Raw genomic sequence first — 56,637 nt, 5'->3', positions numbered from 1 at the left:
CATCATCGACAAATAATTGGCCATCATGGATGAGGCCGCTAATAAATGTCGGTTTTTTGACTTATTGCCTCGCCGTACATCTGACAGATCGCCTGATTCCCTGGTGAAGTCCCTTTGATCGCGCTGTCTTCAGCGCCCCGCTTCGAGGCTGTGAAATGAGCGTTCTGATCCCCTGCATCATTGCTGGCGGTGCCGGCACCCGACTGTGGCCGGTTTCCCGTGAGGCCATGCCCAAACCGTTCATGCGTCTGGCCGATGGTGAAAGCCTGCTGCAGAAGACCTTCGTCCGAGCCAGCGCCCTGCCGGGTGTCGAGCGCGTGCTGACGGTGACCAACCGCGACGTGCTGTTCCGCACCCAGGATGAATACAACCGGGTCAACAGCTTCAACGTCGCGCTGGACTTCATTCTCGAGCCCTGTGGCCGCAACACCGCGCCGGCCATCGCTGCCGCCGCGCTGCACTGCGCCAAGCAGTACGGTGAGGATAGTCTGCTGCTGATCTTGCCGGCAGATCATTTGATCGAAGACGTCCCAGCCTTCGAACAAGCGGTCGCCCAAGCGGCGCAACTGGCCCACGACGGCTGGCTGAGCACCTTCGGCCTGCTGCCCAGCCGTGCTGAAACCGGCTTTGGCTATATCGAGCAAGGCGAGACAGTGGATGAGCGCGCGTACAAGGTCGCCCGCTTTGTCGAAAAACCGGACGCCGCGACCGCTCAGGGCTACCTGGACGGCGGCCGCCACCTGTGGAACGCCGGCATGTTCTGCCTGCGCGTCGACGCCGTGCTGCGCGAGCTGCAGACCCACGCGCCCGAGGTGCTGCAAACCGTCGCCCATTGCCTGGAGCAGAGCGCCAGCAAACAAGGTGAGCGTGCCCTGCAGGTAGAACTGGACCCGGACACGTTCGGTCTGGCACCGGACATCTCCATCGACTACGCGTTGATGGAACGTTCCAGCCAGGTTGCAGTGGTCCCGTGCGAGCTGGGCTGGAGCGATATCGGCAGCTGGGAAGCCGTACGCGAACTGCGCCAGACCGACGCTCAGGGCAACTACGCCAACGGCGAGACCGTACTGCATGATGTGAGCAACTGTTACATCGACTCGCCGCGGCGCCTGGTCGGCGGCGTGGGCCTGGATAACCTGATCGTCATCGACACCCCCGATGCGCTGCTGATCGCCGATGCGGCGCGCAGCCAGGAAGTCAAGATCATTGCCCAGCAGCTCAAGCGCCAGGGCCACGAAGCCTATCGCCTGCACCGGACCGTGACCCGGCCATGGGGCACCTACACCATTCTTGAGGAAGGCGCGCGGTTCAAGATCAAGCGGATCATGGTCCGCCCCGGCGAATCGCTGTCGCTGCAAATGCACCATCACCGCAGCGAGCACTGGATCATCGTCAGCGGCATGGCCTGCGTGACTAACGGTGACGAAGAGTTCCTGCTCGACACCAACGAGTCGACCTTCATCAAGCCAGGCCGTACCCACCGCCTGACCAACCCAGGCGTGATCGACCTGGTGATGATCGAGGTGCAGAGCGGCGAGTATCTGGGCGAAGACGACATCGTCCGCTTTACTGATATATACGGACGTGTCCCGGAAACAGCCATCGGCTGATGCCGTGCGGGCGCGCCTTGCCATCCATGACCCAACCGTCAGCGAGGATTTGGGGCGATGCGCATACTTTGGACCCTGCCCTACCTGCCCTGGCCAACCACCAGTGGCAGCAAGACCCGGCAATACCACCTGCTGCGCGAACTGGCGCAGCGTGGTCACCGGATTACCTTGTTGGTGCAGTCCAAGGTGCCCCTCGGCGACGCCGCCCGCACCGCCCTTGAACCGCTGCTCGAGCGCCTGATCGTGCTGCCCAGGCGCGCGCTGCACAGCCCGCTCAACCTGCTCGCCTCCCCGATCATCGATTACCCCATGCGGGCGATCCTCCATGGCTTGGCACCGGCCCTGCGCCACCAATTCGAACAATTGCTGGACGAGCCCTGGGATGTGATCCAGATCGAGCACAGCTATAGTTTTCAGCCTTTCGAAAAAGCCCTGCAGGCCCGCGGCTTGCCCTACATGCTCAGCGAACACACCCTCGAGTCGGTGATGGGCGCAGCCTGTCACGACCGCCTGCCGCTGTGGCTGAGGCCTCTGAACGCTTTCGACCGCTGGCGCTACCGGCGCTGGGAGCAGCGGGTACTGCGCCAGCCCACCGAGGTGGTCGCGGTAAGCCCACACGATGCCGAGCTGATCAGCCAGATCAGCGGCAGGCCGGTCAATGTGGTGGTCAACGGCGTTGATTGCGACTACTTCGAACAGGTGCGCCCCGCCGCGCACAGTCAGCGCCTGCTGTTTGTCGGCAATTTCGAGTACGGCGCCAACCTCGAGGCTATCGAGTGGGCGCTGGAAGAAATCCTGCCGCAAGTGTGGCAGAGCAACCCCGCCGTGCGCCTGGCGATTGCCGGGCATGCGTTGCCGGCGAGCTGGAAGCTGCACTGGAACGACCCGCGCATCGAATGGATCGGCTACCGCCCCGACCTGCGCGAACTGCAGCGCCGCTCCGCGCTGTTTTTTGCGCCGCTACGGTATGCCGGCGGCTCCAAGGTGAAGATTCTCGAAGCGATGGCGGCGGGCCTGCCAGTGATCACTACCAGCAAGGGTGTATCGGGGCTGGCGGTCAACAACGGCGAACATTATCTGGGCAGCGATGACAGCGGCCAGTTGGCGTTGCAGATGACCCAGTTGCTCAACCAGCCGTGGCGGATGTGCCAGCTGGGCGAAAGCGGCCGCCAGTTCACCCGCCAGCGGCATGACTGGAGCGTGGTCGCGCAGCAACTGGAGAGCGTGCACACGCGCTTGATCCAGACGCTGCCAAGCACCGCCCCAGCGCCAGCGGCAGTGTCCCTCGGGCGCTCAGCCAAGTAGCTCGCTGAGGGGGATGAAGCTGACGCTGTCGCCCTGTTGCGGCGTGCTGCCCTCGCGCACTTCGACCAGACCTTCAGCCCATGCCGCGCTGCGCAGCACACCCGAGCTCTGGTTCTTGTAGATGCGTACGCGGCCGTCTTCGATACGGGCGCGCAGGTACTCGCGGCGCGTCCCGGCCTTGGGCCAATCGAACCCGGCCGGCACGCTGAACTGCAGCGGCGTGACATTTTCCACGCCCTGACGCCGCAGCAGATAAGGTCGCGTCAGCAGGCCAAAGGTGACCAGGGTCGAGGCCGGGTTGCCAGGCAGGCCGATCACCGGCACACCGCGATAGTGGCCGAAGGTCAGCGGCTTGCCGGGCTTGATCGCCAGCTTCCACAGCGCCAGTTCTCCGGCCTCACGCAGAGCGATGCCGAGATAATCAGCCTCGCCGACCGAAACGCCGCCAGTCGAGAGGATCAGGTCAACGTCAGCCAGCCGCGCCAGGCAGTCGCGGGTCAGTTGCAGGTCGTCAGCCAGGATACCGGCATCGACCACCTCGCAGCCGAGCCGCTGCAGCCAGCTGGCGAGCAGGCGCCGATTACTGTTGTAGATCTGCCCCGGGCCCAGTGGCAAACCTGGCTCGACCAGTTCGTCACCGGTCGACAGCAGCGCCACGCGCACCTTGCGCACCACTTCAAGGCGGGCATGCCCAAGCGTCGCCGCCAGGCCGAGCTCAATCGGCCCAAGCCGAGTACCGGCGCTCATGACCTGCTCGCCAACGCGGGTTTCCTGGCCCTGCGGGCGAATGTTCTGCCCCACCCGCAACGGTTCGCTGAAGGTTACCCGGTCGTCATCCAGCACTTGGGCGTTTTCCTGCATTTCGACACAGTCGGCGCCCTCGGGTAGCGGCGCGCCGGTGAAAATCCGCGCGCAGGTCCCGGCTTGGAGCGGCTGCGGCGCATGCCCGGCAAAGATGCGCTGGCTGACCGCCAGCGGCTCGCCGTGCCAGTCGGCCAGGCGCAGGGCGTAGCCGTCCATGGCGCTGTTCGGCCAGGGCGGCAGGTCCAGCGCGGCCACCAGCTCGGTGGCCAGCACGCGGCCTTCAGCGTCCGCCAAGGCAACCCACTCGGTGTCCTTGATTGGCGCAGCTTCGGCCAGGGCCAGTAGGCGTTGCAGGGCCTCTTCGACCGGCATCAATGGCCGGCTTGGGGCGGGTTCAACCACGGCTGTCACAGGCCGCTGCCTGCTTCAGATGAGGGACGAAGTTGCACGGACGATGACGTGCGTCGAGCTGTTCGGCAAGGATGCCATCCCAGCCGGTGCGCACGGCATTGGTCGAGCCCGGCAGGCAGCACACCAGCGTGCCATTGGCCAGACCAGCCAAGGCCCGGGACTGGACGGTCGAGGTGCCGATGTCGGCAAGCGATATCTGCCGGAACAATTCGCCAAAGCCATCGACCTGTTTATCCAGCAGGCAGGTGACCGCCTCGGGCGTGCTGTCACGGCCGGTGAAGCCGGTACCGCCGGTGATCAACACCACCTGCACCTGGTCGTCGGCAATCCAGGTCGCAACCTGGGCGCGGATCTTGTACAGGTCATCCTTGAGCAGCACCCGCGCGGCCAACTGGTGACCAGCTTCGGTGAGACGGTCGACGAACACCTGGCCAGAGGTGTCGGTTTCAAAAGTGCGGGTATCGCTGACGGTGAGCACGGCGATGTTCAGCGGCACGAACGGGGTGTCTGCCTTGGCTTTCATGGGGGCTCCAGCGCAGGGAGGGAAGAAGATGGCGCCTGTTATATCACAGCCCGCACAGCGCCGAACGCGACGCTTGTTCTCGGTCAATGTCTGCCTGCTGTGGCTATGCTGCACTGGCTGAGGAACTTGCGCGGACACACCGCGTCATAAAACCATCAAGCACCATCGACAGGAGAAACACGATGATTCAACGGACCCTTCCCGCCTTTATTCTTGCACTCGGCCTCGGCGCCCTCGCTGGCTGTGCTTCGCCAACCGTGATTACCTTGAACGACGGCCGCGAAATTCAGGCGGTAGACACCCCAAGTTATGACGAGGATTCCGGCTTCTACGAATTCGAGCAGCTGGACGGCAAGCGCACCCGCCTCAACAAAGATCAGGTCCGCACTGTTAAAGAGCTCTGATCCTGTTCTGACGCACAATCGCCGGGGCCGCTGCGCAGCCCTTTCGCGACACAAGGCCGCTCCTACAGGCACCGCGCGGGTCTGTGTAGGAGCGGCCTTGTGTCGCGAAAGGGTCGCGCAGCGGCCCCGGCAATTCTGAGTTAAAAAAGATCAAACCCCCAGCCGCGCCGTCACCTGCCCCAACTGCCCAGACAACCCATGCAGACGCTGCCCAGCCTGCTCGGTATGCTCGACCGCCTGCTGATTAGCCGTGGCGATGCGGGTAATTTCGATCAAATTGCGCGAGATATCCTCAGCCACGCTGGTCTGCTCCTCGGCTGCCGTTGCAATCTGCCGATTCATGTCGCGAATCGCCTCGACCGCCTGGGTAATCCGCTGCAGCATCTGCCCCGCATGCTGGACTTGCGCGGCGCCCTCCTCACTGCGCCGCTGGCCGCTCTCGATGGCCTTGACCGCCTCCACCGCGCCTGACTGCACCGCGTCGATGATCTGATTGATCTCGGCAATCGAAGCCGCCGTGCGCTGGGCCAGGCTGCGCACTTCATCGGCGACCACGGCAAAGCCACGCCCGGCCTCTCCGGCGCGAGCCGCTTCAATCGCGGCATTGAGCGCCAGCAGGTTGGTCTGTTCGGCGATCCCGCGGATGACTTCAAGCACTTTGCCAATGCGCGTGCTGTCGTGCTCCAGGTCGCGAATCACTGCAGCGGTACCGGCAATCTCGCGGTTGACCCCGGCAATGGTGTCGATGGTTGCCTGCATCACCTGCTCGCCCGCCTGGGCACTGTGATCGGCATCGTCGGCAGCGTGGGCGGCCTGGGCTGCATGGCGCGCGACCTCCTGCGCAGTCGCCGACATTTCATGCATGGCCGTGGCCACCTGATCGGTGCGCTGGAACTGATCCTGGGTGCCCCGCGCCATGTCGCCGGCAAGGTTGCGCAGTTGGCCACTGGCGCCTTCCAGTTCTTCGGCGTTGTCCTTGAGCCGGCCGATGGTCTCGGCAAGAAAATCGCGCAACGTATTGGCCGCACGCGCCAGCCGCCCGAGCTCATCTTTACGGCGATCATCAACGCGGGCGGCGAAACGGCCCTGGCTGAGCTGTGCCACATAGTCGATCAACTGGCGGATTGGCTCGATCAGGCTGCGGTTTACCAGCCACAGGCTGAGCAACCCCACCAATACGGCTGAGCCGAGCATGACCAGCAGACCAATCCACACCGTCCGCTGCGCGCTGCTGTTGATGATCGCCGCACGCTCGCGGGCCTCGCCACGAAGTTGCTCGACCAGCGCGCTCATCTGCTCGCTGGCGGCGCGATCGACACCCTTGACCGCCGCATCGCCGGCCACCGGGTCGCCGCCGGCGGCCAGAAACGCCTCACGCCCCTTGCTGTAAGCCTGGCCCAACTGCCGATGGCTGTCACGCAGCTGCTGCAGTGGCGCCGTCAGCTCGCCAGCGCTGTCCGCCAGCAACTGCGCCAGCAAGGTCTGCACCTGCTGCTCGCGGCTCTGAAACTGTTGCCAGTACTTGTCCAGCTCGGCCGGCTGGCGGCCGCGCAGCAGCACGTTCTTCCATTCCTGCACCTGGATCTTGAATTGCAGATTGGCCTCATCGATCAATTGCGACGCGCGCAACGGGCCGTCGACCAGCTCGGCATAACTGCGCACGCTGGAGGACAGAAACTGGAAGCAGACCAGTGCGATCAGCAGCATCGCGATCAAGCTACCGCCCAACAAAGAAAGAATTTGCACGCGAAGGGATGTACGCAACATGCGGGTCTCGAGAACAAGGAGAGAAGAAAACGGCGCTGCCGGCAGCACCACGACAGACATCCATGTCCTCGTTCGCAGGGCAAAAAAAAGCTGCCATCAGTCGATAGCAGCCAGGTCGAGCACTTACGCTGAGGCAGATAGTCTCAGGCCATTGCTGCAGAAATGTGACAGATCAGCGACTACTCGCCCTATTTCAGAGCGAAGTGAACTGCAACTGCGCCAACCGCGCATACAGCGGGCTTTCTTCGATCAATTGGCGATGGCTGCCCACCGCCACGATCTGGCCCTTGTCGATCACTGCAATGCGATCAGCGTGCTGCACGGTGGCTAGCCGGTGCGCGATAACCACGGTGGTACGCCCCGCCATCAGCGCGGGCAGCGCTTGCTGAATCAGGTGCTCGCTCTGGGCGTCGAGGGCACTGGTGGCTTCGTCGAGCAACAGGATCGGCGCATCCACCAGCAGCGCCCGGGCAATCGCCAGGCGCTGGCGTTGACCACCGGACAAGCCGACCCCGCCCTCCCCAAGCAACGTCTGATAACCCTGCGGCAATTGCTGGATAAACTCTTCGGCATGCGCCCCGCGGGCCGCAGCCTGCACCTCGGCGAAGCTGGCATCGGGGCGCCCGTAGCGAATATTGGCCTCAACCGAGCCGCGAAACAGCGCAGGGTTCTGCGCTACCAGCGCGAACTGGCTGCGCAACAGCAGTGGGTCGAGGCTGGTCAACGCCTGGCCATCGAGGAGGATGCTGCCTTGCTGCGGGTCATAGAAACGCAGCAACAGGTCAAACAACGTCGACTTGCCGGCGCCGGAGGGCCCAACCAGCGCCAAGGTCTGGCCCGGTTCGATCAGCAAGCTAAGGCCATCGAGCGCCGCCACCGTCGGCCGCGACGGGTAGGCAAAGCGCACCTCGCGCAGCTCGATGCGACCGCTGGCACGGGCATTGACCAGGCCCGCGCTCAGCGCCGGTGGCAAGATCGCACTCTGCGCTGCTAGCAGCTCGGCAATCCGCTCTGCCGCGCCAGCGGCGCGTTGCAGTTCGCCGATCACCTCGCTGAGGGTGCCAAACGCGCTGCCTACGATCAGGCTGTAGAACACGAATGCCGCCAGCTCGCCGCCGGAAATACGCCCGGCGATCACGTCCATGCCGCCCACCCAGAGCATTACCCCGACAGCGCCCAGCACCAGCACGATGACCAGGGTTATCAACCAGGCCCGCTGGGCAATCCGCTTGCGCGCCACATCAAAGGCCGCCTCGACCGTTTCGGCAAACCGCTCACGGTCGAGGTTTTGGTGGTTATAGGCCTGCACGGTCTTGATCTGGCCGAGGGTCTCAGCGACATAACTGCCGACGTCGGCGACCCGGTCCTGGCTCTGCCGCGACAGGCTGCGCACCCGCCGGCCAAACAACAGGATCGGCGCCAGCACCAGCGGCAGTGCCAGCACGACGATGCTGGTGAGCTTGGGGTTGGTGATGAACAGCAACACCACGCCGCCAATCACCATCAAGGCGTTGCGCAGGAACATCGACAACGACGAGCCGATCACCGATTGCAGCAAGGTGGTGTCAGCGGTCAGCCGCGACTGGATTTCCGAGCTGCGGTTGTCCTCGAAAAAGCCCGGATGCAGGCCGACCAGATGGTCGAACACGGCGCGGCGGATATCGGCCACGCAGCGCTCGCCGATCCACGACACCAGGTAGAAGCGACTGAACGTGCCGATCGCCAAGGCTAGGACCAGCAGCATGAACAAGCCGAGGGTCTGGTTGAGCTGGTGGGCAGAACCGGTCATGAAGCCTTGATCGACCAGCAGGCGAATGCCCTGGCCCATGGACAAAGTGATCGCAGCGGTGACGACCAGCGCGAGCAGCGCCAATACCGCCTGCTTGCGGTAAGGACGCAGAAACCGCCAGCTGAGGCGCAAGGCGCGGCGCTGACGTGAGGAGACGGGTTCAGTCATGACTCAGATCATTCAGGCGAAGAAGCAGCAAGCCTACCATCCATCTGCACCGGCTGAACTTTGCAGCGGTTGTCAGGATCGCAGAAAAGGACATGCCATTGGCCAGCACAGCAGAGCACAGTAGCAATAGCTTATGGTTCTAAAGTGGTGGTGGAGCTTTGCCGAGCTTTCTGTTGGACTAGAGCAGTCGTGGCGGAACAGACAATGTCATCTGCCAGTCACGACCCGTGGATAGGCTTGGTTTGAACCTGATGAGGAGACAGCACATGCAGCAGCACAGTGAAACGCAAGCGAACCAGCAAGCGCAACCGCAGCCAATCTGCGGTTCGATCATCGACGACCAGGGCCGCGAGGTGGCGATCACCCCTGAAATGATCAAGCAAGCGTGTGAAGAGCTGGAAAAAAGCCGAGTGGCGCTTGCCGAGAAGAATTGATTGGATTTGCAGCGTGGCGCTCAGTTAGATAGCTGAGCGCTGCATTGGGGCCGCCAAGCGGCCCCTGCTTTACAACCGGTTAAACCAGCTCCGCTCCCAGCGCATTGATCATCTGCGCCAACTGTGCCGACTCGCCGCGAACTTTCACAACCAATCCTTCGATCTCCCTGCGTACTGGGTAATGCTTGCGCAGCAGGTCAAAGGTTGCTCGCTGTTCGATCGGATCCTCGCTCAAGCTACGGCGCATGTCGGCATCGTCGCGGCGCGGGTCGTAGACTGCGCGGCACACCGTCGCCAAGGCCACGGCCGGATCACTGGCCGCACTCAGTTCTATCTGGACCAGGTCGCGCTCCGGCAGCAGATCGGCCAGTTGCACAGACTCCGCCACGCCGCGCCAATGGCAAAATGCCTGGTAGATCTGCGCGGTACCGCGTTGTTTGCCGTCGAGGCTGTAGCCGGCGATGTGCGGGGTCGCCAGCGTGCACAGGTCAGCCAGTTGCAGGTCAACCTGAGGCTCGCCTTCCCACACGTCCAGCACCGCATGTACGTCGTCGCGCTGCAGCAGCAATTCACGCAGCGCCTGATTATCAACCACCGGGCCACGACTGGCATTGATCAGCCACGTGCCCGGGCGCAACCGCGCCAGTTGCGGGGCACCGAGCAAGTGCCAAGTGGGGTGTTCGCCGCCGCGCTGCAGCGGGGTATGCAGACTAATCACATCACATTGCTCCAGCACGCTATCAAGGCTGACGAAGTCGCCGCCTTCGGCCGCCTGTCGCAGTGGGTCACACTCCAGCACTTTCCAGCCCAGGCCATGCAGCACGCGCACCAGACGCTCACCAACCTGCCCGGCACCGACCACGCCATAAACCCGCTCGGCGAGGTTTTCTCCCTCGAGTTCGGCCAGGGTCAGCAGGCTGCCCAAGACATAGTCGACCACGCCACGGGCATTGCAGCCAGGGGCGCTGCTCCAGCGGATACCGGCCTCGGCGAAGTAGTCCAGATCCAGGTGATCGGTGCCGATGGTGCAAGTGCCGACAAAGCCGACCTTGCTGCCCTGCAGCAGTTGCCGATTGACCTCGGTTACCGAGCGCACCAGCAGCACGTCGGCGTCTTGTACGCACTGGGCATCGATGCTGCGGCCAGGGTAACGGCGGATCTCGCCGAATCCGGCAAAAAACGCGTCGAGCAGCGGGATGTTTTCGTCGGCAACTATCAGCATGGCGCTCTCCTGTCAGGGGCCCGCAGTGTAGGCCCTGCGCCGGGCGCGATCCAGCGCGGTTCAGTCGGCTTTCTTGCGGATCCAGTACAGATAAGTGCCAGCCTGTTCTTGCTGCTCAAGCAACTGATGGCCGAGGAAGGTGCAGAACTTGGGGATGTCACGCTGGGTCGACGGGTCGGTGGCGATGACCTTGAGCAGGCCGCCGGCAGCCAGTGCGCGCACTTGTTGATGCAGCATCATCACTGGCTCCGGGCAGTTCAGGCCGCTGGCGTCAAGGACGGCGTCGGGGGTGTAATCGGTCATGGGCTACTCCGTGAATGGCCGACCATTGTCGCTCAAGCCCGCCCCCAGAACCATCCTCGGCGCCTTTTCGGCGAATTAGCCGCAGCATCTGGCGCAACCTGCAAGGCCAACGCTGGCCCAGGCCGCACCAGCACACTCAGTTGCCAGCGCGGGTCGGCACCTGCAGCCAAACCCGCAGACCATCGCTGCGGCTGTCAAAGCGCAGGCTGCCGGCACAGCGGTGGACAATTGCCTGCACGATCGCCAGGCCAAGGCCGCAACCGCCACTCTGGCTATTGCGCCAGAAACGCTCGGTCAGGTGTTGCAAATCGCCTGCGCTGATGCCCGGCCCATGATCACGCACCAGGAACCCAGCCTGGCCGTCGGCCATCTGCACCTCCAGCTCCACGGCAGCATCACCGCCATGGCGCAGCGCGTTGTCGAGCAGGTTGCGCAACGCCGCCACCGCCAGCGGGCCGGGCATGCTCAGGTAAACCTCGGTGGCGTCTTGCGGCAGCCGTACGGTGATCCGTCGACTGTCGCCGGCGCCGACGTCTTGCACCGCCTGGCGCGCCACTTGTTCGGCAGTACACTGCACGCCGTCGTCAAACGACAGGCTGCCCTCGACCCGCGCCAGCATCAGCAACTGCTCAAGCGTGCGGTGCATACGGTCGGTGCCTTGCTCGGCGTGCTCGAGTGCCTGCTCGCGCACGGCGCCGTCGGTCATGCGTGCCACCTGCAGGTGGGTCTTGATCGCGGTCAGCGGGCTGCGCAGCTCATGGGCAGCGTCGTCGGTCAGGCGCCGCTCGCGCTCCAGAGTCTGGGCGATGCGCTGGAACAGCTGATTCTGGGTTTCCACCAACGGCTGCAGTTCACTCGGTATGCCACTGACCTGCAGCGGCTCGACGCTGTCGACACGACGCTTGCGCAACGCATCGCGAATCCGATTGATCGGCTCCAGCCCTTTGCCCAGACCGATCCACAACAAGCCCAGGCTGCCCAGCAAGGCCATCAGCACCGGTGCCGAAGCCGCCAGCAGGATCGATTGATTGAGCGCCTCGCGCTCTTGATGGCGGTCCGCCGTGGTGATGCGAATATCACCGCGGTGGTAGGTGAACGTGCGCCAACTCGCACCGTCGATGGTCTGGTCACGAAAGCCGCTGTACTGGTCGTCCATGGTGCCTTCGTGCTTGTGGTTGCTGGCGATGATCTCGCCGCGCAGCGAACTGACCTGGCAGGCCATGCCATCCGGCACGCTGAGCTGGTCAGCGGCAAAGCGGGTCTCTTCACCCTTGCCCGCCAGGGGCTGAGGCAACTGGTCGATCAGCCCGGCAACCATCCGCGCGGAGGCCACCAGGCGCTGGTCGAGGGAGAACATCATCTGCTGGCGCAGGTCGCGCAGCATCCAGGCGGCGGCAAGCGCCCAGATGACGATGAAGGCGCTGCCCAGGATCAGCGACAGGCGCACCCGCAGGCTCATGGTGCGGGCACCTGCGCCGGGCCCAGCCGATAACCGAGGCCGCGCACGGTCTCGACAATGCCGTTGCCCAGCTTGCGCCGCAGGTGATGGATATGCACGTTGAGGGCATTGCTCTCGACTTCATCGCTGAAGCCGTAGACGCAGTCTTTGAGTTGTTCGCTGGAGAGCACCCGCCCCTTGTTCTGCAAAAGTGCCTGCAGCAGCGCCTGTTCACGCCGGGACAGTTCAACAGGCTGGTCGCCCAGGTAGGCTTCGCAGCTACTCGGGTCGTAGCGCAGCGGCCCGTGCTCGATCATGTTCACGGCGCGCCCGGCCATGCGCCGCAGCAAGGTGTGCAGGCGCGCTGCCAGCTCGCGCAGGTCGAACGGCTTGAGCAGGTAGTCGTCGGCGCCCGCCTCAAGGCCGGCGACGCGATCGGTGATCGCATCGCGGGCAGTCAGTACCAGCACCGGCAAGCTCTCGCCCTGCTGGCGCAGCCGCCGTAGCAACTTGAGGCCGTCTTCGTCAGGCAAGCCAAGATCAAGGATCATCACGTCGAACTGTGCCGCCTGCAGCAGCGCACGGGCGGCCGAGGCACTGGCAACCCGATCCACGGTCAGGCCCTGGGCGGTAAGCCCGGCGCAGATGCCGCTGGCGATCAGGTCGTCGTCCTCGCAGAGCAGTACGTGCATGGTCAATCTCCAGTGGGCGATGAGCTATTGCGCCATGGCCTGATTAAGTCAGGATTATGGACTGTGCGGCTGGATTAGTCGCCTGCGCCCGGCTGTAGGACGGCCCGTGTAGGGCTGGGTTAACCCTCGGTTAATCAGGCCGATCCAGCATGGCCATTCTTCTGCACTGCCAAGGCCCAGACATGCGCGTTTTTCTGTTGCTGCTGACATTCTTCATGAGCGGGCCGTTGCTGGCCAATCCATTCGAGGTCAAGCCTGACTTTCTCCCGGTGGAACAGGCGTTCATGCTCACCCATGAACGCTTGCCCTCAGGCGAATTGCGCGTGCAGTTTCAGATCAAGGACGGCTATTACCTGTACCAGAAACGGCTGAAATTCGACGGCCTGGATGCAACGCAGCATCCGCCACTGCCAGCGGCACTCAATCATCACGATGAGTTCTTCGGTGACAGTGCGGTATACCGCAGCGAGCTTGAGCTGCTCATCCCGGCGACGGCCAGTGGCCAGCTGCGGCTGGGCTGGCAGGGCTGTGCCGACGCCGGCCTGTGTTACCCGCCGCAAACCACCGTTATCGACCTTGGCGGCAGCACACCTGCGACGAGCGCAGGCCAGGCGGATGACCAGGCGCTGGCGAGTGATCTGCAACAGGGCCATCTGGCCTGGGGCCTGCTGGCGTTCTTTGGCCTGGGGCTGCTGCTGGCGTTTACCCCCTGCTCGCTGCCCATGCTGCCGATCCTGGCCGGGCTGGTGCTGGGCAACGGCGCGAGCGCTCGCCGCGGCTGGCTGCTGGCGGGCGTCTATGTACTGAGCATGGCTCTGGTCTATGCCGCCCTCGGCGTGGTCGCCGCGCTGCTGGGCGCCAGCTTGCAGGCCTGGCTGCAGCAACCGTGGTTGCTCGGCAGCCTGGCAGCGCTGTTCATTTTGCTCGCGCTGCCGATGTTCGGCGCCTTCGAGCTGCAACTGCCTGTCGCCGTGCGTGACCGCCTCGACCGTGCCGGCCAGGGTACCCGCGGTGGCAACCTGTACGGCGCAGCCCTGCTCGGCGCCTTGTCCGGGTTGTTGATGGGCCCATGCATGACCGCGCCTCTGGCCGGAGCACTGCTGTATATCGCCCAGAGCGGCGATGTCGTGCAAGGCGCTCTGGTGCTGTTCAGCCTTGGCCTGGGGATGGGCGTGCCGCTGCTGTTGCTGGTCACCCTCGGTAACCGCTTCCTGCCGCGCCCCGGCGCCTGGATGAACCGGGTCAAGGGCCTGTTTGGCTTTGTCTTCCTGGCCATGGCCCTGTACACCCTCCGCGGCTTGCTGCCTGCGCCGCTGCTGCTGGGTCTGGCCGGCAGCTGGCTGATTGCCCTGGCCTGGGCCGCCTGGCCCGCCCTGCAACACTTGCCGACGCTGCGCGTGCTGCCGCTGCTCGGCGCGTTGTGGGGCGGCCTACTGCTGGTGGGCGCCGCTGCCGGCGGCAGCGATGTATGGCAGCCGCTGCAACCGCTTACCGCCGGTGCGCCAAGCTCAGCGGGTAAAACCGAGGACGCCTTCATCACCATCAGCCAGCCGCAGGACCTGCAACGCGAACTGCAAGCCGCCAAGGCGCGTGGCCAGTGGGTGCTGGTCGACTACTATGCCGACTGGTGCGTGTCGTGCAAGGTCATGGAAAAACAGGTCTTCGCCCGTGCAGATGTGCAGGCCAGACTGGCCGGCGTGCACCTGCTACGACTGGATGTCACCGCTGACTCGCAAGCCAGTCGCGAGTTGCTGCAACACTACAAGGTGCCGGGCCCACCCAGCCTGATCTGGATCGGCCCGGAGGGTGACGAACGCCGCCCACGGCGCATCACCGGGGAAGTCGACGCGGCGACATTCTTGCAACACTGGGCACAGACAAGGAGCCAAGGCTGATGCTGAGCGTGACCCTCGGGCCATTGACCATGGCCCTGAACCATCTGCTGATGCTGGCGGCGCTGGCGATTGCCTGCGTGGTTGGCTGGGCCGTCGCACGACGTGGTGGCCAGAGCCCGGAGTCGGCGCTGTTCAACCTGTTCTTGCTGGGGGTGCTGGGTGCACGCGTGAGCTTCGTGCTCGCCTACTGGCCGATGTACCGCGACGAGCTGCTGCAGATCATCGATATCCGCGATGGCGGCTTTCTGCTCTGGGGCGGCTTGCTGGCCATCGTGCTCGGCACCCTCTGGCAGGGCTGGCGCCAACCCGGCCTGCGCCGACCGCTGGGCTGGGCACTTGCCAGCGGCGGTGTGTTCTGGGTGCTGGCCAGCCTGGGCAGCCACCTGTACAGCAAGGGCACCGAGCTGCCGCAACTTACCCTGCGCACCGCCAATGGCCAGTCGATGGCCTTGCACGACTACCGTGGCAAGCCGCTGGTGATCAATATCTGGGCGACCTGGTGCCCGCCTTGCCGGCGCGAGATGCCGGTGCTGCAACAGGCACAGCACGAATATCCGCACGTGACCTTCCTGTTCGTCAACCAAGGGGAAACCCCGGAAAACGTCAGTACCTTTCTTGCCACCACCGGCCTCAGCCTGACCCATGTGCTGTTCGACGGCGCTGGCCAACTGGCCCAACGGGTCGGTTCGATGGCCTTGCCCACCACCCTGTTCTACAGCGCCGACGGCAGGCTGGTCGGCAGCCACCTGGGCGAGTTGTCCCGGGCCAGCCTGAGCCACGCGCTGCAATCATTCGAGCGGGACGATGTACCCGCCTCCGCTGCAGAAGGAAATTGACATGCGTTTGACCGCTCTCCTGCCATTGACCCTAGCTCTGCTCGCCACGCCCCTGCTGCAGGCCGAAGAACTGCCCAAAGCCATTCAGCAACTGCAGGCCAAGGGCGCCGTGATCAAGGGCAGCTTCGCCGCTCCAGACGGCATGCGAGGCTACGCTGCCGAGTACCAGAACAACGGTATTGCCTTGTACCTCACGCCGGACGGCAAGCATGTGCTGGTCGGCAGCCTGTTTGACGAGCAAGGCCAGGACCTGAGCGCCGAGCCCCTGGAAAAACTCGTTTACGCGCCAATGAGCAAGGCGATCTGGGCAAAGCTGGAAAAATCGGCGTGGATCGCCGACGGCAAGGCCGATGCACCGCGCACGGTCTACCTCTTCAGCGACCCGAACTGCCCTTACTGCAACATGTTCTGGCAGCAGGCACGGCCGTGGGTCGAGTCTGGCAAGGTGCAGCTGCGGCACATCATGGTCGGCATCATTCGTGAAGACAGCCCCGGCAAATCGGCAGCCCTGCTGGCCGCCAAGGACCCGGCCAAGGCCCTGCTGCAACACGAGAGCGCTGGCAAGGCCAGTACCCTCAAGGCGCTGGACAAGATCCCCGAGAGCGTCCAGCAACAGCTCGATACCAATCTGGCGGTGATGGAAGAACTCGGCTTATCAGCAACCCCGGCGATCTTCTATCAGGACGCGCAAGGCCGCCTGCAGAGCCAGCAAGGCGCGCCACGGCCGGAGAAGCTTGGCGAGATTCTCGGCAAGCGCTGATTCCGGCAGAGCCTCAGCCGCGCGTGCTGCGCGGCTTGAGGTCAAGCCGGCGCAAATGGCAGGTGACTTCTTCGCGGTCGTGATAGAGCTGCTTGCAGGCGATCGAGACCCTGATCTTGCGCTCCTTGAAGCCCGCTTCGATGCGATCCAGCAGGCGCCGCACCTCGGCGTAGCGCTGTTTCATCGGCAGCTTGAGGTTGACCACCGCTTCACGGCACAAGCCCTCGCCCAGCCACGTTTCGATCAAGGCCGCACTGCGCGCGGGTTTTTCGACGATGTCGCAGACCATCCAGTCCACGGTGTGCTTGGGCTTCCAGGTGAAGCCATCGGCCATCAGGTGCTGCACCAGGCCGGTGTCCATCAAGCTCTCGGCCATCGGCCCATTGTCGATCGCGGTAACCAGCATGCCGCGCTTGACCAACTGGTAGGTCCAGCCACCCGGTGAGGCGCCCAGGTCGACACTGGTCATGTCATCCTGCAAACGCTCTTCCCACTGATCCCGCGGGATGAACTGGTGCCACGCCTCTTCCAGCTTGAGGGTCGAACGGCTGGGCGCCTCGCGGGGGAATTTAAGGCGCGGAATGCCCATCGGCCACAGCGCCGAGTTGTCCGCTTCGGCAAGGCCGACGAACACTCGTCGGCCGCTGATGAAGGTCAACAGCAGGCGCGGCCGCTGGGTGTCCTCGACCAACCGGCCAGCCTTCTCCAGGGCCTTGCGCAACGGCGCCTCGAACTTGCGGCAGAACGTTGAAAGCTCTTTGCCGTCATTGGTATCAAGCACCTCCAGCCACAGGCTGCCGGCGACCGGCAGTGCTGCCAGATGCTCGAGCAGTACGCTGATGCGGTCGGTTTCGGGCAACTCGACAAATTCACCCCGCGCCCATTGGCGAGGGAAGATCAGTTTGTCGAAGCGCAGTTCACGCATCAGGCGCTCGGCGGCACCCGGCTCGCTGCAGACGAACTCGGCACTGGCGCTCTGCGCTTTACCTTTGGCATAGCCGGCCACCCCAAGCTGGGCGGCGTGTTCGCTGATTTCGGCGCAGACCTCGCCTTCGAAACCAGGCCGGCAATGCATGAACAGGGTATTCATTTGTCACTCCACATCGCTGACGGCGATCGTCAGCCTTGATCCAGCGCACAACACGCACCGGCACGGCGGCGATGATAAAGGAAGATCGGAACCAGCGACATGCCCCGCCTGTCCAGTACAGGGTCATGGCCGCAATTTCGGCCTAACCTGACTACTCAGCCAGGTCCGTGCCGTGCGGACCTACTCAGAGCGGTGACACCGGCATTCACGAGAGGCCGGGCACCGGCGCAGAAGGAGTTGGCAATGCCCTCGCTCGATAGCCTGAACACCCTCAAGACCCTGCAAGTAGGCGACCGCGCCTATCAATACTTCAGCCTCGACCAAGCCGCACAGCAGCTGGGCGATCTGCAACGCCTGCCGATGTCGCTCAAGGTTCTGCTGGAAAACCTGCTGCGCTGGGAGGACGGCAAGACCGTCACCGGCACCGACCTCAAGGCACTGGCGCAGTGGCTGGACACGCGCAGCTCCGACCGCGAGATCCAGTACCGCCCGGCCCGCGTATTGATGCAGGATTTTACCGGCGTACCGGCTGTGGTTGACCTTGCAGCCATGCGCGCGGCGATGGCCAAGGCCGGCGGTGACCCGCAGCGGATCAACCCACTGTCGCCAGTGGACCTGGTCATCGACCACTCGGTGATGGTCGATCGCTACGCCAGCGCAAATGCGTTCGAAGAAAACGTCGACATCGAGATGCAGCGCAACGGCGAGCGCTATGCCTTTCTGCGCTGGGGCCAGAATGCATTCGATAATTTCAGTGTGGTACCACCGGGCACCGGCATTTGCCACCAGGTCAACCTGGAATACCTCGGCCGCACCGTCTGGACCCGCGAGGAAGACGGCAAGGTCTACGCATTCCCCGACACCCTGGTCGGCACCGATTCGCACACCACCATGATCAACGGTCTCGGTGTGCTTGGCTGGGGCGTGGGCGGCATCGAGGCAGAGGCCGCCATGCTTGGCCAGCCAGTGTCGATGCTGATCCCCGAAGTGATCGGCTTCAAGCTGACCGGCAAGCTGGGCGAGGGCATCACTGCAACCGACCTGGTGCTCACCGTTACGCAGATGCTGCGCAAGAAAGGCGTGGTCGGCAAGTTCGTCGAGTTCTATGGCGACGGCCTTGCCGAATTGCCCCTGGCCGACCGCGCGACGCTGGCCAACATGGCGCCGGAATACGGCGCCACTTGCGGTTTCTTCCCGGTGGATCAGGTGACCCTCGACTACCTGCGCCTGTCAGGCCGGCCGCAGGCCACGGTCGATCTGGTTGAAGCCTACTGCAAGGCCCAGGGCCTATGGCGCATGCCTGGCCAGGAGCCGCTGTTCAGCGACAGCCTGGGGCTCGACATGGACACCGTGGAAGCCAGCCTGGCCGGCCCGAAACGGCCGCAGGACAGGGTCGCCCTGGGTCAGGTCAGCCAGGCCTTCGATGACTTCCTCAAGCTGCAGGTCAAACCTGCCGCCAAGGAAGTCGGCCGGCTCGAGAGCGAAGGGGGGGGTGGCGTTGCAGTGGGCAATGCCGATCAGACCGGGCAGATCGACTACAGCCATGAAGGCCAGAACTACACCCTGCGCGACGGCGCGGTGGTGATCGCCGCGATCACCTCCTGCACCAACACCTCCAATCCCAGCGTGATGATGGCCGCCGGCCTGGTGGCGAAGAAGGCGATCGAGAAGGGTTTGAGCCGCAAGCCATGGGTCAAGAGCTCGCTGGCGCCTGGGTCCAAGGTCGTCACCGATTACTACAATGCTGCCGGCCTCACCCCATATCTCGACCAACTGGGTTTTGCCCTTGTCGGCTACGGCTGCACCACCTGCATCGGCAACTCCGGGCCGCTCGATGAAGCTATTGAAACGGCCATCGGCACCGCTGACCTGAGCGTTGCTTCGGTGCTTTCGGGTAACCGCAACTTCGAGGGCCGGGTGCATCCACTGGTCAAGACCAACTGGCTGGCCTCGCCGCCCTTGGTGGTGGCTTACGCGCTGGCCGGCAGCGTTCGCGTCGACCTTACTCAAGAACCATTGGGCGTCGGCAAAGATGGCCAGCCGGTGTACCTGCGCGACATCTGGCCGAGCCAGCAAGAAATCGCCGACGCGGTAGCCAAGGTCGATACGGCGATGTTCCACAAGGAATACGCCGAGGTCTTCGCCGGCGATGAAAAATGGCAGGCCATCGAAGTGCCGCAGGCGGCGACCTATGCCTGGCAGGCTGACTCGACCTACATCCAGCACCCGCCATTCTTCGAGGACATCGGCGGCGCGCTGCCCGAAATCGCCGATATTCAGCAGGCCCGTGTGTTGGCCTTGCTTGGTGACTCGGTCACCACTGACCACATCTCCCCTGCCGGCAACATCAAGGCCGATAGCCCTGCCGGCCGCTACCTGCGCGACAAGGGCGTGCAACCCAAGGACTTCAACTCGTATGGCTCGCGCCGCGGCAACCATGAAGTCATGATGCGCGGCACCTTCGCCAACATCCGCATCCGCAACGAGATGCTCGGTGGCGAAGAAGGCGGCAACACCGTGCACGTGCCCAGCGGCGAAAAACTCTCGATCTATGATGCCGCAATGCGCTATCAGGCCGAAGGTACTCCGCTGGTGGTGATCGCCGGGCAGGAATACGGCACCGGCTCCAGCCGCGACTGGGCAGCCAAGGGCACCAACCTGCTTGGTGTCAAAGCCGTACTGGCGGAGAGCTTCGAGCGTATTCACCGCTCGAACCTGATCGGCATGGGCGTGCTGGCATTGCAGTTCATGGCCGGTGACAGCCGCAAGACGCTGAACCTGACCGGCACTGAACGCATCGATATCCTCGGCTTGAGCGAGGCGCAGATCCGCCCAGGCATGACCCTGACCTTGCGCATCCACCGTGAACACGGCGAGCAACAGGACATCCAGGTGCTGTGCCGGATCGACACCCTCAACGAGGTCGAGTACTTCAAGGCAGGCGGCATTCTGCATTACGTACTGCGGCAACTGATCGCCAGCTGATCGCCATCTCATCAACTCAGGGGCGCACTGCGCCCCTTCCCTCACCCGCCGCTGGTTAAATAATCATTCAATAAAACCGCAGCCATGCCGATAGCATGGAAAGCCTTGCGGACCGAGCAGCCATGCGTAACAACCAGCCTATTACCCAGAGAGAACGGACTTTCCCTGCCCAACAGCGGTTGATCTCCACCACCAATGCCAAAGGTGTGATCAGTTACTGTAACGATGCCTTCGTCGAAATCAGCGGTTTCTCACGCGAGGAATTGATCGGCGCTGCGCATAATCTGGTCCGCCATCCCGATGTCCCCGCCGCGGTGTTTGCCCACATGTGGCAGACCCTCAAGCAAGGCCTGCCTTGGATGGGCATCGTCAAGAACCGCTGCAAGAGCGGCGATCATTACTGGGTCAACGCCTACGTCACGCCGATCTTCGACAACAACCAGGTGGTCGGTTACGAATCGGTGCGGGTCAAACCCACCGCTGAACAGATTCGTCGTGCCGAAGGCCTGTACCAGCGCCTCAACCAGGGCAAGTCGGCAATCCCTCGCCGCGACCGCTGGTTGCCGGTGCTGCAGGACTGGCTACCGTTCATTCTGGTCAGCCAGGTCGGCTTCCTGATCGGCAACTGGCTGGGCCATTCCTGGGGCTTCGCCCTCGCCGCGGGCCTGTCGGTACCGTTGGGCCTGCTCGGTTTGAGCTGGCAGCAACGCGGCCTCAAGCGCCTGCTCGGCCTGGCTGAACAGACTACCTCTGACCCGCTGATCGCGCAGATGTACACCGACAGCCGCGGCGTCCAGGCGCGTCTGGAGATGGCCATGCTCAGCCAGGACGCGCGGATGAAAACCTGCCTGACCCGGCTGCAGGACAGCGCCGAACACCTGAGCGATCAGGCGCGTCAGTCCGATGTACTGGCTCACCAAAGCTCATCGGGCCTGGAACGCCAGCGCGTGGAAACCGAGCAGGTCGCAGCTGCCGTCAACCAGATGGCCGCCACCACCCAGGAAGTTGCCAACCACGTGCAGCGCACTGCCGATGCCACCCAGGAAGCCAATCGCCTGACCAGCCAGGGCCGGCAGATAGCCGGGGAAACCCGCGAGGCAATTGCCCGGCTGTCCACCGCCGTCGGCGAAACCGGGCAGACCGTGACCCAACTGGCCAAGGACAGCGACGAGATCGGCGGCGTGGTCGATGTGATCAAAGGCATTGCCGATCAGACCAACCTGCTGGCCTTGAATGCTGCCATCGAAGCCGCCCGCGCCGGCGAAATGGGCCGCGGTTTTGCTGTGGTGGCAGACGAAGTACGCCAGCTGGCGCAACGTACTGCCGAATCCACCGGGCAGATCCACGGCCTGATTGCCAAGCTGCAACAGACGGCAAGCAGCGCCGTGTTGACCATGGAAAGTGGCCATCGCCAGGCGCAGGAAGGCGTTGCCCGGGTGATGGAAGCGGATCAGGCGCTGATCGGCATCAGCGAAGCGGTGGCTAATATCACCGACATGGCGACCCAGATCGCAGCGGCAACCGAAGAGCAAACCGCCGTGGCTGACGAAATCAGCCGCAACATCAGCACCATTGCCAGCCTTGCCGACGAAACCGCCGAGCAAGCGCAGCACTCGGCTTTGCTCAGCGAAGAGCTGACCAGCACGGCGGGGACTCAGTACTCGCTGGTGGAGCGCTTCAACCGTTGATGTGCTGACAAAGCCGTTATCGCCGGGCAACCTGCGATAACGGCGGTTTACCAGTCCAGCACCAGCCGGCTTTCGAAACAGCGCTCGCTGCCGTCCAGCGGATCGACAAAGCGCAGGCTCTGCGCCAATAGTTTCAGGGGCCGCTGATAGTCATCCTCGACCGCTTGCAGCTGCGGGTAAAACGGGTCGTTGCAAATGCCCGCCCCCAACGCCGCCATGTGCACACGCAACTGGTGTGTCTTGCCGGTTACCGGCGACAGGCCATAGCGCCAGCAATCACCATTTTTCTCGATCACATGTGCCAGCGTCTCGCTGTTTTCTGCGCCGGGGACCTCGTGCATGCGGAAAAACGGTTCGCCGTGCACCAGCCGGCTGCGCCGCACCAGCGGGAAGTCGAGTTCAGGCAGTGCAGCGGCAATCGCCTGATACTGCTTGTCGATACGCCGTTCGGGGAACAGGCGCTGATAGGCGCTGCGGGTCTCAGGGTTGGCCGAAAACATGACCAGTCCTGCCGTATGCCGGTCGATGCGATGCAAGGGCACCAGGTGCGGGTTGCCCAGCCGGCGGATGAGCCGCCGCAGCAAAGTCTGCTCGACGTACTCGCCGGTCGGCGTCACCGGCAGAAAGTGCGGCTTGTCGGCGATGACCAGGTGCTCGTCCATGTGCACAATCGATTCCTGCACCGGGATCGGTTTCTCGTTGGCCACTTCACGAAAATAATGCAGGCGCATGCCGCGCCGGTAAGGCAAGTCTGCGCCGATTGCACGCCCTTCAGCGTCCAGTACCCGCCCGCGGGCAAAACGGTCAAGCCACTGCACGCGATCGATCGCCTTGAAGTGCTCACACAAGCAATCAAGCACCGTCTTCCACTCGCCAGGCGGCAGGCACACCGTGCTGGCTTGTTGATGTGCGGGGTCGAAAGGTGCGCTCATGTCAGGCTCAGGCAGTCAGTAAGCCGGCATTATCACCGATGGCCTGCGGCTCAGCCAGCTTCGGCCGTCTCGCAGCGCACCTTGAGCCAGCGCAGTACCTGCACGGCGTCCCAGCGGCCAGGATCGTACAGCGCGTAGATCAGGCCTTGATAGCCGACGACGTCCAACGGTCGGTGAAAACCCGCCCGCTGGAACAACGCTTCGACTTCAGCGAAGCAGGTGTTGAAGTGGACCTTGCCGAAGGGCGTCCGGTCATCCGTGACCAGGCCTTCAAGACGCAGCTCCAGGACGGCGTCGGCTACCCGCTCTGGCGCCATCCTGTTGATGCTGTATTTCAGTTGCTCGACATTGAGCATCGCTTCACCCTGATACTGTATTTATATACAGCATACGAAGTTGTTCCGGCTTTCGTCAAATGGCAGGCGTTGTCAGTGGACGCCCGGTAGGTAGCCGCCGCCTCGTTGAATAGTCAGCACCTGACGGCGTGGATGCTCGGTTGCGACGGCCAGGTGGACCCAGCTGTCGAACTCGAGAATCAACTGATCGAACACGATGTCACTGTCGCGAATTCGTATGGCAATTTGGCGTGCGGGAATGTTTGAAGCCGTGAAGTCAGCCGCCAGCCCCAGTACATGAGCGCTCTGCGGTGTGCCGCCGACCTTCTGGTTGAGCGCCTGGCTACGAAAGCCGCTGGTAATAGTCAGTGGCACCTGGAGCAGACTACGCACCTGCTCAAGTACGCCACATAACAGGCCCAGGTTCGCCAACGCCGCGGGTGGCGGCGTGTTATCCAGACCTGCAAGCGCTGCTGTGCTGGAAGCGGTCATTTCGGCTAGCGTGAAATGGGGGGTGATGAACATCACGGACCTCTGCGTGGCTGATGGCAAGGCTCGCTAAGGGCGGAGCGGAGCCAATCATCTGTCACCACACAGGTTCGCACACGAGGGACGCGCCGCCCCTGGTGCGCTGATTACCTGAGGAAAGCCACCACCTGCTCGCTATCGAACGGCCAGTGCAACTCATCGCCTGAATCGCATCGACGCAGCACCGGAATGATCAATCCATAACGCTCGAACAAAGCCTCCTGCTCACTGATGTCGACCAGTTCGACCAGCAGGCCGCGCTCGACGAATGGCATCAGCACGGCTTCGGCGACTTCGCACAGGTGGCACCCAAGGGTGCCCAGCAGTTGGCATTCCGGAAGCATGGCGGGCCTGCGCAAAATGGAGAGGTGGACTTATTGTAAAGTCCAGCCCGCATGCGTCAATCCTGGCTGGTAGCACCGATCCGGTGCAGCGACAGGTCTGCCCCCTGAAACTCCTGCTCATGGCTCAGGCGCAAGCCCAGCGTCGCCTTGAGCAGACCATAGACGATGAAACCGCCGGCCAATGCCACGAGTACGCCGGCAAGGCTGCCGATCAACTGACTGATCATGCTCACCCCGCCCAGGCCACCCAGGCTCGGCTGAGCAAAGATCCCACAGGCGATTCCGCCCCACACGCCGCAAACGCCATGCAGTGGCCAGACGCCGAGAACATCATCGATTTTCCAACGGTTCTGCGCAGCGGTGAAGCACCAAACGAACAGCCCACCCGCCACTACGCCGGTAAGCAGCGCGCCAAGTGGATGCATCAGGTCGGAGCCGGCACAGACCGCCACCAGTCCGGCCAACGGACCGTTATGGAGGAAGCCTGGGTCATTGCGCCCGGCCAGCAGCGCTGCCAGGGTGCCGCCCACCATCGCCATCAGCGAATTGATCGCCACCAGGCCACTGATGCCTTGCAGGCTCTGCGCGCTCATGACGTTGAAGCCGAACCAGCCGATGATCAGAATCCATGATCCCAGCGCCAGAAACGGGATGCTCGAAGGTGCGAAGGCAATCAGCCGCCCGTCACGATAACGCCCGCGCCGTGCGCCGAGCAGCATGACTGCGGCCAGGGCCAGCCAGCCGCCCATGGCATGCACCACGACCGATCCTGCGAAGTCGTGGAACGGCGCACCAAAGCGCTGTTGCAGCCAATCCTGCAAGCCAAAATTGCCGTTCCAGACGATGCCTTCGTAGAACGGATAGACGAAGGCGACGATCAGCGCTGTCGCGCACAACTGCGGGGTAAAGCGGGCACGCTCGGCGATGCCGCCAGAGATGATCGCGGGAATGGCCGCTGCGAAGGTGATCAGGAAAAAGCACTTCACCAAAGCGTAACCATGATCACTGGCCAGCGTCGCTGCCGGCTGCAGGAAGGTCACCCCATAGGCAACCCAGTAACCAACGAAGAAGTACACCAGCGCCGAAATGGCGAAGTCACTGAGGATCTTCGACAATGCGTTGACCTGGTTCTTGTGGCGAACCGTGCCCACTTCCAGAAAGGCAAAGCCGGCATGCATCGCCAGCACCAGAATGGCGCCCATCAGTAAGAAAAGCGTGTTGGAACCGTGGACCAGAGAGTCCATTGCGCTGTGGGTGTTTTCCATGAAGTTGGCAGACCTGCTGAAAAAGGCACCATGACAGTTCAAGAACCGGCATCCCTGCACCGAATCGGTGCCCGCCCCGCTGCCCTGTTCTGGTGAGGCCTGGCGGAACCTGCGTGGTTTTTTCTTGGGTTTGTCGTGGATTGGGTTAAGGTTTATCGGTATCTGCAGGGGCGATGCGCGAAATCATCGCAGCCGCTGCAGGCACGCCCCAACACATAGCAATCGCCATACCAGCAACTGCAGTGAACCTTCACAACAGCCATCACTCGAATTATCCACATACCTCAACAGGGAGAGACCCAATGGCCAGCAAATCGGCAAAGAATGCTCAAGAGATATTGATGGCTGACTTCCAGGCGCTTGTACGCGACACCGAGCGGCTGCTGGCGGACACGGCCAATCTCGCAGGTGATCAGGCTGACGAACTGCGCGAACAGATCCATGCGCGCCTCGAAGAAGCTCGTGCCAACCTGCAGGTGACTCAGGAATCGGTTCGCGCCCGTGGCCAGGAAGCGGTTGTTCAAGCCGAAGCCTATGTCCAGGAAAACCCATGGCAGGCTATCGGTATCGCTGCAGGTGTCGGCCTGCTGATCGGGCTGCTGGCCAACCGCCGCTGAGGTAACTTCATGGAAAATGACGCCTCCACTGGCGCAACCGGCAAGCGCCTCGGCGCTGCCGTGCTTGGCCTGCTGCACAGCCACATCGAGCTGTTTGGCATCGAGTTGCAAGAGCAAAAGGGCCGTACCTTGAAGCTGCTGCTGTTTGCAGGCATGGCCCTGGTATTCGCCTTGTTGCTGCTGTCGGCACTGTCTGGCCTGCTGCTGGTACTGGTCTGGGACACCTATCGCCTGGCCGGGATCATTGGCCTGTGCGTGTTCTACTGCCTTGCCACGTTGTTCTGTGCTGCTCGCCTGAAGGCAGCGGTATTCGATGAGTCTTCACCGTTCAGCTCCACACTTGAGGAGCTTGCCAAGGATCGGGAGCGACTGTTGCCATGAGCCTGCCTGAACTTCCCAATACGCGTAATCCGCGCGAGCTGCGCAAGGCGCTGTTGCGCCTGCGCCTCGAAATGCACCGCCAGGAAATCCGCCAGGAATCGGCGCAACTGCTTGAGCCAGTCCGTCGCCTGCGCGGCATAGGCAGCTCTGTGCAGCAAGGGCTGGGGATCAAGCATGCGCCGTTATGGGGCATTGCCGGCGTGGTTTTGATGGGCTTTCTGACTGGCAAGGGTGCCCGCGGGGGTGGTCTTACGCGCTTGCTGCGCCTGGGCGGTACGTTGCTGCCCCTGGCCAGACTGTTCCTGCACAACGGTCGACGCCGCTAGCAGCGGCTGCGCCTGCCCCTTGCGCAGGCGCAGCGCTACCCTGAAGCTATGGCGATTATCCGATCGGAGAGCGAGCTTTGGACTGGGATACCCTACTGACCCGTGAACGCCTGGGCAAAGCCCTGTACAGCCCTGAGGAACTAGGGCGCAGCCCCTTCCACAAGGACCACGACCGGATCATCTTTTCCGGTGCATTTCGCCGGCTTGGACGCAAGACGCAAGTCCACCCGGTGTCGAGCAACGACCATATTCATACTCGCCTGACCCATTCGCTGGAAGTGAGCTGCGTCGGCCGCTCACTCGGCATGCGTGTCGGCGAGACCTTACGCGACGAGCTGCCAGCCTGGTGCGCGCCAAGTGACCTGGGCATGATCGTGCAGTCGGCGTGCCTGGCCCATGACATCGGTAATCCGCCGTTCGGCCACTCTGGCGAAGATGCTATCCGCTTCTGGTTCCAACAGGCGGCAGGCCGCGGCTGGCTGGACGGCATGAGCGACGAGCAACGCGCTGACTTTCTCAATTTCGAAGGCAATGCGCAGGGCTTTCGGGTGCTCACACAGTTGGAGTACCACCAGTTCGACGGCGGCACCCGGCTGACCTATGCCACCCTCGGCACCTACCTGAAATACCCGTGGAGCTCCCGTCACGCCGATGCCCTGGGCTACAAGAAGCACAAGTTCGGCAGCTATCAGAGCGAGCTGCCACTGCTCGAGCAGATCGCGCGCAAGCTGGGCCTGCCGCAGCTTGAGGAGCAACGCTGGGCGCGCCATCCGCTGGTGTACCTGATGGAGGCAGCCGACGATATCTGCTACGCCCTGATCGACCTTGAAGACGGGGTTGAAATGGAGCTGCTGCAGTACGCCGAAGTCGAGGCACTGTTGCTGGATCTGGTCGGTGACGACCTACCGGAGACCTACCGCCAGCTCGGCGCAAACGACTCGCGCCGGCGCAAATTGGCGATCCTGCGCGGCAAGGCTATCGAACACCTGACCAATGCCGCCGCCGAAGCATTTGTCGAGCAACAACGGGCGTTGCTCAGTGGGCAACTGGCCGGCGACCTGGTCGAGCACATGCACGGCCCTGCCAAGCGCTGTGTACTGCAGGCCAAGGACATGGCGCGCAAGAAGATTTTCCAGGACAAGCGCAAGACGCTGCACGAGATTGGTGCCTATACCACGCTTGAGATCCTGCTCAACGCGTTTTGCGGCGCGGCCCTGGAGCAGCATGGCGGGCGTACACCGTCATTCAAAAGCCGGCGCGTGCTCGATCTGATCGGCAACCACGCGCCCAGTCCTGATGACACGCTGCACAGTGCCTTTCTGCGGATGATTGATTTCATCGCTGGCATGACTGACAGCTATGCCAGCGAGATGGCTTGTGAAATGACTGGGCGTTCCAGTCCGACCTGAGTGCGGCGGATTTCAGCCAGTACCGGACCGCTGCGCGCCCGGTCGCGGCGGTCCGGCGTCCCGGTAATTCCGCTCCCACAGGGATCTGAGCTGCGCCCCTGTAACCTGTGGGAGCGGGTTCACCCGCGAAGAATGCGACGCGGTAGGTGGCACCGGCTTCGCCGGTGTTCGCGGGTAAACCCGCTCCCACAGGACTTTGAGCGTGTGGGAGCGGGTTTACCGGGACGCCGGACCGCCGCAAAGGGGGCGCGCAGCCGCCCCGGATATGTGCAGATTACCAGTGCACATAACCAACCATCCTCGCTTAGATCATCCAACTAACCCCCAACTAATAGCCACTCACACCACGTTACTAATTTCCTGCTCCCTTTAAACATCTCGTTTCAATAATCATCGACCATGTAGTCTCTTGCTGTAGTCCATTTCCCATATACGGCTGTCAAGCGCTTGTTGCCTGCCTCCTGCCGTACATCTGGGGTAAGGTGCGTGCTGTTCACGCCATCTGTCCCAATGGAATGTTAACTATGCAATCCGTATTTATCGTCGACGACCATCCGGTTATTCGCCTGGCCGTACGTATGTTGCTGGAAAACCAGGGTTACAAGATCGTCGGCGAGTCTGACAACGGCGTCGACGCCATGCAGCTGATTCGCGAGGCACGCCCCGACCTGGTCATCCTCGACATCGCCATCCCGCGGCTGGATGGGCTGGAAGTGCTGGCGCGTTTCCAGAGCATGGCCCTGCCGATGAAGGTGCTGGTACTCACCGCCCAGTCACCCGCGCTGTTTGCCATTCGCTGCATGCATTCAGGCGCTTCGGGCTATGTCTGCAAGCAGGAAGACTTGAGCGAGTTGATCAGTGCAATCAAAGCCGTACTTGCCGGCTACAACTATTTCCCCAGCCAGGTACTGCAAGGCGAAACCGAAAGCAACAAATCAGAGATAAGTCTTTTCCGACTGGTAAACGACCGAGAACTGATGGTGCTACAACTTTTCGCACAAGGTCGAAGCAACAAGGAAATCGCTTCAGGCATGTTTCTCAGCAACAAGACCGTGAGCACTTACAAGAAGCGCCTGATGCAGAAACTCAGGGTAGGCACCCTGGTCGACCTGATTGACGTGGCAAAGCGGAACGCGCTGGTGTGATGCTGCGCGTGGGACGTTACCTGACGTGTTTGTGCCTTGCCCTCACGGTACCTGGCTTGTCGGCAGTGGCCGAGGAACATGAGCCTACCGCCCTGACCATGCTCAAACGCGCATCAGCCCAGCCAAGCCGCCCCAAGCTCAGCGTCGAGCAGCGAAACTGGCTCGAGAAGAAACAGCGACTGACACTCGGCACCTCCTTCCCCGATTACGCCCCGTTCGATATCACCAGCGGTGGCCGTGACTACCAGGGCATTACCGCCGAGTACGCAGCGGTGATCAGCACCGCGCTCGGGCTACCGGTGACTGTACTGCGCTTCGACAATCGTCTGGATGCCGTCGAGGCGCTCAAGCAGGGCCGGATCGACCTGCTGGGCAGCGCCAACGGTTTTGAAGCCGCCGCACAAGGGCTGGGGCTGTCGGCCCCGTATGCAGTCGACCAACCCGTGCTGGTGACCCGCGAGGACGAGGTACGCCCGCTGAACAAGGGCCTCAACGGCATGCGCCTGAGCATGCTGTATCACTACCTGCCGCCCAAGGATGTACGGGCGACCTACCCCAATGCCTCGCTGCTGACATTCGGCTCGTCGACCCAGGCCCTCAACGCGGTTGCGTTTGGGCAGGCCGACGTGTTCATTGGCGACACCATTTCCACCTATTACCAACTCAATCAGGGCCACCTGCCGCGCCTGCGCATGGCCAATTTCGGCCAACATGAAGCCGTGGGTTTCAGCTTCGCCATGCGCCGCGACGACGCGATGCTCAAAGGCTTGGTCAACCTTGCGCTGCAAAGCCAGCCGCTGGCGGTGCAGACCAATATTCTCAAGCGCTGGAGCGCGGGTAGCGACGTTCTCTTGAGCGAGCGCAAATTGCAGTTGAGCGGCGCCGAAGAGCAATGGCTGAGGCAACATCCGTTGTTGCGGGTGGTCATCGACGAAACGGCCGCTCCGGTGTCCTACTTCGACGCGGCCGGGCAGTTTCGCGGCATTACCGCGGACCTGCTGGAAATGCTCCGGCTGCGTACGGGCCTGCACTTCGAAATTCAGCGTGCGGGCAGTGTTGCCGACATGCTCACGCGCCTTGCCGACGGCCGCGCCGATGTCATTGCAGCACTGCCGATGCAAGAGCAGCGCAACACTCAACTGCAGGTGACCCGCCCCTATCTGGAGAGCTCGCTGGTGCTGGTCACGCGGCACAGCGAAACCGCCAGTTCATTCGAGCAACTCAAGGGCAAGCGGGTCGCCGTCACGCGTGGCAGCGCAGCGGCGCAATTGCTCGCTCAACAGTATCCGGAGGTCATGGCTATCCACACCGAAAGCCCGTACTACTCCGTGACGCTGCTCAGCAGCAGCGCGGTCGACGCCGCCGTCAGCACGCTGATCGATGCCAATCACGCGCTGGCCAGCGATCCGGATCTGGTGATTCGCAACACGGTGGGCACCGAGCCGGCCAGCTTCGCGATGGCGAGTGCGAGCAATGCGCAGCCGCTGGCAGCCATCCTCGACAAGGCCTTGCTCAGTATCTCTCCAGAAGAACTCGGCGTGATCTACAACCGCTGGAGCGGCCTGACGGCCAAGGACGATGCCTACTGGCGGCAACTGCGCCAGCTGGCTCTGCAGATAACCTTGGGGATAGGCTCGCTGTTGTTGCTGGCGCTGGTCTGGAACGCCTATCTACGCCGCCAGATTCGTCATCGGCAACGCGTCGAACGCGCCCTCAACGATCAGCTCGAATTCATGCGGGTCATGCTCAATGGCACGCCTCATCCGCTGTTTGTGCGGGGTCGTGATGGCAAGTTGCAAAGCTGCAACGACAGTTACCTGAAGGCGATGGACGCCTGCGCGCAAGACGTCATTGGCAAACGCCTGGAAGAGAGCCTGGGCAGCCAGCATGCCTCTACGCATCAGATCGAAGCCGACTATCAGCAGGTCATGGCCGCCGGCGAGCCGTTGATCCTTGATCGCCAGCTACGCCTGAAAGACCGCGAGTTGACCGTGTACCACTGGGTGCTGCCCTATCGCGACTCGCTGGGTGAAGTACAGGGCATCATTGGCGGCTGGATCGATATCAGCGAACGCCGCCAGCTGGTGCAGGAGCTGCGCCTGGCCAAACAGCAAGCCGATGATGCCAACCGTGCCAAGAGCACCTTTCTGGCAACCATCAGCCATGAGATTCGCACGCCGATGAACGCAGTCATCGGCATGCTCGAACTCGCCGTCAGGCACGCCGATCAAGGCCGCGTGGACAAACCGGCACTGGAAGTCGCTTACCATTCGGCCACCGATCTGCTGGGCCTGATCGGCGATATCCTGGATATCGTGCGGATTGAATCCGGGCACATGAGCCTGGCGCCAGAACCGGTCGAGCTGGCCGCGCTGATCAAATCCGTGGCGCGGGTATTTGAAGGTCAGGCACGTGAAAAAGGCCTGGCACTGGAAGTCCAGATCGAGCCGAGCGCACATCGTCACGTACTGCTCGACCCACTGCGGTTCAAGCAGGTACTGAGCAATCTGCTCAGCAACGCGATCAAGTTCACCGACGCTGGCCAGGTACGCGTCCAGGCACAGCTGCACCGGTCAGCATCTGCGCCGACCCCTCAACTGGAACTTGAGGTCCGCGACAGCGGCATCGGTATTCCCGAGCACGAGATTCAAGGGTTGTTCAGCCCGTTCGTGCAGGCCAACGCCCACAGCGACGGCGCACGCTGCGGCACCGGCCTGGGCCTGACCATCAGCCGCAACCTGTGCGAAATGATGGGCGGCACACTGACCTTGCGCAGCTTGCAGGGGGTAGGCACCCACGTCAGCCTGAGCATGCCGGTCTGCCCAGCCGGTGCGCCAGTGGCAGCCGAGGCGGCGATACGCCAGGTCGACGCGCCCAATCCCGACTTGCGCGTACTGGTCATCGACGACCATCCCGCCAACTTGATGCTGATGGCGCAGCAGTTGAATTTCATGGGACTGCGCCACACCAGTGCCCGCGATGGCCATGAAGCCTTGCAATGCTGGTCCAGCGATACGTTCGATGTGCTGCTGCTCGACTGCAACATGCCCCACATGAACGGTTATCAGGTGACGCGAGCCATCCGCGCTGAAGAACGCGCCAGCGACCGGCCACCCTGCGTCATTTTTGGCTATACCGCCAACGCCCAACCCGAAGTTCGCCAGCGCTGCCTGGATGCTGGCATGGACGACTGCCTGCTCAAGCCGATCAGCCTGCGTACGCTGAGCGAGCACCTCGCCAAGGTCACGCCACTGCCCAAATCAGCAGCACTCCAGCCCCGCCAAGCGGCGTTCGACCTCGCCAGTGTGAGGAGAGTCGCTGGCGACGACCCGGCAGACCAGCAGCGTTTCCTGCACCTTTTGCAGCAGAGCCTGCAGGATGACTGCACCGTGCTGATGAGTCTTGATCCAGAGCAGCAAGCCCTGGCCATCGTCGAGCAGGCACACAAGATCCTCAGCGCCGCACGGATGCTCGATGCCCAGGCAATGATGGAGGTGTGTGAGCTGCTCGCCAGTGGCGAACTGCCCCTGCACGAGCTGAAGCTGAAGCGGCAGGCCTTGGCCAGGCACATGCGCAGAAGTGAAAAAGCCCTGAACCGTCAGCTGGGCTGACCGTTCAGGGCTTTGGCATGGCGGCGCGCCGACAGCGCCCGCCAGGCTGGATCAGGAAGCCGAGTTGATCGGCTTTTCCGGATACCAGGCGTCGAGCAGCGGGCTGACCTTGACTTCGGTCAGCTCGTTACGGCCCTTGAGCCATGCTTCGACAGCAGCACGCTGCTCTTCGCTGACCGAGCCACGCTCGGCCAGGCAGACCAGACCGAAGTCATCGCCGCCGACGTAGTCCAGGCCATTGGCGTCCATGGCTTCTACCAGGAAGGCGTCGAGGAAGGCATCGATGGCTTCTTCAGACAGGTCTTCCTTGAAACCAAGGTTCAGTTCGAAGCCCAGCTCCTGGAATTCATCTACGCAGAGTTTTTTGCGCAGACGGCGGGAACGGTTGGTAGCCATTGAAACAATCCTCTTAAGTAATTACGGGCGGCACTTTACCAGTTTCCGCGGCGCAGCGGCGCTTTTGTGTCGAACCCGGCACATACAGGACGCGCTTGGGGCATAATGCCCGCTATATTTCGATCTGGGGCCACCATCTCTTACAGCCCCGTTATTTTCCCCTCGCCCGCAGGGTTTTCGTACTTATGATCAAAGCGCTCCGCCCACTGCTGCTCGCCGGCCTGATGCTGCCTCTGGCCATGCCCACTCAGGCCGCCGTCAACACCACCTTGCCGCCCAAGGTGCAACAGGCTCTCAAGACCAACAAACTGCAAGACAACGCCTTGTCGCTGGTCATGCTGCCCCTCGATGGCCCCGGTACGGCAACGGTGTTCAACGCCGATGTGTCGGTCAACCCGGCGTCAACCATGAAACTGGTTACCACCTACGCCGCCCTCGAGCTGCTTGGCCCGACCTTTCAATGGAAAACCGAGTTCTACACCGATGGCACCCTGAGCAATGGCGTGCTCAACGGCAACCTCTACCTCAAGGGTGGCGGCGATCCCAAACTGAACATGGAAAAGCTCTGGCTGCTGATGCGTGACCTGCGCGCCAACGGCGTGCGCACCGTCACCGGTGACCTGGTGCTGGACCGCAGCCACTTCGTGCAGCCCAACCTGCCCCACTTCGACGATGACGGCGGCGACACCAACAAGCCGTTTCTGGTAAAGCCAGACTCGTTGCTGGTCAACCTCAAGGCCCTGCGTTTCGTTGCTCGCAATGATGGCGGCAAGGTCATGATTGCAGTCGAACCGCCGATTGCCAGCATCCGCATCGACAATCAGGTCAAGGCTGTCGCCTCCAAGCAGTGCGCCGGTGAGGTCCGCTATAACCCGCAGGTCAGGCCAGACGGTGTCACCGTAGTGGTCAGCGGCCAATTGGGCGAAGGCTGCAACTCGCAGACCTACCTGGCCCTGCTCGACCACCCCGCCTATGCGGCAGGTGCCGTTCGCGCAATCTGGAACGAACTGGGCGGCACCATCCAGGGTGGCGACCGCATCGAGAACGTGCCGAAAAGCGCCCGGGTACTGGCGCGGGCATTCTCGCCCGACCTGGTCGAGGTGATCCGCGACATCAACAAATACAGCAACAACACCATGGCTCAGCAGCTGTTCCTGAGCCTGGGTGCGCAGTTCCGTACCGATGCCGATGGCGATGACGCCCGCGCCGCACAACGGGTCGTACGTCAGTGGATGGCGAAAAAAGGCATCACCTCGCCGCACCTGGTGATGGAGAACGGCTCTGGCCTGTCCCGCGCCGAACGCGTCAGCACACGTGAAATGGCCACCCTGCTGCAGGCGGCCTGGAACAGCCCGTATGCTGCCGAGTTCATCAGCTCGATGCCGCTGGTGGGCATGGACGGGACCATGCGCAAGCGTCTCAAACGCACCGCCATGACCGGCCAGGCGCATATCAAGACCGGCACCTTGAATACCGTGCGCGCAATCGCCGGCTTCAGCCGCGACAGCAACGGCCACACCTGGGCAGTGGCGGCGATCCTCAACGATCCCAAGCCGTGGGGTGCGTCACAAGTGCTTGATCAGGTGCTGCTCGAGCTTTATCGCCAGCCGAAACTGAACACTGGCACCGCCGCCTCGGGGCTCTGAACCAAGCAGTCTGAGCAGCGCGTGCCAGCCGGCGCTGCTCGGCAGGCAGCTCAGGCCGACTCAAGGCTGCACGACTTCAACGCGGTCGCGGCCACCCTGCTTGGCCGCGTACACCCCGGCATCGGCGCGCAACAGCAGCGCCTCGGCGCCCTCCCCCGGGTGCCAGGCAGCCACGCCAAAGCTTGCCGTGACCTTGCCGACCCCGTTGATAACCAGACTGCGTACACCCTGCCACAGCTCCAGTGCCAGGGTGCGCGCCTGCGCGATATCACTACCTGGGCACAGCACCATGAACTCCTCGCCGCCGAGCCGGCAGAACACGTCCGTACGGCGCAGGCGATGGCTGATGTGCTGGCACAGACTGCGCAGAACATCGTCACCTACCGCATGCCCGTGCTCATCGTTGATGCGCTTGAAGTGATCGACATCGAGCATGATCACCGCCAGCTCCAGGCCATCACGCGCAGCGCGATCGAGTTCGATCTTCATCCGCTCTTGGAAGTAGCGGCGGTTGTGAATGCCGGTCAACACGTCGGTAATCGATAGCGCGCGCAGCTCGTGCTCGACCCGCTTGGGCTCGGAAACGTCGGTCAGATAGCCATGCCACAAGGTGCAGCCCGCCTCGCCCAATTCAGGCGTGGCCTCACCGCGCACCCAGCGCAAACCGGCCTGCGGCAGAATCACCCGATACTCTTCGCGCCACGGGGCAAGGTGCTCTGCCGAGTAACGGATCGATCGCAGCACCCGCTCCAGGTCATCAGGATGAATCCGCTCGGTAATCAGCGCTGCATCCTCGCGCAGCTGCTGCAGGTCGATCTCGTAGATGTCGAACAAGCCCTGGCTGGCGTAGGGGAAGCAGGTATGCCCAGACGCATCCAGACGGTACTGATAGATGCCTCCGGGCACTTCGGCACTGAGCTTCTCCAGCAGCCGATCACGCACCGCCAGTGCCTCATGCACGCGGCGCCGTTCGGTGACATCTATGCAGATTGCCAGGTAGCCGACCCAGCGGCCGTGCTCATCGAGCACCGGGCTGACCAGCATGGTCGCCAGCAACTGGCTGCCATCGCTACGTTGCAGGGTCCATTCGCCAGGCGGGTTCTCCGCAGCCTGCGCCGCATCGGCAAAGATTGCCTGAGCGCAGCTGATGTCGCGGCCGTGCCGCTGGCTCAGGGCCTGGGCGCGCTGGTGCAACTCGTCTGCCTGGATCAGCGCGGGCAGATCAAGCCGGCCGACCACTTCGCTGGCCGCATAGCCCAGCATGCGCTCGGCGCCAGCATTGAAGGTGATGATGCGGCCCTTGAGGTCAGTGGCGATAATCGCCACCTGCGTTGCCGCATCGAGCACGCTGCGCAGTTGGTTATGGGTGCCCCTGAGGGATTGTTCACTGACGCGCAATTCGGCCGTGCGCTGCTCGACCAGCTTCAATGCGCGCTGGCGCTGGCTGAGCACGCTGTACAGCAACGCGCCGAGCAGCAGGCTCAGCAGCGCCCCTAGTAGCGCGACCGCCGATACCAACGATGAACGATTGGCCTGCACGAAGCTTTGGCTGGGACGAATCAGCATCTGATAGGGATAACCGGCCAGCTGCAGTTGCCGGGCACTGGTCATTGCCAGCGGCGCTGCCGGGTTGAGCGACTGGTACAGCAGGTTCTGCCCGCTGCCATCGCTGATGCGCACCACCAGGTCGTCATCCGTTGCAGCTGACACACCCTCGCTGACCAGGCGCTGCAAGTCGAGCAGGACAATCACATAGCCACTGGGTACACCGTCGCCCGCAACATTGGCGAAGACTGGAGCAAGCATCATCAACACCACCGCCGCAGGCTGTTCTGGCAGCTGCCACGGCGCGGACACCGCCATGCTGCCTGGGGTAGTCGCGCGCACCAAAGTGCTTTGCACGCGCCTCAGGTTGAACAGCTCCAGCCCAGAAGGCAGCCCAGGCAGATTGGAGGTTTGCACAAAGCGTATGGGGTAGGCGTGGCCGCGCAGTGCCAAGGGCTGTACCTGCGCCTGGCCGCCAGCATCAGCGGACGCATCGTGGACAGCCAGTTCGGCACTCGCCCCCCACCTGGCGGTGGCAACGGCGGGCGCCCAGGCGTAGGCCAAAGTGCGCTGCAACAGCGGTTTGACGTAACCCTGAAATTCGCCTGCGGTGACGTTATCGGAATAACTGAAAAAGCGCCGCAGGCTATCCAGGCGCTGTTGCTGGTCTGCCAGGCGCTCGGCAATGCGGCTGTAGCGGTCTGCGGCCAGCAGCTCGAAGCGCTGGCGCAGTTGCTGTTTGGAGAAGCTGTACGCGGCGGTCGTCAGCGCCGCCGTGAACAACGCGCCGCTGATTACCGCCAGCAGCGCCAACGCCCAGGCCGGTAATGCCTGATAGAGCTGGCCCAACACCTTCGCACGCACCTTCGACATAGAGCGATCTCGTCACGTCAGCGTCCTGCGAATTGTTCAGCCCTGACTATTTATAGCTATTGGCCACTAGCGGCGCAACTCGGACGTCATCCAGTGATGCTTCAGCGCAGCTGCAAGCGCCAGGCACGGTGGATCTTGCTGTTGCGAGCAAAGTCCGGATCAACCGTCTGCGCGCTGATTTCTTCCACGGCATACCGCGCGCTCACGCTCTCGTCGAGCTGGAACTTGCGGAAGTTGTTGGAGAAATACAGCACACCACCAGGCGCCAAGCGAGCCAGGGCCAGGTCAAGCAACTGCACGTGGTCGCGCTGCACGTCGAACACCCCTTCCATGCGCTTGGAATTGGAGAACGTCGGCGGGTCGATGAAGATCAGGTCGTAGCTCTCGCGGCAGTTCTCCAGCCAGGCCATGACGTCACCCTGCTCCAGGCGATGGCGATCGGAGTAGCCATTGAGCGAGAGGTTGCGCCGCGCCCAGTCCAGGTAGGTCTTGGACAGGTCGACGCTGGTGGTCTCACGTGCGCCGCCCTTGGCTGCGTGCACCGTCGCCGTGGCGGTGTAGCAGAACAGGTTGAGGAAACGCTTGCCGGCCGCCTCGCGCTGGATGCGCATGCGCATCGGGCGGTGGTCGAGGAACAGCCCGGTGTCGAGGTAGTCAGTCAGGTTGACCAGCAACTTGACGCCGCCTTCGCTGACTTCCTGGAAGCGCCCTTCCGTTGCCTGACGCTCATACTGACGAGTACCGCTCTGGCGCTGACGGCGCTTGAGCACGATGCGTTGCTGATCGATGCCAAGTGCCTGCGGGATCGCTGCAAGCACATCGAGCAGACGCCCCTGGGCCTTTTCTGGATCGATGGTACGCGGCGCGGCGTACTCTTGTACGTGCACCCAATCCTGGTAAAGGTCGATCGCCACGGCGTACTCGGGCATGTCGGCGTCATACAGGCGGTAGCAGTCGATCTGTTCGCGGCGGGCCCACTTGCCCAGCTGCTTGAGGTTCTTCTGCAAGCGGTTGGCGAACATCTGCGCACCTTCGGAAAGGCGCGCGGGCTCGTTGACGACTGCCACCGGGCGATCGCTGTCAGCTTCCTGGGCCTCTACAGAGCGACGCTCGCCGGAGACACCCGTGACGAACTGATCAGGCTGGATCTTGAACAGCAGCAGTTTGCACGGCAACGCGCCGTTCCAGAACGCGTACTGTTTGTGGCTGCGCACGCCCATACGCTTGCCCAGTTCAGGCGCACCGGTGAACACCGCCGCCTCCCAGCCCAGGCACGCCTGGCGCAGACGCTCGCCCAGGTTCTGGTAGAGGTAGAGCAAGCTGGCTTCGTCGCCCAGACGCTCGCCGTAAGGCGGGTTGCTGATGACCAGACCTTTCTGGTTCTGGTCCGGGCGAGGTTCAAACGTACCGACCTCGCCCTGGTAGATCTTGATCCAGTCGCTCAGACCGGCCCGTTCGACGTTGTTGCGGCCCGGCTGAATCAGCCGTGGGTCGGCTTCGTAACCGCGAATCCACAGCGGTGGCTTGGCCAGGCCGGCTTCGGCGCGCTGGGTTGCTTCGTCATGGACCTTGCGCCACAGCGCCGGCACGTGGCCAAGCCAGGCACTGAAGCCCCAACGCTCGCGCTTGAGGTTGGGCGCGATATCGGCGGCGATCATCGCAGCTTCGACGAGGAAGGTACCCACACCGCACATCGGGTCAGCCAGCGCGCCGCCTTCGGCAGCAATGCGCGGCCAGCCGGAACGAATCAGCACCGCTGCGGCGAGGTTTTCCTTGAGCGGCGCGGCGCCTTGCTGCAGGCGATAGCCGCGCTGATGCAGGCTGTGGCCAGAGAGGTCGAGCGAGAGGATCGCTTCACCACGATCCAGGCGCAGGTGAACGCGCATGTCCGGATTCAGCTTGTCGACCGACGGGCGCAGGCCGTCGCGGTCGCGCAGCTTGTCGACGATGGCGTCCTTGACCTTGAGCGCACCGAAGTGGGTGTTGTCGATGCCCGAGCCATGCCCGCTGAACTCCACGGCCAGTGAGCCATCGGCAAGCAGATGCTCCTGCCACTCGACAGCGTTGACGCCGTCGTAGAGGTCATCGGCGTTTTTCATCGCAAAGCGTTTGAGCACCAGCAGCACGCGGTTGCCCAGGCGGGACCACAGGCACAGGCGGTAGGCGGTTTCCATGTCGGCCTCGCCACGAATGGCCGAGGTGTGCTCGCGCACGTCCTCAAGGCCGAGGCCTCGGGCCTCATCGGCGAGCAGGCCTTCTAGGCCCTTGGGGCAGGTGAGGTAAAGTTCGAAACGGTCCGACATGAGTAATCCAGTGCCTGTGGCTATTTTGAGTGACGGGACGACGCATCGTCCGTCAGGGTTTTCCCGAGCGCCCTTTTCAGGCGCTCGGGTGGCCTTGCGTGATTCGCGAAGGCCTGGCCGCCCGACAATTGTGCATGCACCCAAGGGTGAAAGCAGCCTTTGATCGTCGAGCAGTACGAAAAATTCTTGCGCCAGGTCATTAAAGTGACCCTTCGTCGCATTTCAAATTGATTCAGCCGTTTTTTGACGACGCTGGCCAAATAGCGGCCAGTGCGGCTAAACCCCGATCACAGCGGGCATTTGCCCAAACAAGGTTGAGTCGCATTTATTTACTTATCACTTCACCTACAGAAACGTTACGTCCTTATGACAAAACGATCATTCACACTGTGACTTTCATTGGTTAGAACTGACCGCAGGCCGCTTCGCAACGAAACGGCACTTCAAGCTCGCCACGCCGGCAGCGAGCGCAAACCGGCAGAAAGATTCTGCCCGGCCTCTGTGAGGCCGACGGGACATTACAGTCAACAAGTGAGGGCAACACCCTATGAGAAGACTTAAGCGTGATCCGTTGGAAAGAGCATATTCACGTGGCTACCAGTACGGGGTCACCGGCAAATCTCGCGAACTTTGCCCCTTCACCCTAGCATCTGTACGCCAGGCCTGGATTAACGGCTGGCGCGAGGGTCGCGGAGATAACTGGGACGGCATGACCGGCACTGCTGGCATCCATAGACTCAACGAAAATCACGCCGTTGGCTGATCAAGGAACCTGAATTCGAGTCACCATGCACGCCCCATCCGGGCGGCGGGCTGCGGCCCAGGGGCCCCTCCAAGGGGCCCTTTTTTATGCCTGCTGATCAGCCCCGTGGCATTGCTGCAATGGCATCGACAGCTTCGCGAATCAGCGCCGGGCCCTTATAGATGAAGCCCGAATAGATCTGCACCAGGCTTGCACCGGCAGCGATTTTCTCAGCTGCGTGACGGCCTTCGGTGATCCCACCCGCGGCGATGATCGGCATCCGCCCGGCCAATTCCCCTGCCAGCACCCTGACCGTATGGGTACTCTTGGCCAGCACTGGCGCACCCGACAGGCCACCGGCTTCGGCGCCATACGGCAGGCTCTCGACGCCTTCACGGGACAGCGTAGTGTTGGTTGCGATCACTGCATCCATGCCCGACTCCAGCAGCGCCGCAGCTACCAGCGCGGTTTCTTCGTCGGTCATGTCCGGGGCAATCTTGATCGCCAGCGGTACGCGCTTGGCGTACTCGGTGGCGAGCTGCTCGCGGCGCACGGCCAGCCCATCCAGCAGCTGCTTGAGCGAGTCACCGAACTGCAGCGAGCGCAGGCCCGGGGTATTCGGCGAGCTGACGTTGACGGTGATGTAGCTGGCGTCGTTGTAGACCTTCTCCAGGCCAATCAGGTAATCGTCGACGGCGCGCTCGACCGGGGTGTCGAAGTTCTTGCCGATGTTGATCCCAAGCACGCCATCGAAGCGCGAGGCACGCACCCGCTCGAGCAGGTGATCGACGCCCAGGTTGTTGAAGCCCATGCGGTTGATGATCGCCGTTGCCTCAGGCAGACGGAACAACCGCGGCTTGGGGTTGCCCGGCTGCGGGCGTGGCGTCACGGTGCCGATTTCGACAAAGCCGAAGCCCAGTTGGGCAAAGCCATCGATGGCCGCGCCGTTCTTGTCCAGACCCGCCGCCAGCCCGACCGGATTGGCGAAGTTCAAGCCCATCACCGTCACCGGCGATGGAGCCGGCTGCTTGCACAGCAGGCCATTGAGCCCCAGCCGGCCACCGGCACCAATCAGGTCCAGGGACAGGTCGTGGGAGGTTTCTGGAGAAAGCTTGAACAGCAGCTGGCGGGCCAGGTTATACATGGGCGGGCAAGACTCGGGCATGAGTGAGGCGGCGATTATAGCCAGCACGCCGCTGGCGCGACAGGCCTTTGCTGACCGTCTGGCATATGCCTTGCTTCAACAGCGGGCACAGCCTACTCGGTACAGGCGAGGATTTTTGTGATTACAGCTCCCCACGCAACACCTCTGGCCTGGGTCAACGGCAGTGATGCGCCGGAAAAACCCAGTCTCGATATCGGCTTCATGGCCCTTACCGATTGCGCTTCGGTAGTGGTCGCCGCCACTCAGGGCTTCGCCCAGCAGCAAGGCCTGACCCTCAACCTCAAGCGCCAGGCCTCCTGGGCCGGCATGCGTGACAAACTGGTCAGTGGTGAGCTGGATGCAGGGCATTGCCTGTATGGCTTGATCTACGCGGTGCACCTGGGCATCGGCGGCAGCGCCCGCCGCGATATGGCCGTGCTGATGGGCCTGAACCAGAACGCCCAGGCCATCAACCTGTCGCCTGCGTTGCAGCGCAAGGGCGTGACCAGCCCTGAAGCACTGGCCAAACTGGTGCACCAATCAGGGGCGAAGCTGACCTTTGCCCAGACCTTCCCTACCGGCACCCACGCCATGTGGCTGTATTACTGGCTGGCCAGCCAGGGCATTCATCCGCTGCACGACGTCGCCAGCGTCGTGGTGCCGCCCGCGCAAATGGTCGCCCATGTACAGGCCGGTCGCATCGATGGCTTCTGCGTCGGCGAACCGTGGTCAGCCCAGGCGGTGGCCGAGGGCCAGGGCTTCACCCTCGCCACCAGCCAGTCGATCTGGCCGGACCACCCGGAAAAGGTCCTTGGCTGCGCGCGAGCGTTCGTCGAGCTGTACCCCAACAGCGCCCGCGCACTGGTCAAGGCGATATTGGCCGCCAGCCAGTTCATCGAGCAGAGCCAGGAGAATCGCCGGAGTACAGCTCATCTACTGAGCGGCAGTGCCTACCTGGATACCGCAGTGGCGACGATTGAACCGCGCCTGCTCGGCGACTATCATGACGGGCTGGGCAATCACTGGCAGGACCCCCACGCACTGCGCTTTCATGACCAAGGCCGGGCCAACCAGCCCTACCTGTCCGATGGCATGTGGTTCATGACCCAGTTCCGCCGCTGGGGTTTGCTGCGCGAAGACCCCGACTACCTGGCGGTCGCCAACCAGGTGCAGCAGCTAGACCTGTATCGCGCCGCTGCCGCTGAGCTCGGCTTGCCAGGCGACGCATCAGCGATGCGCAGCAGCCTGTTGATCGACGGCATCCGCTGGGATGGCAGCGATCCGCATGGCTACGCCCGCAGTTTTCACCTGCACGCCATGACACCGGCGCCCAGCGCCCATCTCGCTCGGTGAAGGGGCTGAACATGCTACGGATCCTGTTGATCGACGACACCGAGAAAAAAGTCGGCCGGCTCAAGCTGGCCCTGATCGAAGCCGGCTTCGAGGTCATCGAGGCCACGGGCCTGACCATCGACCTGCCCGCCTGCGTCGAAACGGTGCGCCCGGACGTGGTCTTGATCGATACCGAGTCACCGGGGCGGGATGTCATGGAGCAGGTGGTGCTGGTCAGCCGCGATCTGCCGCGGCCGATTGTCCTGTTCACCGACGAACACGACCCGGATGTGATGCGCCAGGCGATCCACGCTGGTGTCAGTGCCTACATCGTCGAGGGCATTCAGAGCAGCCGCCTGCAGCCGATCCTGGATGTGGCGATGGCCCGCTTCGAGAGCGACCAGGCGCTCAAGGCCCAGCTGTTGGCCCGCGACCAGCAACTGGCCGAACGCAAGCGCGTGGAGCATGCCAAGGGCCTACTGATGAAGATGAAGGACTGCAATGAGGAGCAGGCCTACACCCTCATGCGCCGCCAGGCCATGAGCAAGCAGCAGAAGCTGATCCAGGTGGCGGAGCAGATCATCGCCATGCACGAGTTGCTCGGCTGAAACGGATGCCGGCGCAGGGATTGGCCCGGCTTTTGCTCTGCACTCACTACAGGTAGCCAACGGCGGTTGCCCCACCTTCCGACAAAGACGTCGCTCACCCCTCCATCGAGATGGAACGGGTAGCGGCGTCTTTTTCGTTCCAGCCCGGCACAGCCTGGGCATGACAACCGTTGCAAGCCGCGTGAGGTGTTCGATGAATACGAGCTTCTGGAAATCCGGGCATGTGCCTACCCTGTTTGCTGCATTCCTGTATTTCGACCTGAGTTTCATGGTCTGGTACCTGCTCGGCCCGATGGCCGTGCAGATTGCCACCGACCTGCAGCTGACCCCACAAGAGCGCGGCCTGATGGTCGCCACACCCATCCTGGCCGGCGCCCTGCTGCGCTTTGGCATGGGTCTGCTGGTCGATCGCCTGTCGCCGAAAACCGCTGGGCTGATGGGCCAGGTGGTGGTGATCGTGGCGTTGGCCTGCGCCTGGCACTGGGGCGTGCACAGCTATGAACAAGCCTTGCTGCTGGGGGTATTTCTCGGTTTTGCCGGCGCTTCGTTCGCCGTGTCACTGCCGCTGGCCTCGCAGTGGTACCCGCCGCAGCATCAGGGCAAAGCCATGGGCATCGCTGGCGCCGGCAACTCCGGCACCGTCTTCGCGGCGCTGCTGGCGCCGGCCCTGGCCGCAGCCTATGGCTGGAACAACGTGTTCGGCTTCGCCCTGATCCCGCTGCTGCTGACCCTGCTGGTGTTTGCCCTGCTGGCCCGCAATGCGCCGCAACGACCAAAACGCAAAGCCATGGCCGACTACTTCAAGGCGCTGGGTGATCGCGACAGCTGGTGGTTCATGTTCTTCTACAGCGTCACCTTCGGCGGCTTCATTGGCCTGGCCAGCGCCCTGCCGGGCTACTTCAGCGACCAATACGGCCTGAACCCGATCACTGCCGGCTACTACACCGCAGCCTGCGTGTTTGGCGGCAGCATGATGCGCCCGCTGGGCGGCGCCCTGGCCGACCGCTTTGGCGGCATTCGCACCCTGCTCGGCATGTATGGCGTAGCTGCGGTATGTATCGCCGCAGTCGGCTTCAACCTGCCTAGCGCCACCGCTGCGCTGGCGCTTTTCGTCAGCGCAATGCTTGGCCTGGGCGCCGGCAATGGCGCGGTGTTCCAGTTGGTGCCGCAGCGCTTCCGCCAGGAAATCGGGGTAATGACTGGCTTGATCGGCATGGCCGGCGGCATCGGTGGCTTCCTCCTGGCCGCAGGGCTGGGCATGATCAAGCAGCACACCGGTGACTACCAGCTGGGTCTGTGGCTGTTCGCAAGCCTGGGCCTGCTGGCCTGGTTTGGCCTGCATGGGGTCAAACTACGCTGGCGCACCACCTGGGGCTCGGCTGCAGTTACCGCAGCGCGGGTATAGGGCAAACCCATGAGCCTGCAACTGCGCTTTGCCCAAGCCAGCGCCACCGGTCCGCGCAGCGAGAACCAGGACGCTCTGCGCCTGGTGACACCGGCGCCGGAATTGGCAGCGAGCAAAGGCTATCTGGTCGCACTGGCCGACGGCGTCAGTCAGTGCGCCGATGGCGGCCTGGCCGCGCGAGCCAGCCTGCAGGCGTTGGCGCTGGACTACTACGCCACGCCGGCCACCTGGCCGGTCGCGCAGGCGCTGGATCGCCTGCTGCTGGCGCAAAACCGCTGGCTGCGCGCCCAAGGCAGCGGCCAGCCGCTGCTGACCACCCTCACTGCACTGGTCCTGCGCGGGCGCCGCTTCACCCTCGCCCACGTCGGTGACTGCCGTGCCTATCGCTGGGATCAGGGCCGCTTGCTGTGCCTGAGCGAAGACCATGTCTGGGATCAGCCGGGCATGCAGCATGTGCTCAAGCGCGCGCTGGGCCTGGACCAGCATCTGTTGGTGGACTACCTGGACGGTGAGCTGGTTGCCGGCGAAACCCTGCTGCTGCTCAGCGACGGTGTCTGGGCCTGCCTTGGCGAGCAGGCGATTGCCGCCATCCTCAGGGACCAACCTGATCTGCAGGACGCCGCCGACACGCTGGTTGCCAGTGCCCATCATGCCGGCAGCCAGGACAACGCCAGTGCCGTGCTGGTGCAGGTCGAGCAGCTCGGCCCGAGCAACTTCAGCGACACCCTGGCGCAGCTGCAGCAATGGCCAGTGCCCGGGCCGCTGCGCCCCGGGCAAGCCATTGATGGCTGGCAGGTCGATGCTCAGTTGGCCCGCAGCCGCCAGTCGCTGCTGTATCGGGTGCATGACAGCCAGGGCCAGCCGTGGCTACTCAAGACCCTGCCCGGCGCCGCCGAAGCAGACCCCGGCGCCGCGCAGCGTTTGCTGCAGGAAGAGTGGTTTCTGCGGCGGGTGGCTGGTCGGCACTTCCCTGAGGTGCATGCGGCCAATCACCGTCAGCATGTGTACTACCTGATGCGCGAGTACCCGGGCCAGACCCTCAGTGCCCTGCACAACGAGCGAGGGCCGTTACCCCTGGCGCAGTGGCTGGAAATCGCCCGTCAACTGCTGCAGGCAGTGGGCGTGCTGCACCGGCGCAACCTGCTGCACCGGGACATCAAACCCGAGAATCTGCACCTGGGCACAGACGGCCAGTTGCGCCTGCTCGACTTCGGCCTCGCCTATTGCCCAGGGCTTTCTGAAGACGCCCCCCATGACCTGCCCGGTACGCCCTCATTCATTGCCCCTGAGGCCTTCGACGGCCAGCCGCCGCAACCGCGCCAGGACCTCTATGCCACTGGCGTGACCCTGTACTACCTGCTCACCGGTCACTACCCCTACGGTGAAATCGAGGCTTTCCAGCGGCCGCGCTTCACTCATCTGGTCAGCCCCGGCCGTTATCGCCCGGACCTGCCTGAATGGCTGCAACGCAATCTGGAACAAGCCGTCGCGGCCGATCCGCGGCAACGTTTCGAAACCGCCGAGCAATGGCTGCTGTTGCTCGAGCGTGGCGACCGCCAGGAGCTTGGCGACCGACCACGGCCACTGCTGGAGCGCGAGCCGCTCAAGGTCTGGCAGACGCTTGCCGTGCTGTCTCTGCTGTTCAACCTGATATTGCTGTTCAGCCTGTTCAAGGGCTGAACGCGCTGTTTGATGAGGAACACCTGATGAATGCAAAAATCTGGTTGGTAGGCGCCGGCCCCGGCGATCCTGAGCTGCTGACGCTGAAAGCGGTGCGCGCCTTGCGCGAGGCGCAGGTGGTGATGATCGATGACCTGGTCAACCCGGCCGTGCTTGAGCATTGCCCTGGGGCACGGGTGATTGCCGTGGGCAAACGCGGTGGTTGTCGTTCGACGCCGCAAGCGTTCATTCAGCGCCTGATGTTGCGCCACGCCCGTCAGGGGCGCTGCGTGGTGCGCCTGAAAGGCGGCGACCCCTGCATCTTTGGCCGTGGAGGCGAAGAAGCGCTGTGGCTGCAGCAACGCGGTATCGAAGTGGAGTTGGTCAACGGCATCACCGCCGGGCTGGCCGGGGCAACCCAGTGCGGCATCCCTCTGACCCTGCGCGGGGTCAGCCGTGGCGTGACCTTGGTAACAGCACATACCCAGGATGACAGCGAGCTGAACTGGGCAGGCCTGACCCTGGGCGGCACCACCTTGGTGGTGTACATGGGCGTGGCCCGGCTGGGGGACATTCGCCGGGGTTTGCTCGAGGCCGGCATGGCAGCAGACATGCCCGTCGCCATGATCGAAAACGCTTCGCTACCGAGCCAGCGCGAGTGCCGCAGTACCCTGCTGAAGATGGCCATGGATGCGACCGCCTTCGCTCTGCGCAGCCCAGCAGTGCTGGTGATAGGCGAAGTGGCGCGGCAAGGCGCGGTGGCCGAGCTGGTGACCGCAGCCGCAGGCGCCGCCTAAGCGCGGCGTGGCGGGCTTTTCTACAGGCAAAGAAAAACCCGGCCTAGGCCGGGTTTTTCGTGAATCTCAGACCAATTACTTGGCTTGAGCTTCTACTTGCGCTTCAACGCGACGGTTAACAGCGCGACCTTCTTCGGTGGCGTTGTCAGCAACCGGACGGGTTTCGCCGTAGCCAACCGAGTCAACACGGCTCGATTCTACGCCGTACTGCTGGGTCAGAACTTGCTTAACGGCGCTAGCGCGACGCTCGGACAGCTTCTGGTTGTAAGCGTCTGGACCTACGGAGTCAGTGTGACCTTCGACAGTGGTAGTAGTCGATGGGTACTGCTTCATGAAGTCAGCCAGGTTCTTGATGTCGCCGTAGCTGTTAGGCTTGACAACCGACTTGTCGAAGTCGAACTTGACGTCCAGCTCAACACGTACGACTTCGGCAACTGCTGGGCAGCCGTCGGCGTCAACGGTAACGTTGGCTGGGGTGTCTGGGCACTTGTCGACGTTGTCGCAGACGCCGTCGTTGTCGCTGTCGGAGCACACTTCAGCAACTGGAGCTGGAGCGACTTCAGCAGTCTTCGGGCTACCGCCGAAGTTCAGGCCGATACCAACGCTTGGCGCCCACTCGGTGTCGCCTTGGTCGATGTTGTACTGAGCTTCAACGCCAGCACGGGCGTAGAACATGTCAGTGATGTACCACTTGGCGCCAGCGCCAACGTTGGCGAAGGTGGAGTGGTTACGACCGCCACGGCCGGTTTGGCCGATGGACTGGTGGGAGAAACCAGCCGACACGTACGGACGGATAGCGTCGTACGGGTTGTTGAAGTGGTAAAGAGCGTCCAGGGCGGTGTTCGAGCCCTTGATGTTCTTGCCATCTTCGCCACGAGCGTTGTGGACTTCGTCGTAGCCCAGACGCAGTTCAACGTCGTCGGTCAGGAAGTAACCGATCGAGCCGCCGAACAGGTTGCCGTCGTTCTTGAAGTCACGCTGGCTGTCGAAGAATTCTTTCTTGTAGAAGCCTTCGACTTCTACAGCGCCTGTGCCTTGTGCCAGAGCGCCGAACGAAGCAGCGGCAACGAGCGAGCCAATGGCCAAGCCCAAAGTGTTTTTCAATTTCATCCGTTAAATCCCCATCGTGTGATAGATAAGCAGTCCCACCAAAAACCGGGGGACAACTCGACGGCAAGTCTAGCAGAACTCACCGGTGGTTTAGAGACATTTGCTGGCCACTAAGTTTCAACCTCGCCAGCAAATTTCTCTCTGAGCTTGTCGAGCGCACGCTTGTAGCGCATTTTCGTTGCGCTCAAGCCCATGTGCATGATATCGGCGATCTCCTGAAATTCCAGCTCTGCGACAAAACGCAGCACCAGGATCTCGCGGTCAATCGGGTTCACATGCACCAGCCACTTGTCCAGGCCGCCCTTTTCTTCAGGTTTTGGTGCCTTGTCCTCTGACGCCTCTTCTATAGGGTCAAGGCTCAAGGCATCCATCAGCCTGCGTTTGCGTCGCTCCTTGCGGTACTGGGTGATGCATTCGTTGTAGGTGATGCTGTAGAGCCAGGTCTTGAACTTGGATTTACCTTCGAAGTTCTTCAACCCGTACAGCACTTTCAGCATCACCTCCTGACAGACATCGTCAGCGTCGCGGTCGTTCCCCAGATAACGTGCACAAACGTTGAACAGGGTCCGTTGGTACCGGCGCATGAGCTCCTCGTACGCCCGGGTAACGTGAAACAGCTCCTCATGCGAACGCGCCACCAACTCCTCGTCGGTGAGTTCGTGTGGGTCATAGCGCATGGGCGGCGAATGAACTTTATTCAAAACGGATCTGGCCGACAGTCAGGTCAAGTCGCCGCACGCACCCTCGGGGCGCGTTTTCGCGGCGACATACAGTAACAGCTTTTACCCGGTTAGCGGCTATCGACACGCTGCTCGAGCAAGCTGCGGTTGGCCAACGACACCAATTCGCCATCGTCGGTCAGCACTGTCGTCTTCACCGTGCCGATCTCTTCGATCTGCCCTTCAACCTCTCCAATCCGGACCTGCTGGCCGACCTGATACAGCTCGCGCACGTAGATCCCGGCCAGAATCTGCCCAGCAACTTCACGGCTGCCAAGGCCCATCGCCAGGGCAATTGCCAGACCAACGGTAATCAAGCCAATGACGATTACGTGGTTGAGCAAGTCAGTCTTGACCTCCAACTGGCTGATAGCCACCGAGATCGCGATGATGATCACCAGGCCCTGGGCGATGCGCCCGACGCCTGCAGCGTACTCCAGGCCGATGCCTTCCGCGGCGCCGCGGACGAGGCCATTGACCAGTTGCGCCAGCATGACCCCGGCCAGCAGCACCAGGGCCGCACCAAATACCTTGGGCAGATACAGCGCGAGCATGTCCAGCGTTGCCGAGACCCGCTCAAGACCCAGCGACTCAGCCGCAGAGACGAGGAAGATCAACAGCACGAACCAGTACACGATCTTGCCGATCAGGGTCGAGATCGGCACCTGAATACCGGCCCGGCTGAGCATCTTGGTCATGCCGGTACCGGCCATCAGGCGGTCCAGGCCAAACTTGGCGAGCAGCTTGGATAACAGCGTATCGAGCAGCTTGGCCACCACGAAACCGAGCAGCACCACGACCAGCGCGCCGAATAGGTTGGGGATGAAGTTCGCCACCTTGGTCCAAAGGGCAGTCATGGCGGTGACCAGGCTCTGGGTCCAGAGATCGAGTTCCATATTCAATCAGCCTTATCAGCTTTGCTGCCAGCGGCAGGATTACGGCGCACCGGCGCAACATGCGCCGAGCCATTGTTGACGGCAATCATCAGCGCCTGGCTCCAACGGCCAAGCAAGCTGAACAGATCGCCCGCACCAACCTGACGGTTGGCGGTTTTCAGCACGCGACCCAGACACGCTGCGTCGTCTCGATCCTGACCGGACGGCGACGCATTGAGCAGGTCACGCAAGGATTGTTCAAACGGATCGTGCATGGGCACCTCGCGTAATGTCAGTCAAAGACGAGGGCGCCGGGCAACGGGTCACAACGTCACCGCACGCGAATGTTTCAAAATGCACCCGATCACACCCAGCGCAGGCGGCGGAACAACCACCACTGCCCTGCCGCCAGCGCCAGCACCAGCAGGCTGGCGAACAGGAACCCATAGGGGCTGTCGGCGCCCGGAATGCCGCCGACGTTGATCCCCAGCAGGCCGGTGACAAAGCTCATCGGCAAGAAAATGCAGGTGATGATGCCGAAGCGGAACATGGTCCGGTTCATCCGCTCGCTGCGCCGCCGGTCTTCGCTCTCGAGCACCAGTGCGGCTCGCTCGCGGGTCAGTTCCAGCTCCTCGAGGTAGCGGATCAGGCTGTTGTTGAGCTCGTTCCAGTAATCGGCATCGGCGTCAGCGAACCAACTCCACTTGTGCCGAGTGAGTTGTACGTAGATTTCCCGTTGCGGCGCCAGGAAGCGACGCAGGCCGGCAGCGCGGCGGCGAATCTGCTGCAGCACGCCATCTTCCGGCGTGTACCGTTCGTCGGATTCCACCTTCTCTTCTTCGAAATCGACCAGTTCGGACAGATCGCTGACCAGCGCCTGGACCTTTTCGGTCAGCAGCTCACCCATCAGCAAGAGCAATTCGGAGGCCGATTTGGGCCCCCTGCCCTCGCTCAGCAACTGCAGGATTTCGTCACTGGCACGCAATGGACGCAAGCGCAGCGAGATGATCCGCTGTGCCTGGGCAAATATGCGCACCGAGACCATGTCTTCAGGCTCGGCACCGGGATTGAGATTGACCCCACGCAAAAACAGCAGCAACTGCTCATCCGCCAACGGCAACAGCCGTGGCCGGGTGTTTTCTTCAAGCAGCAGCTCGCAGCTGAACTCGCTCAGGCCGCTTTCGCGCAGCAACCAGCTGCGGGTCTGCGGATGGCTGCGGTCCCAGTGCAGCCAAAGGCTCTGCTCTGGCTGCAACTGCAGGTCATCCAGTTCGGTCCGAGCGATAGAACGCGCGCCACCTTTGCCATCGAGCACCAGGGCATGCACCAGCCCCCACTGCGCGTTGTCTTCCTCGAACATTCCAGCTCCATCAGCGCGCGCGGCGCATCACTCGGGCATTTGCAGCGGTTGCGGCGAAACGATCACGCCGTTGTTGTCGGCGTACACGTACTCACCCGGACGGAAGGTCACGCCGGCGAAAGTCACCACCACGTTGAGGTCGCCTAGGCCACGCTTGTCGGTCTTCAGCGGATGCGCGGCCAGCGCCTGCACACCGACGTTGGTCTGCACCAGCACGTCGACATCGCGCACGCAGCCATAGATGACCAAGCCTTCCCAACCGTTCTGCGCAGCCTTGGCGGCAATCATGTCGCCCAGCAGCGCACAACGCAGCGAGCCACCACCGTCGACCACCAGCACCTTGCCGCGGCCATCGAGCTCGGCCTGGGCCTTGACCAGCGAGTTGTCTTCAAAACACTTGATGGTCACGATCTGGCCGCCGAACGAGTCGCGGCCGCCAAAGTTGCTGAACATCGGTTCCAGCACCTGGACCAGGTCTGGGTTGGCGTCGCACAGGTCGGGCGTTACGTAATGCTGCATGGGAAGGCTCCTGTCAGGCACAACGAAAGCGGAAAGTCGGCCAAGGCTACACCGCGCGAGGTGGTGCAGTCATCTGCGACTGTTCAGTCAGGCTGGCTGCCAGTTCGGCGCCACGCACCGGCGCGGTCGGATCACGCAGCCAGCCTTCGATCAGCGGCCACACCTGGGTCTGCGCGGCCTTGCTTACCAACATGTCGACATGGCCAAAGGCATCGAAGCCCTGCTCCCGGCCCAGGCAAAGAAACTGCTTGTGCTCGGCGCCGTATTGCTCGAACAGCTTGCGACAGGCCCACACCGGGTCCTGCAGATCACCCGCGCCCGCCACCGCCAGCAATGGCACATCGACCTCGGCCAGCCCCGCCCACCAATCCTTGCCCTTCTCGCCGAAGCGCCCGAACAGGCCATGCCAACGCATGCTCTCCAGCGCCAGACCGATCGGCTCGTCCTCCGGCCCGCGCTTGAGCCGGGAGCCAGAGATATGTGCAAAGCGTTTGAGCAGCAAGCGCGCGCCCCACTCCACTGTCGGCACCTTCAACGGCCAGTACACGCGGCTGATCTGGGTGCCGAACAGAGCCACACTGGCCACCTGCTCAGGTGGCAGGTAAGCGCCACCCAGCGCCGCTGTCAGCGTGGTGCCACCCAGCGAATGACCGATCCAGTGCGGGGCTCGGCCGGCTTGTTCGTGGACGAATGCGCCAATCACCGGCAAGTCGTAGCGCGCGTAGTCGGCCACGCGGTTATGCCGCCACTGGCGATTACGCGGTGACAGGCCGTGACCGCGCATCTCCGGGATCCATACATCAAAACCGGCCCGCGCCAGAAATGCGCCCAGGCCGATGCCTTTGGGCGAGAACCAGAACCGTCGATTGGAGAAGCTACCGTGCAACAGAATCACCGGTATGCCATGACCGCCGCCGTGATCGGCATGGCCCAGACGCGTGACCGCCAGCTCGACGCTGGGGTCGGGGCTGTTGCCCGCCTTGATCCGGTACACGTCTTCACTGAGGTCACCGCGGCGTTCGGCGCTTTGCAAGGCCACGGGGAAGAGAGCGCTACTGCTTTGCATAGAGTACTTGTATGAAAAAGGGCGGGAACCATCGCTGGAACTCGCCCCGAAGAATACGCGCGCAGGCACGTTGGACGTACCTGCGCAGTGGTTGGATCAGGCCGGGGCTTGACCTTCGGCCAGGAAGAACCAGGTCTCGAGTACCGAATCCGGGTTCAGCGACACGCTCTCGATACCCTGCTCCATCAGCCACTTGGCCAGGTCTGGGTGATCGGAAGGGCCCTGGCCGCAGATACCAATGTACTTGCCGGCTTTATTACAGGCCTGGATGGCGTTGGCCAGCAGCTTTTTCACCGCAGGATTACGCTCATCGAACAGGTGCGCGATGATACCCGAATCGCGGTCCAGGCCCAGGGTCAGCTGAGTCAGGTCGTTGGAGCCGATCGAGAAGCCATCGAAGTACTCGAGGAACTCTTCCGCCAGAATCGCGTTGGACGGCAGCTCGCACATCATGATCACGCGCAGGCCGTTGTCGCCACGGGCCAGGCCGTTTTCGGCAAGCAGGTCGACAACCTGGCTGGCCTCGCCCAGGGTGCGCACGAACGGCACCATGATCTCGACGTTGGTCAGGCCCATCTCGTTGCGCACGCGCTTGAGTGCACGGCACTCGAGCTCGAAGCAGTCACGGAACGACTCACTGATGTAGCGCGAGGCACCGCGGAAGCCCAGCATCGGGTTTTCTTCTTCCGGCTCGTACAGCTTGCCGCCGATCAGGTTGGCGTATTCGTTGGACTTGAAGTCCGACAGACGCACGATGACCTTTTTCGGGTAGAACGCCGCTGCCAGGGTGCTGATGCCTTCGACCAGTTTCTCGACATAGAAGCCGACCGGGTCGGAGTAACCGGCGATACGCTTGTCGACGCTGTCCTTGAGCTCAGGCGGTAGACCGGCGTAGTTGAGCAGCGCCTTGGGGTGCACGCCGATCATGCGGTTGATGATGAACTCCAGACGCGCCAGGCCGACACCGGCGTTGGGCAGCTGGGCAAAATCAAAAGCGCGATCCGGGTTGCCGACGTTCATCATGATCTTGAACGGCAGGTCGGGCATGGCATCGACCGAGTTTTGCTTGATGTCGAAGCCCAGCTCACCTTCGAAGATGAAGCCGGTGTCGCCCTCGGCGCAAGACACGGTCACACCCTGGCCATCCTTGAGCAGCTGGGTGGCATTGCCACAGCCGACCACGGCTGGAATGCCCAGCTCACGGGCGATGATCGCCGCGTGGCAGGTACGCCCGCCACGGTTGGTGACGATGGCGCTGGCGCGCTTCATGACCGGTTCCCAATCCGGGTCGGTCATGTCCGAGACCAGCACGTCGCCCGGCTGGACGCGGTCCATTTCCGACACGTCGTTGATGATCCGCACCTTGCCGGCGCCGATGCGCTGGCCAATAGCGCGGCCTTCGACCAGTACCGTGCCCTTTTCCTTGAGCAGATAACGTTCCATGACATTGGCGCTGGCGCGGCTTTTTACCGTTTCCGGGCGGGCCTGCACGATGTACAGCTTGCCGTCGTCACCGTCCTTGGCCCACTCGATGTCCATCGGCCGCTGGTAGTGCTGCTCGATGATCATGGCCTGCTTGGCCAGTTCGTTGACTTCGTCATCGCTGAGGCAGAAGCGCGCACGTTCGGCACGATCTACTTCGACGGTCTTGACCGAACGACCGGCCTTGGCTTCGTCGCCGTAGATCATCTTCAGCGCCTTGCTGCCCAGGTTGCGGCGCAGGATCGCCGGGCGCCCGGCCTGCAGGGTGTGCTTGTGGACATAGAATTCGTCAGGGTTGACCGCGCCCTGAACCACGGTTTCGCCCAGGCCGTAGGCGCCGGTGATGAATACCACGTCGCGGAAGCCCGACTCGGTGTCGAGGGTGAACATCACCCCGGCAGTACCGGTTTCAGAGCGGACCATGCGCTGCACGCCAGCCGACAGGGCGACCAGTTTGTGGTCAAAGCCCTGGTGCACGCGGTAGGAAATGGCGCGGTCGTTGAACAGCGAAGCGAATACTTCCTTGGCCGCGCGGATCACGTTGTCGACGCCGCGGATATTGAGGAAGGTTTCTTGCTGGCCGGCAAAGGAGGCGTCTGGCAGGTCTTCGGCGGTGGCCGAAGAGCGCACGGCCACGGCCATGTTGTCGTTGCCTTGGGCCATTTCGGCGAAGGCAGCGCGGATTTCGGCATTCAGGCGCTCGGGGAACTCGGCTTCCATGATCCACTGGCGGATCTGCGCGCCGGTCTTGGCCAGGGCGTTGACGTCATCCACGTCCAGTGCGTCGAGCGCGGCATGGATTTGCGCGTTCAGCCCGCTCTGCTCGAGAAAGTCACGGTACGCCTGAGCCGTAGTGGCAAAGCCGCCCGGCACCGAGACGCCGGCACCTGCGAGGTTACTGATCATCTCGCCGAGGGATGCGTTCTTGCCCCCCACATGCTCTACATCATGGACGCCGAGCTTATCGAGGGAAACTACGTACTCTACCAAGGTGATCTCTCCACTAACGGTGTTGGAAAAGCTCAGAGCGCCCGCCTGACGGTTCAGACTGGGCCGGGCGCTTATGGCCGGGACCTGGAAAATAAGTGAGAATGCCAAAAGCCGCATTCGGCAAAGCGAACTTATCATATCCAAGAAACGTCATCAGCTTAAGGCCTAGGGTGCAAATGAAACGAACCGCGTTTTTCATCTCCGACGGCACCGGCATCACTGCCGAGACCCTGGGTCAAAGCCTGCTCGCACAATTCGAGAGCATTCCGTTCAACAAATTCACCCGTCCGTACATCGACAGCCCGGACAAGGCGCGCGCGATGGTGCTGCAGATCAACGCAGCGGCGGAGCGGGACGGGATGCGGCCGATCATCTTCGATACCATCGTCAACCAGGATATTCGCGAGATCCTGGCGACTTCCAACGGGTTCATGATCGATATCTTTTCGTCGTTCCTGTCGCCCTTGGAGCAGGAGCTGACCGCACATTCGTCGTATTCGGTGGGCAAGTCGCACTCGATTGGCGGCAACTCCAACTACATGGAGCGGATCGAGGCGGTGAACTTTGCGCTGGACAACGATGATGGTGCGCGCACGCACTATTACGACAAGGCAGATCTGATTCTGGTGGGAGTGTCGCGTTGCGGCAAGACGCCGACGTGTCTGTACATGGCGATGCAATTCGGGATTCGTGCGGCGAACTATCCACTGACTGAGGATGATATGGAGCGGCTGCAGTTGCCGGCGGTATTGAAGAAGCATCACAGCAAGCTGTTTGGCTTGACCATTGACCCGGATCGGCTGACGGCTATTCGCCATGAGCGCAAGCCTAATAGCCGGTATTCGAGTTTTGCGCAGTGTGAGTTCGAGGTGCGTGAGGTGGAGAATCTGTTCCGCCGGGAGAATATTCCGAATATTGATTCGACGCATTTTTCGGTTGAGGAGATTTCGGCGAAGATTTTGGTTGAGAAGGGGGTTGAGCGGCGGTTCAAGTAGGTTGGGGGTATCTTTATTGATTGGGGGCTTATCCGGTTTTTTGGTTGGCAGGTC

49 protein-coding genes and 1 pseudogene are annotated in these 56,637 nt (G+C 62.7%); 23 read left to right on the top strand and 27 right to left on the bottom strand.

From position 1 onward, the window contains the following. The first annotated feature begins 155 nt into the window (after positions 1-155). A complete protein-coding gene (locus ACQZ2L_RS12030) occupies positions 156-1,610 on the top strand; it encodes a mannose-1-phosphate guanylyltransferase/mannose-6-phosphate isomerase (RefSeq protein ID WP_430326213.1) in 1,455 nt (484 codons plus the stop codon). Positions 1,611-1,667: 57 nt separating this feature from the next. Continuing rightward, positions 1,668-2,915, top strand: a complete 1,248-nt coding sequence (locus ACQZ2L_RS12025) for a glycosyltransferase family 4 protein (RefSeq protein ID WP_430326212.1) — start codon at positions 1,668-1,670, stop codon at positions 2,913-2,915. Here ACQZ2L_RS12025 and ACQZ2L_RS12020 read toward each other — a convergent pair. Then, a complete protein-coding gene (locus tag ACQZ2L_RS12020; protein WP_430326453.1) occupies positions 2,904-4,091 on the bottom strand; it encodes a molybdopterin molybdotransferase MoeA in 1,188 nt (395 codons plus the stop codon). The genes ACQZ2L_RS12025 and ACQZ2L_RS12020 overlap by 12 nt on opposite strands. 22 nt (positions 4,092-4,113) lie before the next feature. After that, the gene (gene moaB / locus ACQZ2L_RS12015) at positions 4,114-4,653 is read right to left on the bottom strand and encodes a molybdenum cofactor biosynthesis protein B (protein ID WP_430326211.1); all 540 of its coding nucleotides are present in this window, start codon (positions 4,651-4,653) and stop codon (positions 4,114-4,116) included. A gap of 182 nt (positions 4,654-4,835) precedes the next feature. Between moaB and ACQZ2L_RS12010 the strand changes: the two genes are divergently transcribed. Further along, the gene (locus tag ACQZ2L_RS12010) at positions 4,836-5,057 is read left to right on the top strand and encodes a YgdI/YgdR family lipoprotein (protein WP_430326210.1); all 222 of its coding nucleotides are present in this window, start codon (positions 4,836-4,838) and stop codon (positions 5,055-5,057) included. Between the two features lie 150 nt (positions 5,058-5,207). On the opposite strand, the gene ACQZ2L_RS12005 is transcribed toward ACQZ2L_RS12010, so the two are convergent. From ACQZ2L_RS12005 to ACQZ2L_RS11995, 3 genes and pseudogenes are all read right to left on the bottom strand, one after another. Then, on the bottom strand, positions 5,208-5,921 hold the full coding sequence (locus ACQZ2L_RS12005; RefSeq protein WP_430326451.1) for a methyl-accepting chemotaxis protein: 714 nt from the start codon (positions 5,919-5,921) through the stop codon (positions 5,208-5,210). A gap of 171 nt (positions 5,922-6,092) precedes the next feature. Continuing rightward, positions 6,093-6,251 (bottom strand): annotated as a pseudogene (locus tag ACQZ2L_RS12000) (HAMP domain-containing protein); the annotation flags it as partial. A 766-nt stretch (positions 6,252-7,017) separates the two neighbouring features. Further along, positions 7,018-8,781, bottom strand: coding sequence for an ABC transporter transmembrane domain-containing protein (locus ACQZ2L_RS11995; RefSeq protein ID WP_430326209.1), 1,764 nt, complete (start codon positions 8,779-8,781; stop codon positions 7,018-7,020). Between the two features lie 266 nt (positions 8,782-9,047). Here ACQZ2L_RS11995 and ACQZ2L_RS11990 point away from each other — a divergent pair, with 266 nt between their 5' ends. Next, positions 9,048-9,215: a PA1571 family protein gene (locus tag ACQZ2L_RS11990; protein ID WP_430326208.1), complete on the top strand. Its 168-nt coding sequence runs from the start codon at positions 9,048-9,050 to the stop codon at positions 9,213-9,215. Positions 9,216-9,294: 79 nt separating this feature from the next. Here ACQZ2L_RS11990 and pdxB read toward each other — a convergent pair whose 3' ends face one another. The 4 genes from pdxB to ACQZ2L_RS11970 form a co-directional block, all read right to left on the bottom strand. Continuing rightward, positions 9,295-10,437 carry a 4-phosphoerythronate dehydrogenase PdxB gene (pdxB, locus tag ACQZ2L_RS11985; protein WP_430326207.1) on the bottom strand — a complete coding sequence of 381 codons (1,143 nt, stop codon included), beginning with the start codon at positions 10,435-10,437 and terminating at the stop codon, positions 9,295-9,297. A 60-nt stretch (positions 10,438-10,497) separates the two neighbouring features. After that, the gene (gene tusA, locus ACQZ2L_RS11980) at positions 10,498-10,740 is read right to left on the bottom strand and encodes a sulfurtransferase TusA (protein WP_101321253.1); all 243 of its coding nucleotides are present in this window, start codon (positions 10,738-10,740) and stop codon (positions 10,498-10,500) included. 136 nt (positions 10,741-10,876) lie between these two features. Beyond that, complete coding sequence (locus tag ACQZ2L_RS11975) at positions 10,877-12,199, bottom strand: ATP-binding protein (RefSeq protein ID WP_430326206.1); 1,323 nt, start codon at positions 12,197-12,199, stop codon at positions 10,877-10,879. After that, positions 12,196-12,870: a response regulator gene (locus ACQZ2L_RS11970; protein WP_430326205.1), complete on the bottom strand. Its 675-nt coding sequence runs from the start codon at positions 12,868-12,870 to the stop codon at positions 12,196-12,198. Before ACQZ2L_RS11970 ends, ACQZ2L_RS11975 begins: the two co-directional genes overlap by 4 nt. Positions 12,871-13,052: 182 nt before the next feature. Between ACQZ2L_RS11970 and dsbD the strand changes: the two genes are divergently transcribed. The 3 genes from dsbD to dsbG are packed head-to-tail and all read left to right on the top strand — an operon-like array spanning position 13,053 to position 16,361. Further along, on the top strand, positions 13,053-14,765 hold the full coding sequence (gene dsbD, locus ACQZ2L_RS11965; protein ID WP_430326449.1) for a protein-disulfide reductase DsbD: 1,713 nt from the start codon (positions 13,053-13,055) through the stop codon (positions 14,763-14,765). Continuing rightward, on the top strand, positions 14,765-15,601 hold the full coding sequence (locus tag ACQZ2L_RS11960; RefSeq protein ID WP_430326204.1) for a prolipoprotein diacylglyceryl transferase family protein: 837 nt from the start codon (positions 14,765-14,767) through the stop codon (positions 15,599-15,601). The genes dsbD and ACQZ2L_RS11960 overlap by 1 nt, the downstream gene beginning before the upstream one ends. Position 15,602: 1 nt before the next feature. Next, positions 15,603-16,361: a thiol:disulfide interchange protein DsbG gene (dsbG, locus tag ACQZ2L_RS11955; RefSeq protein ID WP_430326203.1), complete on the top strand. Its 759-nt coding sequence runs from the start codon at positions 15,603-15,605 to the stop codon at positions 16,359-16,361. A 13-nt stretch (positions 16,362-16,374) separates the two neighbouring features. Here the strand turns inward: dsbG and rlmM are convergent, their stop codons facing one another. Next, on the bottom strand, positions 16,375-17,451 hold the full coding sequence (gene rlmM / locus ACQZ2L_RS11950) for a 23S rRNA (cytidine(2498)-2'-O)-methyltransferase RlmM (RefSeq protein WP_430326202.1): 1,077 nt from the start codon (positions 17,449-17,451) through the stop codon (positions 16,375-16,377). Between the two features lie 243 nt (positions 17,452-17,694). On the opposite strand from rlmM, the gene acnA reads away from it, so the two are divergent. Both acnA and ACQZ2L_RS11940 read left to right on the top strand, forming a co-directional pair. Further along, positions 17,695-20,436 carry an aconitate hydratase AcnA gene (gene acnA / locus ACQZ2L_RS11945; RefSeq protein ID WP_430326201.1) on the top strand — a complete coding sequence of 914 codons (2,742 nt, stop codon included), beginning with the start codon at positions 17,695-17,697 and terminating at the stop codon, positions 20,434-20,436. 122 nt (positions 20,437-20,558) lie between these two features. Then, entirely contained in the window at positions 20,559-22,124 is a 1,566-nt protein-coding gene (locus ACQZ2L_RS11940) for a methyl-accepting chemotaxis protein (RefSeq protein ID WP_207072980.1), read from the top strand. A 47-nt stretch (positions 22,125-22,171) separates the two neighbouring features. On the opposite strand, the gene ACQZ2L_RS11935 is transcribed toward ACQZ2L_RS11940, so the two are convergent. The 5 genes from ACQZ2L_RS11935 to ACQZ2L_RS11915 form a co-directional block, all read right to left on the bottom strand. Continuing rightward, positions 22,172-23,056 (bottom strand): pseudouridine synthase, encoded by an 885-nt coding sequence (locus ACQZ2L_RS11935; protein WP_430326200.1) that lies wholly within the window; start codon positions 23,054-23,056, stop codon positions 22,172-22,174. Between the two features lie 50 nt (positions 23,057-23,106). Continuing rightward, a complete protein-coding gene (locus ACQZ2L_RS11930) occupies positions 23,107-23,412 on the bottom strand; it encodes a transcriptional regulator (RefSeq protein ID WP_430326199.1) in 306 nt (101 codons plus the stop codon). A 72-nt stretch (positions 23,413-23,484) separates the two neighbouring features. After that, entirely contained in the window at positions 23,485-23,916 is a 432-nt protein-coding gene (locus tag ACQZ2L_RS11925) for a D-Ala-D-Ala carboxypeptidase family metallohydrolase (protein WP_430326198.1), read from the bottom strand. Positions 23,917-24,026: 110 nt separating this feature from the next. After that, the gene (locus ACQZ2L_RS11920; RefSeq protein WP_430326197.1) at positions 24,027-24,263 is read right to left on the bottom strand and encodes a glutaredoxin family protein; all 237 of its coding nucleotides are present in this window, start codon (positions 24,261-24,263) and stop codon (positions 24,027-24,029) included. Between the two features lie 56 nt (positions 24,264-24,319). Next, the gene (locus tag ACQZ2L_RS11915; protein WP_430326196.1) at positions 24,320-25,528 is read right to left on the bottom strand and encodes an ammonium transporter; all 1,209 of its coding nucleotides are present in this window, start codon (positions 25,526-25,528) and stop codon (positions 24,320-24,322) included. 302 nt (positions 25,529-25,830) lie between these two features. On the opposite strand from ACQZ2L_RS11915, the gene ACQZ2L_RS11910 reads away from it, so the two are divergent. The 6 genes from ACQZ2L_RS11910 (at position 25,831) to ACQZ2L_RS11885 (ending at position 33,017) form a co-directional block, all read left to right on the top strand. Then, on the top strand, positions 25,831-26,145 hold the full coding sequence (locus ACQZ2L_RS11910; RefSeq protein ID WP_101321284.1) for a DUF883 family protein: 315 nt from the start codon (positions 25,831-25,833) through the stop codon (positions 26,143-26,145). A 9-nt stretch (positions 26,146-26,154) separates the two neighbouring features. After that, a complete protein-coding gene (locus tag ACQZ2L_RS11905; RefSeq protein WP_430326195.1) occupies positions 26,155-26,526 on the top strand; it encodes a phage holin family protein in 372 nt (123 codons plus the stop codon). Then, on the top strand, positions 26,523-26,852 hold the full coding sequence (locus tag ACQZ2L_RS11900; RefSeq protein ID WP_101321288.1) for a hypothetical protein: 330 nt from the start codon (positions 26,523-26,525) through the stop codon (positions 26,850-26,852). The genes ACQZ2L_RS11905 and ACQZ2L_RS11900 overlap by 4 nt, the downstream gene beginning before the upstream one ends. A gap of 77 nt (positions 26,853-26,929) precedes the next feature. After that, entirely contained in the window at positions 26,930-28,261 is a 1,332-nt protein-coding gene (locus tag ACQZ2L_RS11895) for a deoxyguanosinetriphosphate triphosphohydrolase (RefSeq protein WP_430326194.1), read from the top strand. Positions 28,262-28,785: 524 nt separating this feature from the next. Then, positions 28,786-29,406 carry a response regulator gene (locus ACQZ2L_RS11890; RefSeq protein WP_430326193.1) on the top strand — a complete coding sequence of 207 codons (621 nt, stop codon included), beginning with the start codon at positions 28,786-28,788 and terminating at the stop codon, positions 29,404-29,406. An 8-nt stretch (positions 29,407-29,414) separates the two neighbouring features. Beyond that, positions 29,415-33,017: a response regulator gene (locus ACQZ2L_RS11885; protein WP_430326447.1), complete on the top strand. Its 3,603-nt coding sequence runs from the start codon at positions 29,415-29,417 to the stop codon at positions 33,015-33,017. A 51-nt stretch (positions 33,018-33,068) separates the two neighbouring features. Here the strand turns inward: ACQZ2L_RS11885 and ACQZ2L_RS11880 are convergent, their stop codons facing one another. Beyond that, a complete protein-coding gene (locus tag ACQZ2L_RS11880) occupies positions 33,069-33,413 on the bottom strand; it encodes a YggL family protein (RefSeq protein ID WP_101321297.1) in 345 nt (114 codons plus the stop codon). A gap of 185 nt (positions 33,414-33,598) precedes the next feature. On the opposite strand from ACQZ2L_RS11880, the gene dacB reads away from it, so the two are divergent. Further along, positions 33,599-35,059 carry a D-alanyl-D-alanine carboxypeptidase/D-alanyl-D-alanine endopeptidase gene (gene dacB / locus ACQZ2L_RS11875; protein WP_101321299.1) on the top strand — a complete coding sequence of 487 codons (1,461 nt, stop codon included), beginning with the start codon at positions 33,599-33,601 and terminating at the stop codon, positions 35,057-35,059. A gap of 60 nt (positions 35,060-35,119) precedes the next feature. Here dacB and ACQZ2L_RS11870 read toward each other — a convergent pair whose 3' ends face one another. Together ACQZ2L_RS11870 and rlmKL are read right to left on the bottom strand one after the other, a co-directional pair. Continuing rightward, positions 35,120-37,477 carry a diguanylate cyclase gene (locus ACQZ2L_RS11870; protein ID WP_430326192.1) on the bottom strand — a complete coding sequence of 786 codons (2,358 nt, stop codon included), beginning with the start codon at positions 37,475-37,477 and terminating at the stop codon, positions 35,120-35,122. A gap of 101 nt (positions 37,478-37,578) precedes the next feature. After that, positions 37,579-39,780: a bifunctional 23S rRNA (guanine(2069)-N(7))-methyltransferase RlmK/23S rRNA (guanine(2445)-N(2))-methyltransferase RlmL gene (gene rlmKL / locus ACQZ2L_RS11865; RefSeq protein ID WP_430326191.1), complete on the bottom strand. Its 2,202-nt coding sequence runs from the start codon at positions 39,778-39,780 to the stop codon at positions 37,579-37,581. 547 nt (positions 39,781-40,327) lie between these two features. Here rlmKL and rmf point away from each other — a divergent pair. Next, a complete protein-coding gene (gene rmf, locus ACQZ2L_RS11860; RefSeq protein ID WP_101321305.1) occupies positions 40,328-40,543 on the top strand; it encodes a ribosome modulation factor in 216 nt (71 codons plus the stop codon). Positions 40,544-40,640: 97 nt separating this feature from the next. Here rmf and ACQZ2L_RS11855 read toward each other — a convergent pair whose 3' ends face one another. Then, entirely contained in the window at positions 40,641-41,666 is a 1,026-nt protein-coding gene (locus ACQZ2L_RS11855; RefSeq protein ID WP_430326190.1) for a quinone-dependent dihydroorotate dehydrogenase, read from the bottom strand. A 138-nt stretch (positions 41,667-41,804) separates the two neighbouring features. Between ACQZ2L_RS11855 and ACQZ2L_RS11850 the strand changes: the two genes are divergently transcribed. From ACQZ2L_RS11850 to cobA, 5 genes are all read left to right on the top strand, one after another. Then, positions 41,805-43,019 carry a CmpA/NrtA family ABC transporter substrate-binding protein gene (locus tag ACQZ2L_RS11850; RefSeq protein ID WP_430326189.1) on the top strand — a complete coding sequence of 405 codons (1,215 nt, stop codon included), beginning with the start codon at positions 41,805-41,807 and terminating at the stop codon, positions 43,017-43,019. 11 nt (positions 43,020-43,030) lie between these two features. Further along, a complete protein-coding gene (locus ACQZ2L_RS11845) occupies positions 43,031-43,606 on the top strand; it encodes an ANTAR domain-containing response regulator (protein ID WP_101323076.1) in 576 nt (191 codons plus the stop codon). 193 nt (positions 43,607-43,799) lie between these two features. Then, positions 43,800-45,011, top strand: a complete 1,212-nt coding sequence (locus ACQZ2L_RS11840) for a nitrate/nitrite transporter (RefSeq protein WP_101321311.1) — start codon at positions 43,800-43,802, stop codon at positions 45,009-45,011. A gap of 9 nt (positions 45,012-45,020) precedes the next feature. Beyond that, entirely contained in the window at positions 45,021-46,691 is a 1,671-nt protein-coding gene (locus ACQZ2L_RS11835) for a protein kinase domain-containing protein (protein WP_430326188.1), read from the top strand. 26 nt (positions 46,692-46,717) lie between these two features. Continuing rightward, complete coding sequence (cobA, locus tag ACQZ2L_RS11830) at positions 46,718-47,467, top strand: uroporphyrinogen-III C-methyltransferase (protein WP_430326187.1); 750 nt, start codon at positions 46,718-46,720, stop codon at positions 47,465-47,467. A 75-nt stretch (positions 47,468-47,542) separates the two neighbouring features. On the opposite strand, the gene ACQZ2L_RS11825 is transcribed toward cobA, so the two are convergent. From ACQZ2L_RS11825 to ppsA, 8 genes are all read right to left on the bottom strand, one after another. Next, the gene (locus ACQZ2L_RS11825; protein ID WP_430326186.1) at positions 47,543-48,577 is read right to left on the bottom strand and encodes an OmpA family protein; all 1,035 of its coding nucleotides are present in this window, start codon (positions 48,575-48,577) and stop codon (positions 47,543-47,545) included. Between the two features lie 110 nt (positions 48,578-48,687). Further along, positions 48,688-49,254: an RNA polymerase sigma factor SigX gene (gene sigX / locus ACQZ2L_RS11820; protein ID WP_101321319.1), complete on the bottom strand. Its 567-nt coding sequence runs from the start codon at positions 49,252-49,254 to the stop codon at positions 48,688-48,690. Positions 49,255-49,367: 113 nt separating this feature from the next. Further along, positions 49,368-50,192 (bottom strand): mechanosensitive ion channel family protein, encoded by an 825-nt coding sequence (locus tag ACQZ2L_RS11815; RefSeq protein WP_430326185.1) that lies wholly within the window; start codon positions 50,190-50,192, stop codon positions 49,368-49,370. A gap of 2 nt (positions 50,193-50,194) precedes the next feature. Next, positions 50,195-50,446: a CrfX protein gene (locus tag ACQZ2L_RS11810; protein WP_101321323.1), complete on the bottom strand. Its 252-nt coding sequence runs from the start codon at positions 50,444-50,446 to the stop codon at positions 50,195-50,197. Between the two features lie 89 nt (positions 50,447-50,535). Beyond that, positions 50,536-51,531 carry a CorA family divalent cation transporter gene (locus ACQZ2L_RS11805; protein ID WP_150573137.1) on the bottom strand — a complete coding sequence of 332 codons (996 nt, stop codon included), beginning with the start codon at positions 51,529-51,531 and terminating at the stop codon, positions 50,536-50,538. A gap of 27 nt (positions 51,532-51,558) precedes the next feature. Further along, positions 51,559-52,050 (bottom strand): ribonuclease E activity regulator RraA, encoded by a 492-nt coding sequence (gene rraA / locus ACQZ2L_RS11800; RefSeq protein WP_101321327.1) that lies wholly within the window; start codon positions 52,048-52,050, stop codon positions 51,559-51,561. A 46-nt stretch (positions 52,051-52,096) separates the two neighbouring features. Next, a complete protein-coding gene (locus ACQZ2L_RS11795) occupies positions 52,097-53,116 on the bottom strand; it encodes an alpha/beta fold hydrolase (RefSeq protein WP_430326184.1) in 1,020 nt (339 codons plus the stop codon). 96 nt (positions 53,117-53,212) lie between these two features. Next, the gene (gene ppsA, locus ACQZ2L_RS11790; RefSeq protein ID WP_430326183.1) at positions 53,213-55,588 is read right to left on the bottom strand and encodes a phosphoenolpyruvate synthase; all 2,376 of its coding nucleotides are present in this window, start codon (positions 55,586-55,588) and stop codon (positions 53,213-53,215) included. A 176-nt stretch (positions 55,589-55,764) separates the two neighbouring features. Between ppsA and ppsR the strand changes: the two genes are divergently transcribed. Continuing rightward, complete coding sequence (gene ppsR / locus ACQZ2L_RS11785; protein ID WP_430326182.1) at positions 55,765-56,583, top strand: posphoenolpyruvate synthetase regulatory kinase/phosphorylase PpsR; 819 nt, start codon at positions 55,765-55,767, stop codon at positions 56,581-56,583. Positions 56,584-56,637: the final 54 nt, after the last annotated feature.

This window comes from Pseudomonas shirazensis (assembly GCF_050496565.1).
GTDB lineage: Bacteria > Pseudomonadota > Gammaproteobacteria > Pseudomonadales > Pseudomonadaceae > Aquipseudomonas > Aquipseudomonas shirazensis_A.
The sequence above is the reverse complement of the archived record's forward strand: the minus strand, read 5'-3'. Positions and strand labels throughout refer to the sequence as shown.

What these genes read in the sequence shown, in the direction of transcription:
- ACQZ2L_RS12030 (WP_430326213.1), top strand. Translation starts at nt 156, where the DNA reads ATGAGCGTTCTGATCCCCTGCATCATTGCTGGCGGTGCCGGCACCCGA.
- ACQZ2L_RS12025 (WP_430326212.1), top strand. Translation starts at nt 1,668, where the DNA reads ATGCGCATACTTTGGACCCTGCCCTACCTGCCCTGGCCAACCACCAGT.
- ACQZ2L_RS12020 (WP_430326453.1), bottom strand. Translation starts at nt 4,091, where the DNA reads ATGCCGGTCGAAGAGGCCCTGCAACGCCTACTGGCCCTGGCCGAAGCT.
- moaB (WP_430326211.1), bottom strand. Translation starts at nt 4,653, where the DNA reads ATGAAAGCCAAGGCAGACACCCCGTTCGTGCCGCTGAACATCGCCGTG.
- ACQZ2L_RS12010 (WP_430326210.1), top strand. Translation starts at nt 4,836, where the DNA reads ATGATTCAACGGACCCTTCCCGCCTTTATTCTTGCACTCGGCCTCGGC.
- ACQZ2L_RS12005 (WP_430326451.1), bottom strand. Translation starts at nt 5,921, where the DNA reads ATGCATGAAATGTCGGCGACTGCGCAGGAGGTCGCGCGCCATGCAGCC.
- ACQZ2L_RS11995 (WP_430326209.1), bottom strand. Translation starts at nt 8,781, where the DNA reads ATGACTGAACCCGTCTCCTCACGTCAGCGCCGCGCCTTGCGCCTCAGC.
- ACQZ2L_RS11990 (WP_430326208.1), top strand. Translation starts at nt 9,048, where the DNA reads ATGCAGCAGCACAGTGAAACGCAAGCGAACCAGCAAGCGCAACCGCAG.
- pdxB (WP_430326207.1), bottom strand. Translation starts at nt 10,437, where the DNA reads ATGCTGATAGTTGCCGACGAAAACATCCCGCTGCTCGACGCGTTTTTT.
- tusA (WP_101321253.1), bottom strand. Translation starts at nt 10,740, where the DNA reads ATGACCGATTACACCCCCGACGCCGTCCTTGACGCCAGCGGCCTGAAC.
- ACQZ2L_RS11975 (WP_430326206.1), bottom strand. Translation starts at nt 12,199, where the DNA reads ATGAGCCTGCGGGTGCGCCTGTCGCTGATCCTGGGCAGCGCCTTCATC.
- ACQZ2L_RS11970 (WP_430326205.1), bottom strand. Translation starts at nt 12,870, where the DNA reads ATGCACGTACTGCTCTGCGAGGACGACGACCTGATCGCCAGCGGCATC.
- dsbD (WP_430326449.1), top strand. Translation starts at nt 13,053, where the DNA reads ATGCGCGTTTTTCTGTTGCTGCTGACATTCTTCATGAGCGGGCCGTTG.
- ACQZ2L_RS11960 (WP_430326204.1), top strand. Translation starts at nt 14,765, where the DNA reads ATGCTGAGCGTGACCCTCGGGCCATTGACCATGGCCCTGAACCATCTG.
- dsbG (WP_430326203.1), top strand. Translation starts at nt 15,603, where the DNA reads ATGCGTTTGACCGCTCTCCTGCCATTGACCCTAGCTCTGCTCGCCACG.
- rlmM (WP_430326202.1), bottom strand. Translation starts at nt 17,451, where the DNA reads ATGAATACCCTGTTCATGCATTGCCGGCCTGGTTTCGAAGGCGAGGTC.
- acnA (WP_430326201.1), top strand. Translation starts at nt 17,695, where the DNA reads ATGCCCTCGCTCGATAGCCTGAACACCCTCAAGACCCTGCAAGTAGGC.
- ACQZ2L_RS11940 (WP_207072980.1), top strand. Translation starts at nt 20,559, where the DNA reads ATGCGTAACAACCAGCCTATTACCCAGAGAGAACGGACTTTCCCTGCC.
- ACQZ2L_RS11935 (WP_430326200.1), bottom strand. Translation starts at nt 23,056, where the DNA reads ATGAGCGCACCTTTCGACCCCGCACATCAACAAGCCAGCACGGTGTGC.
- ACQZ2L_RS11930 (WP_430326199.1), bottom strand. Translation starts at nt 23,412, where the DNA reads ATGCTCAATGTCGAGCAACTGAAATACAGCATCAACAGGATGGCGCCA.
- ACQZ2L_RS11925 (WP_430326198.1), bottom strand. Translation starts at nt 23,916, where the DNA reads ATGTTCATCACCCCCCATTTCACGCTAGCCGAAATGACCGCTTCCAGC.
- ACQZ2L_RS11920 (WP_430326197.1), bottom strand. Translation starts at nt 24,263, where the DNA reads ATGCTTCCGGAATGCCAACTGCTGGGCACCCTTGGGTGCCACCTGTGC.
- ACQZ2L_RS11915 (WP_430326196.1), bottom strand. Translation starts at nt 25,528, where the DNA reads ATGGAAAACACCCACAGCGCAATGGACTCTCTGGTCCACGGTTCCAAC.
- ACQZ2L_RS11910 (WP_101321284.1), top strand. Translation starts at nt 25,831, where the DNA reads ATGGCCAGCAAATCGGCAAAGAATGCTCAAGAGATATTGATGGCTGAC.
- ACQZ2L_RS11905 (WP_430326195.1), top strand. Translation starts at nt 26,155, where the DNA reads ATGGAAAATGACGCCTCCACTGGCGCAACCGGCAAGCGCCTCGGCGCT.
- ACQZ2L_RS11900 (WP_101321288.1), top strand. Translation starts at nt 26,523, where the DNA reads ATGAGCCTGCCTGAACTTCCCAATACGCGTAATCCGCGCGAGCTGCGC.
- ACQZ2L_RS11890 (WP_430326193.1), top strand. Translation starts at nt 28,786, where the DNA reads ATGCAATCCGTATTTATCGTCGACGACCATCCGGTTATTCGCCTGGCC.
- ACQZ2L_RS11880 (WP_101321297.1), bottom strand. Translation starts at nt 33,413, where the DNA reads ATGGCTACCAACCGTTCCCGCCGTCTGCGCAAAAAACTCTGCGTAGAT.
- dacB (WP_101321299.1), top strand. Translation starts at nt 33,599, where the DNA reads ATGATCAAAGCGCTCCGCCCACTGCTGCTCGCCGGCCTGATGCTGCCT.
- ACQZ2L_RS11870 (WP_430326192.1), bottom strand. Translation starts at nt 37,477, where the DNA reads ATGTCGAAGGTGCGTGCGAAGGTGTTGGGCCAGCTCTATCAGGCATTA.
- rlmKL (WP_430326191.1), bottom strand. Translation starts at nt 39,780, where the DNA reads ATGTCGGACCGTTTCGAACTTTACCTCACCTGCCCCAAGGGCCTAGAA.
- rmf (WP_101321305.1), top strand. Translation starts at nt 40,328, where the DNA reads ATGAGAAGACTTAAGCGTGATCCGTTGGAAAGAGCATATTCACGTGGC.
- ACQZ2L_RS11855 (WP_430326190.1), bottom strand. Translation starts at nt 41,666, where the DNA reads ATGTATAACCTGGCCCGCCAGCTGCTGTTCAAGCTTTCTCCAGAAACC.
- ACQZ2L_RS11845 (WP_101323076.1), top strand. Translation starts at nt 43,031, where the DNA reads ATGCTACGGATCCTGTTGATCGACGACACCGAGAAAAAAGTCGGCCGG.
- ACQZ2L_RS11840 (WP_101321311.1), top strand. Translation starts at nt 43,800, where the DNA reads ATGAATACGAGCTTCTGGAAATCCGGGCATGTGCCTACCCTGTTTGCT.
- ACQZ2L_RS11835 (WP_430326188.1), top strand. Translation starts at nt 45,021, where the DNA reads ATGAGCCTGCAACTGCGCTTTGCCCAAGCCAGCGCCACCGGTCCGCGC.
- cobA (WP_430326187.1), top strand. Translation starts at nt 46,718, where the DNA reads ATGAATGCAAAAATCTGGTTGGTAGGCGCCGGCCCCGGCGATCCTGAG.
- ACQZ2L_RS11825 (WP_430326186.1), bottom strand. Translation starts at nt 48,577, where the DNA reads ATGAAATTGAAAAACACTTTGGGCTTGGCCATTGGCTCGCTCGTTGCC.
- sigX (WP_101321319.1), bottom strand. Translation starts at nt 49,254, where the DNA reads ATGCGCTATGACCCACACGAACTCACCGACGAGGAGTTGGTGGCGCGT.
- ACQZ2L_RS11815 (WP_430326185.1), bottom strand. Translation starts at nt 50,192, where the DNA reads ATGGAACTCGATCTCTGGACCCAGAGCCTGGTCACCGCCATGACTGCC.
- ACQZ2L_RS11810 (WP_101321323.1), bottom strand. Translation starts at nt 50,446, where the DNA reads ATGCACGATCCGTTTGAACAATCCTTGCGTGACCTGCTCAATGCGTCG.
- ACQZ2L_RS11805 (WP_150573137.1), bottom strand. Translation starts at nt 51,531, where the DNA reads ATGTTCGAGGAAGACAACGCGCAGTGGGGGCTGGTGCATGCCCTGGTG.
- rraA (WP_101321327.1), bottom strand. Translation starts at nt 52,050, where the DNA reads ATGCAGCATTACGTAACGCCCGACCTGTGCGACGCCAACCCAGACCTG.
- ACQZ2L_RS11795 (WP_430326184.1), bottom strand. Translation starts at nt 53,116, where the DNA reads ATGCAAAGCAGTAGCGCTCTCTTCCCCGTGGCCTTGCAAAGCGCCGAA.
- ppsR (WP_430326182.1), top strand. Translation starts at nt 55,765, where the DNA reads ATGAAACGAACCGCGTTTTTCATCTCCGACGGCACCGGCATCACTGCC.